Origin of the sequence: Longimicrobium sp., assembly GCF_036399255.1 — a bacterium.
In the GTDB taxonomy this organism is placed as follows: domain Bacteria; phylum Gemmatimonadota; class Gemmatimonadetes; order Longimicrobiales; family Longimicrobiaceae; genus Longimicrobium.
In genome coordinates this window covers 1-53,047 of the sequence record NZ_DASWNM010000149.1, presented here as the reverse complement: position 1 = coordinate 53,047, position 53,047 = coordinate 1, and the positions used below count along the sequence as shown (strand labels likewise).

47 protein-coding genes and 1 pseudogene are annotated in these 53,047 nt (G+C 69.3%); 27 read left to right on the top strand and 21 right to left on the bottom strand.

Going from position 1 to position 53,047, the window contains the following annotated elements; all coding sequences use genetic code 11:
- Positions 1-183: 183 nt before the first annotated feature.
- The 3 genes from VGC13_RS28525 to VGC13_RS28515 all read right to left on the bottom strand — a co-directional run bounded on the left by VGC13_RS28525 (position 184) and on the right by VGC13_RS28515 (position 2,432).
- Positions 184-1,017: an SDR family oxidoreductase gene (locus VGC13_RS28525; protein ID WP_331128732.1), complete on the bottom strand. Its 834-nt coding sequence runs from the start codon at positions 1,015-1,017 to the stop codon at positions 184-186.
- A 21-nt stretch (positions 1,018-1,038) separates the two neighbouring features.
- The gene (locus tag VGC13_RS28520; protein ID WP_331128731.1) at positions 1,039-1,500 is read right to left on the bottom strand and encodes a putative molybdenum carrier protein; all 462 of its coding nucleotides are present in this window, start codon (positions 1,498-1,500) and stop codon (positions 1,039-1,041) included.
- A gap of 743 nt (positions 1,501-2,243) precedes the next feature.
- The gene (locus VGC13_RS28515) at positions 2,244-2,432 is read right to left on the bottom strand and encodes a hypothetical protein (RefSeq protein WP_331128730.1); all 189 of its coding nucleotides are present in this window, start codon (positions 2,430-2,432) and stop codon (positions 2,244-2,246) included.
- A 360-nt stretch (positions 2,433-2,792) separates the two neighbouring features.
- On the opposite strand from VGC13_RS28515, the gene VGC13_RS28510 reads away from it, so the two are divergent.
- The gene (locus tag VGC13_RS28510) at positions 2,793-3,104 is read left to right on the top strand and encodes a helix-turn-helix domain-containing protein (protein ID WP_331128729.1); all 312 of its coding nucleotides are present in this window, start codon (positions 2,793-2,795) and stop codon (positions 3,102-3,104) included.
- 27 nt (positions 3,105-3,131) lie between these two features.
- Here VGC13_RS28510 and VGC13_RS28505 read toward each other — a convergent pair whose 3' ends face one another.
- From VGC13_RS28505 to VGC13_RS28495, 3 genes are all read right to left on the bottom strand, one after another.
- Positions 3,132-3,986, bottom strand: coding sequence for an HD domain-containing protein (locus VGC13_RS28505; protein WP_331128728.1), 855 nt, complete (start codon positions 3,984-3,986; stop codon positions 3,132-3,134).
- A gap of 97 nt (positions 3,987-4,083) precedes the next feature.
- Positions 4,084-4,383 (bottom strand): hypothetical protein, encoded by a 300-nt coding sequence (locus VGC13_RS28500; protein ID WP_331128727.1) that lies wholly within the window; start codon positions 4,381-4,383, stop codon positions 4,084-4,086.
- Positions 4,384-4,386: 3 nt separating this feature from the next.
- Entirely contained in the window at positions 4,387-5,415 is a 1,029-nt protein-coding gene (locus VGC13_RS28495) for a YheT family hydrolase (RefSeq protein WP_331128726.1), read from the bottom strand.
- 450 nt (positions 5,416-5,865) lie between these two features.
- On the opposite strand from VGC13_RS28495, the gene VGC13_RS28490 reads away from it, so the two are divergent.
- On the top strand, positions 5,866-7,179 hold the full coding sequence (locus VGC13_RS28490; protein WP_331128725.1) for a 1-acyl-sn-glycerol-3-phosphate acyltransferase: 1,314 nt from the start codon (positions 5,866-5,868) through the stop codon (positions 7,177-7,179).
- A gap of 16 nt (positions 7,180-7,195) precedes the next feature.
- On the opposite strand, the gene VGC13_RS28485 is transcribed toward VGC13_RS28490, so the two are convergent.
- Positions 7,196-7,774 (bottom strand): hypothetical protein, encoded by a 579-nt coding sequence (locus VGC13_RS28485; RefSeq protein ID WP_331128724.1) that lies wholly within the window; start codon positions 7,772-7,774, stop codon positions 7,196-7,198.
- 149 nt (positions 7,775-7,923) lie between these two features.
- On the opposite strand from VGC13_RS28485, the gene VGC13_RS28480 reads away from it, so the two are divergent.
- Positions 7,924-8,547: an isochorismatase family cysteine hydrolase gene (locus tag VGC13_RS28480; RefSeq protein ID WP_331128723.1), complete on the top strand. Its 624-nt coding sequence runs from the start codon at positions 7,924-7,926 to the stop codon at positions 8,545-8,547.
- 93 nt (positions 8,548-8,640) lie between these two features.
- On the opposite strand, the gene VGC13_RS28475 is transcribed toward VGC13_RS28480, so the two are convergent.
- From VGC13_RS28475 to VGC13_RS28465, 3 genes are read right to left on the bottom strand one after another with little or no spacing between them, the layout of a single operon-like run.
- A complete protein-coding gene (locus VGC13_RS28475; RefSeq protein ID WP_331128722.1) occupies positions 8,641-10,032 on the bottom strand; it encodes a sodium:solute symporter family protein in 1,392 nt (463 codons plus the stop codon).
- A 50-nt stretch (positions 10,033-10,082) separates the two neighbouring features.
- Positions 10,083-10,490: a hypothetical protein gene (locus tag VGC13_RS28470; protein ID WP_331128721.1), complete on the bottom strand. Its 408-nt coding sequence runs from the start codon at positions 10,488-10,490 to the stop codon at positions 10,083-10,085.
- Entirely contained in the window at positions 10,487-11,884 is a 1,398-nt protein-coding gene (locus VGC13_RS28465) for an MFS transporter (RefSeq protein WP_331128720.1), read from the bottom strand. Before VGC13_RS28465 ends, VGC13_RS28470 begins: the two co-directional genes overlap by 4 nt.
- 269 nt (positions 11,885-12,153) lie before the next feature.
- Between VGC13_RS28465 and VGC13_RS28460 the strand changes: the two genes are divergently transcribed.
- From VGC13_RS28460 to VGC13_RS28450, 3 genes are all read left to right on the top strand, one after another.
- A complete protein-coding gene (locus VGC13_RS28460; RefSeq protein ID WP_331128719.1) occupies positions 12,154-13,344 on the top strand; it encodes an App1 family protein in 1,191 nt (396 codons plus the stop codon).
- Between the two features lie 192 nt (positions 13,345-13,536).
- Positions 13,537-14,016 carry a hypothetical protein gene (locus VGC13_RS28455; protein WP_331128718.1) on the top strand — a complete coding sequence of 160 codons (480 nt, stop codon included), beginning with the start codon at positions 13,537-13,539 and terminating at the stop codon, positions 14,014-14,016.
- A gap of 204 nt (positions 14,017-14,220) precedes the next feature.
- Complete coding sequence (locus VGC13_RS28450) at positions 14,221-14,871, top strand: TetR/AcrR family transcriptional regulator (protein ID WP_331128717.1); 651 nt, start codon at positions 14,221-14,223, stop codon at positions 14,869-14,871.
- A 370-nt stretch (positions 14,872-15,241) separates the two neighbouring features.
- Here VGC13_RS28450 and VGC13_RS28445 read toward each other — a convergent pair whose 3' ends face one another.
- On the bottom strand, positions 15,242-16,162 hold the full coding sequence (locus tag VGC13_RS28445) for an NAD(P)-dependent oxidoreductase (protein WP_331128716.1): 921 nt from the start codon (positions 16,160-16,162) through the stop codon (positions 15,242-15,244).
- Between the two features lie 330 nt (positions 16,163-16,492).
- Between VGC13_RS28445 and VGC13_RS28440 the strand changes: the two genes are divergently transcribed.
- Both VGC13_RS28440 and VGC13_RS28435 read left to right on the top strand, forming a co-directional pair.
- Positions 16,493-16,918, top strand: coding sequence for a hypothetical protein (locus tag VGC13_RS28440; protein ID WP_331128715.1), 426 nt, complete (start codon positions 16,493-16,495; stop codon positions 16,916-16,918).
- Positions 16,919-16,976: 58 nt separating this feature from the next.
- Entirely contained in the window at positions 16,977-17,447 is a 471-nt protein-coding gene (locus tag VGC13_RS28435) for a cupin domain-containing protein (protein ID WP_331128714.1), read from the top strand.
- A 295-nt stretch (positions 17,448-17,742) separates the two neighbouring features.
- Here the strand turns inward: VGC13_RS28435 and VGC13_RS28430 are convergent, their stop codons facing one another.
- Positions 17,743-18,411 carry a hypothetical protein gene (locus VGC13_RS28430; RefSeq protein ID WP_331128713.1) on the bottom strand — a complete coding sequence of 223 codons (669 nt, stop codon included), beginning with the start codon at positions 18,409-18,411 and terminating at the stop codon, positions 17,743-17,745.
- Between the two features lies 1 nt (position 18,412).
- Positions 18,413-19,792 carry an ATP-binding protein gene (locus tag VGC13_RS28425; protein WP_331128712.1) on the bottom strand — a complete coding sequence of 460 codons (1,380 nt, stop codon included), beginning with the start codon at positions 19,790-19,792 and terminating at the stop codon, positions 18,413-18,415.
- 190 nt (positions 19,793-19,982) lie between these two features.
- On the opposite strand from VGC13_RS28425, the gene VGC13_RS28420 reads away from it, so the two are divergent.
- Entirely contained in the window at positions 19,983-20,645 is a 663-nt protein-coding gene (locus VGC13_RS28420) for an alpha/beta hydrolase (RefSeq protein WP_331128711.1), read from the top strand.
- Complete coding sequence (locus tag VGC13_RS28415) at positions 20,642-21,250, top strand: flavin reductase family protein (protein ID WP_331128710.1); 609 nt, start codon at positions 20,642-20,644, stop codon at positions 21,248-21,250. Before VGC13_RS28420 ends, VGC13_RS28415 begins: the two co-directional genes overlap by 4 nt.
- Before the next feature lie 387 nt (positions 21,251-21,637).
- Here VGC13_RS28415 and VGC13_RS28410 read toward each other — a convergent pair whose 3' ends face one another.
- The 3 genes from VGC13_RS28410 to VGC13_RS28400 form a co-directional block, all read right to left on the bottom strand.
- Positions 21,638-23,053 (bottom strand): hypothetical protein, encoded by a 1,416-nt coding sequence (locus VGC13_RS28410; protein WP_331128709.1) that lies wholly within the window; start codon positions 23,051-23,053, stop codon positions 21,638-21,640.
- Between the two features lie 137 nt (positions 23,054-23,190).
- Positions 23,191-23,502: a DUF2442 domain-containing protein gene (locus tag VGC13_RS28405; RefSeq protein ID WP_331128708.1), complete on the bottom strand. Its 312-nt coding sequence runs from the start codon at positions 23,500-23,502 to the stop codon at positions 23,191-23,193.
- 691 nt (positions 23,503-24,193) lie between these two features.
- Positions 24,194-24,397 carry a DUF4177 domain-containing protein gene (locus VGC13_RS28400; protein ID WP_331128707.1) on the bottom strand — a complete coding sequence of 68 codons (204 nt, stop codon included), beginning with the start codon at positions 24,395-24,397 and terminating at the stop codon, positions 24,194-24,196.
- A gap of 264 nt (positions 24,398-24,661) precedes the next feature.
- Here VGC13_RS28400 and VGC13_RS28395 point away from each other — a divergent pair, with 264 nt between their 5' ends.
- Positions 24,662-25,753, top strand: coding sequence for a Gfo/Idh/MocA family protein (locus VGC13_RS28395; protein WP_331128706.1), 1,092 nt, complete (start codon positions 24,662-24,664; stop codon positions 25,751-25,753).
- A gap of 89 nt (positions 25,754-25,842) precedes the next feature.
- Here VGC13_RS28395 and VGC13_RS28390 read toward each other — a convergent pair whose 3' ends face one another.
- Both VGC13_RS28390 and VGC13_RS28385 read right to left on the bottom strand, forming a co-directional pair.
- Positions 25,843-26,373 (bottom strand): hypothetical protein, encoded by a 531-nt coding sequence (locus VGC13_RS28390; RefSeq protein WP_331128705.1) that lies wholly within the window; start codon positions 26,371-26,373, stop codon positions 25,843-25,845.
- 1,047 nt (positions 26,374-27,420) lie between these two features.
- On the bottom strand, positions 27,421-28,641 hold the full coding sequence (locus VGC13_RS28385) for an ROK family transcriptional regulator (RefSeq protein WP_331128704.1): 1,221 nt from the start codon (positions 28,639-28,641) through the stop codon (positions 27,421-27,423).
- Between the two features lie 354 nt (positions 28,642-28,995).
- Here VGC13_RS28385 and glk point away from each other — a divergent pair, with 354 nt between their 5' ends.
- From glk to VGC13_RS28365, 4 genes are all read left to right on the top strand, one after another.
- On the top strand, positions 28,996-30,087 hold the full coding sequence (glk, locus tag VGC13_RS28380; RefSeq protein WP_331128703.1) for a glucokinase: 1,092 nt from the start codon (positions 28,996-28,998) through the stop codon (positions 30,085-30,087).
- Between the two features lie 691 nt (positions 30,088-30,778).
- The gene (locus VGC13_RS28375) at positions 30,779-32,485 is read left to right on the top strand and encodes a sodium:solute symporter family protein (RefSeq protein WP_349264261.1); all 1,707 of its coding nucleotides are present in this window, start codon (positions 30,779-30,781) and stop codon (positions 32,483-32,485) included.
- A 14-nt stretch (positions 32,486-32,499) separates the two neighbouring features.
- Positions 32,500-32,796 (top strand): hypothetical protein, encoded by a 297-nt coding sequence (locus tag VGC13_RS28370; protein WP_331128701.1) that lies wholly within the window; start codon positions 32,500-32,502, stop codon positions 32,794-32,796.
- A gap of 685 nt (positions 32,797-33,481) precedes the next feature.
- On the top strand, positions 33,482-36,181 hold the full coding sequence (locus VGC13_RS28365) for an MGH1-like glycoside hydrolase domain-containing protein (RefSeq protein ID WP_331128700.1): 2,700 nt from the start codon (positions 33,482-33,484) through the stop codon (positions 36,179-36,181).
- Positions 36,182-38,374: 2,193 nt separating this feature from the next.
- On the opposite strand, the gene VGC13_RS28360 is transcribed toward VGC13_RS28365, so the two are convergent.
- On the bottom strand, positions 38,375-39,643 hold the full coding sequence (locus VGC13_RS28360) for a hypothetical protein (RefSeq protein ID WP_331128699.1): 1,269 nt from the start codon (positions 39,641-39,643) through the stop codon (positions 38,375-38,377).
- 493 nt (positions 39,644-40,136) lie between these two features.
- On the opposite strand from VGC13_RS28360, the gene VGC13_RS28355 reads away from it, so the two are divergent.
- Positions 40,137-41,237: an ATP-dependent 6-phosphofructokinase gene (locus tag VGC13_RS28355; protein ID WP_331128698.1), complete on the top strand. Its 1,101-nt coding sequence runs from the start codon at positions 40,137-40,139 to the stop codon at positions 41,235-41,237.
- Between the two features lie 174 nt (positions 41,238-41,411).
- Here the strand turns inward: VGC13_RS28355 and VGC13_RS28350 are convergent, their stop codons facing one another.
- The gene (locus tag VGC13_RS28350) at positions 41,412-41,573 is read right to left on the bottom strand and encodes a hypothetical protein (protein ID WP_331128697.1); all 162 of its coding nucleotides are present in this window, start codon (positions 41,571-41,573) and stop codon (positions 41,412-41,414) included.
- 288 nt (positions 41,574-41,861) lie between these two features.
- Here VGC13_RS28350 and VGC13_RS28345 point away from each other — a divergent pair, with 288 nt between their 5' ends.
- The 3 genes from VGC13_RS28345 to VGC13_RS28335 all read left to right on the top strand — a co-directional run bounded on the left by VGC13_RS28345 (position 41,862) and on the right by VGC13_RS28335 (position 46,332).
- On the top strand, positions 41,862-42,776 hold the full coding sequence (locus VGC13_RS28345) for a DUF4082 domain-containing protein (protein ID WP_331128696.1): 915 nt from the start codon (positions 41,862-41,864) through the stop codon (positions 42,774-42,776).
- A 458-nt stretch (positions 42,777-43,234) separates the two neighbouring features.
- A complete protein-coding gene (locus tag VGC13_RS28340) occupies positions 43,235-45,556 on the top strand; it encodes a histidine kinase (protein ID WP_331128695.1) in 2,322 nt (773 codons plus the stop codon).
- The gene (locus VGC13_RS28335) at positions 45,553-46,332 is read left to right on the top strand and encodes a LytTR family DNA-binding domain-containing protein (protein WP_331128694.1); all 780 of its coding nucleotides are present in this window, start codon (positions 45,553-45,555) and stop codon (positions 46,330-46,332) included. The genes VGC13_RS28340 and VGC13_RS28335 overlap by 4 nt, the downstream gene beginning before the upstream one ends.
- Positions 46,333-46,453: 121 nt before the next feature.
- On the opposite strand, the gene VGC13_RS28330 is transcribed toward VGC13_RS28335, so the two are convergent.
- Complete coding sequence (locus tag VGC13_RS28330; RefSeq protein ID WP_331128693.1) at positions 46,454-46,579, bottom strand: hypothetical protein; 126 nt, start codon at positions 46,577-46,579, stop codon at positions 46,454-46,456.
- A 547-nt stretch (positions 46,580-47,126) separates the two neighbouring features.
- On the opposite strand from VGC13_RS28330, the gene VGC13_RS28325 reads away from it, so the two are divergent.
- From VGC13_RS28325 to VGC13_RS28290, 8 genes and pseudogenes are all read left to right on the top strand, one after another.
- Positions 47,127-47,582, top strand: a complete 456-nt coding sequence (locus VGC13_RS28325) for a hypothetical protein (protein ID WP_331128692.1) — start codon at positions 47,127-47,129, stop codon at positions 47,580-47,582.
- 33 nt (positions 47,583-47,615) lie between these two features.
- A complete protein-coding gene (locus VGC13_RS28320) occupies positions 47,616-48,047 on the top strand; it encodes a cbb3-type cytochrome c oxidase subunit I (RefSeq protein WP_331128691.1) in 432 nt (143 codons plus the stop codon).
- A 27-nt stretch (positions 48,048-48,074) separates the two neighbouring features.
- A complete protein-coding gene (locus VGC13_RS28315) occupies positions 48,075-48,287 on the top strand; it encodes a DUF542 domain-containing protein (RefSeq protein WP_331128690.1) in 213 nt (70 codons plus the stop codon).
- On the top strand, positions 48,284-48,595 hold the full coding sequence (locus VGC13_RS28310; RefSeq protein WP_331128689.1) for an AraC family ligand binding domain-containing protein: 312 nt from the start codon (positions 48,284-48,286) through the stop codon (positions 48,593-48,595). The genes VGC13_RS28315 and VGC13_RS28310 overlap by 4 nt, the downstream gene beginning before the upstream one ends.
- A gap of 379 nt (positions 48,596-48,974) precedes the next feature.
- Positions 48,975-49,439, top strand: a complete 465-nt coding sequence (locus VGC13_RS28305; RefSeq protein ID WP_331128688.1) for an Rrf2 family transcriptional regulator — start codon at positions 48,975-48,977, stop codon at positions 49,437-49,439.
- A gap of 242 nt (positions 49,440-49,681) precedes the next feature.
- A pseudogene (nirK, locus tag VGC13_RS28300) lies at positions 49,682-50,644 on the top strand (copper-containing nitrite reductase); the annotation flags it as partial.
- An 85-nt stretch (positions 50,645-50,729) separates the two neighbouring features.
- Positions 50,730-51,503, top strand: a complete 774-nt coding sequence (locus tag VGC13_RS28295; RefSeq protein WP_331128686.1) for a formylglycine-generating enzyme family protein — start codon at positions 50,730-50,732, stop codon at positions 51,501-51,503.
- Positions 51,504-51,505: 2 nt separating this feature from the next.
- Positions 51,506-52,123 carry an SCO family protein gene (locus VGC13_RS28290; RefSeq protein WP_331128685.1) on the top strand — a complete coding sequence of 206 codons (618 nt, stop codon included), beginning with the start codon at positions 51,506-51,508 and terminating at the stop codon, positions 52,121-52,123.
- Positions 52,124-53,047 lie beyond the last annotated feature (924 nt).

Genomic DNA, 53,047 nt, shown 5'->3' with positions numbered 1-53,047 from the left:
CCGCCCGTGTCGTAGCCGCAAGGTAAGCACGGGCTACCGCGTCTGCCCTCCAGCAAATCCGACAGTAGATTCCTCGGCCCTGCAACCTCTGGTGTGAAAGCAGGCTACGGCGTGGCCGGGCCTCGGAATGACAGCGCTGGTGGATCTGCCTGGATGCGCAGCGTCGGATTCTTAAACACGCTCTCAGACGGGGGGGAAGAGGACCGCGCTCACGGGCCGGGGGCGCGTGCGCAGCTGGCGGTCGGCGCGGGGGGTGAGCAGGCGCAGGTCGCGCGGGCGGGGCGCGGGAGAGGACGCGCTGGGCGCGGGGGTGATGGCGCCCGGGTCCACGCCGTGGCGCACCGCCAGCAGCACGCCCAGCGCGTAGCGGCTCACCGCCTCGGGGCCGGCCAGGTGCCAGACGCCCGCGCGCCGCTCCGGCGGTAGAAGCGCGACTTCCCACAGCTGCGCGGCGAGGTCCTCCACGGCGATCGGGCAGCGCAGCTCGTCGGTGAACAGGCGCACCGGCTCGCCGCGGCGCAGCGCATCCACCACCCACGCGCTGTTGCGGTCCGGCGGCTCCGCGCGGACGATGAGCGACGTGCGGATGACCGCGGCGTCCGGCATCTCCGCCCGCACGTGCAGCTCCGCCTTCGCCTTCCACCGCCCGTAGTCGTGCACCGGCGCGGGCTCGGCGGATTCGTCGTACGGCGACGCTTCGCCGTCCAGCAGCGCGTCGGTGCTCATGGCGATCAGCCCCGCGCCGCACGCCCGGCAGGCGCGCACCACGCTCTCCGTGGCGCGCCACACGTCGCGCTCGCCCTCCGCGGCGGAATAGGCGGCGTGGATGACGAGGTCCGGGCGCACCCGCATCCACAGCGCCTCCACCGCCGCCGCGTCCGAAAGCTCCACCGCGTGGGATTCCGCGCCTTCCACGGGGGATGAACGGCGGGTGGCGTGGAGGTCCAGGTGCGGAGGCGCCTGGCGGATGAGCTCGCCGCCCAGCAGCCCGCCGCCGCCGGTGATCAGAACGCGCACGATGGATTCAGCCGCGGTGGATCAGGGGAGCACGGCGCGCAGGTACGCGCACGCCGACGCATGAACGCCGGGCGACTCGCTCTCGCGGGGCCCGGCGACGTTCAGCGTGCCAATCTTGTGCGCCCGCAGCCAGCCGCGAAAGGCCTCCGCGTCCGCCGGCGCGTCCAGTTCCCACCGATACACCGGCCGCCCCAGCCGCTTCGCCACCTCCACCGTCAGCTCCGTCCCCGGGCTCGCGGCGGACGTGGTGAGCAGCAGCGTGCCGTCGGAGTCGCGGACGTTCCACTCCGTGCGCTGGGCGGGACCGGCCAAAGGCGTCTCGCGCAGCGGATAGCGCACATCGATGGGCCCGTCCTCCGCCCACCGTCCCGCCGGGCACCATCCGCCGCACGGCATCCCGCGCTCCATCGCCGCGTCCAGCGCCGCCCGGTCCACCCCCGTCTGCCCGCCGGAGAGGATCGTGAGGTGCCCCGCATCAGCCATCATCGATGTTGCGCATGAGCAGAAACAGCATGGCCTCAGAGGGTGTTGCTAAACCCCAAACCTCACAAAGAAGCGATGACTTCCTGAGGGAGCGCACCCCGTGTAACCCGATTCCACACAACCGCCTGCGCGCGACCGAAGGACCTACTCTCCGACGAGGCGGGGCCGACTCCATGCGGCGGGACCAGCCCCGTCGTTCTGCTGGCGAGGTCCTTCGGTCGGCGCCAAGGTGCAGTGTGCAAGCGAGTTACGGGGTGGCGCCTCCCTCAGGAAGTCATTCACGCGGGGATGTTTGGGTTGTTCCTCCGTTAACTCCGTTGACTCCGTGGCACCACTGCCACGGCTCCCGACAGCCGCTCCATACGACCCTAAAGTCGCATTTTTTCTGCAACTTGCGCCACCCGGCCGAATCCGGCATCCGGCCGGGGTGGGATAGGTATGGGATAGGTTTATGCGGCCTTCTTCTCGTTCCGCTCCGCCTCGCTGAGATTGGCCCGCATGCTGCGGCGCGCCTCCGCCGCCCGCACCAAGCACCTCGTTTACCAGCGCGCGTAGCCCGGGATGCAGGTCAACAATCCGTCGGACCCCTCTCTCGGACCGTACTTGGCAGTTTTGCCGGCCGTTCTATCGTGTCCATGAGGTGCGGACGGCTGATCCAAAGCGAGGCGGTCCAACCTAAAGCCGCGCGCCTGATTCGGGACCGGATCAGGCGCGCGTTCATTCGGCCCAACCGTGGCCGTGCGTCAGCAGATTTCCCAGTTCGTCTCGGGGTTACAAAAACGGCAGGAACCAGCGGCATCGTCGGTGCCGCCGCCGCACCCGACCGCAGTGTCGGGGGAGAAGCCGTTGATGGTTCCAGCGCTGCCCTCCGTCGTCTCCGCCGCGAAGGAGACCACTTGGATCTGGTCGAGGTCGAGCTTCAGCTTCTTCATGATCTTCTCCATTGTGCGAAATTGACGGAAAACGATTGGGGAAGGTAACCGTGGGGAGGGGGTGGGGTCAACGGGGGAGATGGGCGGCCTCAAAGCAATCTCCTGCAGGACGAAGACGCCGCGCCCTGTAACGAGCGCGGCGCAGGGGTGCCGATTTCGGTGACGGGGCCGCCGTTAGGCTCCAGTCGTGGAGGCTGACGTCAGCAGGAACGCCAGTTCTGCCGCGCAGCTTATTGTCCATCATCGGCCCCCCTCCAGCGGTTCAGAGCGGGTAGGGCGCGAGCGACATGTCCCTTCTCATACCAAATCTCTTGACAGGCTGTTCACGTCGTTCACTTATTAGCCAACCCCCACCCGGAGTTGGCCGATCCGCTAACGCTTCCCGTGATTACCGAATCACCGGAGGAGCTGGATCGGCTGGTCACGGCAGAGCGCAATGCGCAGGTTCGGCGTCGCCTGCACCTGCTCCTCCTGATCCGTTCCGGCCAGGTGGAGAGCCGGACGGCCGCAGCCGCGCATCTGGCAGTCCATCGCAACACGATCCGCGACTGGCTCCTCCGCTATGAGAGCGGAGATCTGGAGCGGCTGTCGGAGATCAAACAGGGGGCTCCGGATCAAGGATTTACAAGGTCTTCCGGCACCCGCATCGATTCCTTCGCTGACTCCGTGTGAGGCTCATTCTTATACGGATTCAGCGGATCACAGCCGATACGCGGTCTGCACCAGGCGCTTCTCGGCTTCGCCTTCGATGAGCGCTTCGACTTCCACGTAGCTTTCCAGGCCGCTGCCGAGGAGCTTTTCGCGGAACAGCTGGTCCAGCTGAAAGATGCCGGCGCTGTTGGTCATCTCCACCCGGATTCGCACGGGCTTCTCCACGCCCGCCTCCACGTGCACGGCCTCGATGGCCGCGGCGCTGATGGAGTGGATGCTCATGGTGCCCTCGATGCCCATGGCGATGCGCGAGCGGCCCTTGGCCATGTCCAGCGCGTCGGCCACGCGCACGATCCCCGCCTCCACCGTCATGGGCTTGCCGCCGGCGCGGTGGCCGATGATGGCGTGCAGCACCTCGCTGCGGATGATGGTGGCCTGCCCCGGCGGGTAGATGCCCTCCAGCAGCCGCCGCACGATGGGCTGCGCCACGAACAGGGAGAACTCCTCGTGGTCCTTGCGGTGGATGGACATCCCCACGTCGTGCAGCAGGGCGGCAAGGGCCACCACCACCTCGGCGTCGTCCACGCCCATGCCGTAGTTCACCACCACGCCGGGCTGCACGCCGTGCTCCACCAGCACGCGCAGCACCTTGATGGCGATGTTCATCACGATCTTTACGTGCACCGGGCCGTGGTCCGTCATCCCCAGCCGCTCCACGGCGTTCACGTTGGCGGCCAGCCACAGCGCGTACAGCTCGTCGTCGGCGTTGATGCGCTCGATGAGCCGGTCCACCTTGGGATTGCCCCGGGTGGGCACGTTCAGCGGCAGCCTGTGCGCGAACCGCTCTTCCACCGTCCGTCCGAACGTCGACTTTACCGCCGCCGCATCCACGATATCCGTCATCTGCTCCGTCAGTCTCGATTTGCGTGTGAAAACCCGCTTTTTCAAACATTTGTGCAGGTTTGGTTCCTACCCGCGAGGCAGCCCGCCGTGCCATCCTTCATCCGGCCAGGCACTCCAGCACCAGGGCATCGATCTCCATCGCCATCTCCTCCACCCGGTCCGCCACCTCCGGGCTCCGCTTCCGCAGCGGATCGGCCATGTTGCGCGTGATGGGTGCCAGCACGTACAGGTCCTGCACCACTTCCCGGTCCACCAGCCGCTCGCCTTTCCACGCCTGCGCCAGCCGTGCCAGCGCGTCGCACAGCGCGCGATACGCCGCTTCGTCCGCCACCCTCTCCAGCCGCAGCCGGTCGACGAAGGGGTTCCGGAGGATGGACTGCTTCAGCGCCTCGTCCACGGATCACCTCCCCCGCGGCGCGAACGCGTGCATGGCCAGGAAGCGCGCCGCCTCTCGCTCCGCCCAGAACCGCGGCCGGCCCGGCGAACCGGCGATGAAGCCCACGTGCCCGCCGTGCGGCACGAAGGCGGTGTGCAGCGCGGGATTGGCGTCGATGGCGTCGTGGGGGATGGCGCGCTCGTCCACGAACGGGTCGTCCAGCGCGTGCACCAGCAGCGTGGGGACGCGGATGGCGGGCAGGAACCGCGCGCTGCTGGAGCGCGTGTAGTAGTCGTCCGCGCCGTCGAAGCCGTGCAGCCGCGCCGTCACCACGTCGTCGAAGTCGCGGAACGAGCGGGAGCGCAGCAGCCGCCGCTCGTCCAGTTCCGCGGCGTACAGGCCGATGCCGGCGGCGCGCTTGCCGCGGTACTTGTCCACCAGCCGCCGGACGAAGTGGCGCGTGTACACCCGCCCCATGAACGATGCCGCCAGCTTGTCGGCCCCGCGCCCCAGGTCGAAGGGCACCGAGACGGCGGCGGCGGCGCGGATGCGCGACGCGTCGCCCTGCTCGCCCAGGGACTTGAGCAGCACGTTTGCGCCCAGCGAAAAGCCGACCCCCAGCAGCGTCGCGCGGGGATACCGGCTGGCGAGCAGGTCCAGCAGAAAGCCCAGGTCGCCCGTCTCGCCGGCGTGGTAGAAGCGCGCGGTGCGGTTGGGCTCGCCGCTGCACGAGCGAAAGTTCATCGCCACGGTGCGGACGCCGTGCTCGGCCAGCGCGCGGCAGGTTTCCAGCACGTACGACGACTGCGCGCTCCCCTCCAGCCCGTGGACGACCACGCACAGCGGCGCGTCGTCGCCCGCGGCGGGCGCGCCGCCGACGGTGGCGAAGTCCAGGTCCAGGAAGTCGCCGTCCGGCGTCTCCAGGCGCTCGCGGCGGTAGCGCACGCCGTGCGGCGGCCGCAGGTAGCGGCCGGCGATGGTCTGCGCGTGCGCGCCCGGCAGCCACCAGGCGGGCCGAAAGGGGCGCGGGGTGAAGGTGTCTGGTTCCGTCATGACGGCAATCTATCGCCCTGCCCCTTTCCCCTTCCACCCGCCCCGGCGATTATTCCGCGTCGGCCCGGTCGCGATCGGGCAACGGTGGCGATTGCGGGGCTGAGTCTGGAGCGCTCCGAACGGGTTCGCACTGCGTCCGCGGGCGCCCCCCACCCCGGCCCTCCCCGCAAACAGCGCGGGGGAGGGTGACGCGACCCACAGGTATCCAGAGCGGGACCGAAGTTCAACCTCCCCCAGCAGTTTTGGGGGAGGTGCGAGCCTAAGCGAGCGGAGGGGGCGCCGTCGGACGTGCTCCGAAACCAGCCGAAGCGCCATCGAATTCTCCCCTCTCCCCGAGGAACGAGGGGGAGGGGCCGGGGGAGGGGCCCCCCCGCGGCCGCAGTTCGATCCCTTCGTCACCGCCCCGAATCATCCCGACCTCACACATCCTCCCGAATCCCCTTCCCTGCCGTGTGGCTCCTTCCGCTGTTCCCGCGCGTCTCCAAGCTCGTCGCCAGCACCTTTTACCGGCTCGCCATGGCGGGCGGAACGGTGCCGGAGGAGGGGCCGGTGCTGCTGGTGGCCAACCACCCCAACTCGCTGATGGACCCCGCGCTGGTGGCGGCGGTGGCGGGGCGGCCGGTGCGGTTCATGGCCAAGGCGCCGCTGTTCACCGATCCCATGGTGGGGTGGCTGGTGCGCGGGGCGGGCTCCATTCCCGTCTACCGCCGCGCGGACGACGCGGGCGAGGTGGCAAAGAACGAGGACAGCTTCCGCGCCGTCTACGCCGCGCTGGCCGAGGGCGCCGCGGTCGCCATCTTTCCCGAGGGAATCAGCCACAGCCAGCCCGCGCTGGCGCCGCTCAAGACGGGCGCGGCGCGCATCGCGCTGGGCGGCGCGGCGCTGCTGGGCCGCCCGCTTCCCATCGTCCCCGTGGGGCTGACCTTTCGCCGCAAGGATACGTTCCGGTCCGACGCGCTGGCCGTGGTGGGCGAGCCGGTGGACTGGACCGGGCTGGAGGGGCGCGGGGTGGATGACCACGAGGCCGTCCGCCAGCTGACGGCGCGCATCGACGCGGCGCTGCAGGCGGTGACGGTGAACCTGGAGCGCTGGGAAGACGCGCCGCTGGTGGAGATGGCGGAGGCCGTCTACGCCGCCGAGCTCCCCACCGACCCCTCCCCCGCGTCGCGCGTCTTTCGCACGCGCCAGACCACCGCCGCGATGGCCCGCCTGCGCCGCGAGCGCCCGGCGGAGTTCGAGTCGCTGGCGCGCGCGGTCCATGCCCACGTGCGCACGCTGCGGGTGCTGCGGATGACGCCGGTGGAGGTAAAGGCCTCCGCCAGCGCGGCCGAGGCCGCAAAGTGGACCTTTCGCCAGCTGACGGTGCTGCGCTCGCTGCTTCCCGTGGCGGCGGTGGGGATGGCGCTGTTCTACGTCCCCTACCGCCTGACCGGCTTTCTGGTGGATCGCGCAAAGCCGCCGCAGGACATCCGCGCCACCTACAAGGCGCTCGCGGGCATCGCGCTGCACCTGCTGTGGACGGTGCTGCTGGCCGCCGCCATCGGGTGGAGGTGGGGATGGAAGATGGGCCTCGCCGCGCTGGTCGTGCTGCCGGTGGTCGCCTTTCTTACCGTGATCGTGGTCGACATGTGGCGGCGCGCGCGCGGCGAGGCGCGGCGCTTCTTCGTCCGTGCCCGCCGCGGCGAGGCGCTGCTGGAGCTGCGGGAGCGGCAGCGCGCGCTCGCGCTTCGGCTGGCGGAGACGTGGGAGACGGTGCGGAGCTGAGCACGAGTCATCCCGTTTACGTGAGCAGGCGAACGCCCTCCGCCGTGTGAAGGTCCTTGCGAAGCAGCGCGGATAGGATGCCGATCTCCCCTTGCATCTCCTTCAGCGCGGTTCGGCTGGGCTCCAGGTCGAATTGTTTGTTGTCAATCGCGAGTTTCAACGCACCCGCAATGAGGTCTATCAGCGAATCAAAGGTGCGACTCGCGCTCCTGGCTGCTTGCTCGGCGCCTGCATCGGCGCTCAGAATGGTGATCCAGGCAGCGCCCTCGTTCAGACTGGAAATGGCGGCCCTGTACGGCTCGGACGCAATGATCTTGTTCACCTCATCGAGCCATGGCCCCCGCTGCTGCTCGATGAGATCGAGGATCTCGCAAATCATACGCTCCGCCTGCCAATACGACGCCAGGAATCCGGCGTACTGAGTCAGCCGGTCCGCGCGCTCCTTTCTTTCTGCTTCCCACCGGCCTTGACGAGCCTGTTCCGTGAGTTCAAGCCTGCGCACCGTGATCTGGTGCCTGTTGTTCAGCAACCCGGTCAGAACCGTGATGATCGCACCAATTGCCGTGCCAATTAGGCCATACGCCGCAGCTTCCATAGATTCTCCTTTCATTGTAGAGAGAGGTGATGCAGATAGAGTAAAGCGGCGGCGCTTCGCTGCAAGAGATTTGTGCGTCGCAGTGCGGCACACACTGTGCGCCCGATGGGCTTCATCGATCCCGATCCACTCACCGCCCGAAAGCGACGATGCCGGAACACAACCCGGACCTGCACGGAAGCGCGCCCGACACCCATCCGGTGGCGCTAATGATCATCGACATGATCAACGACCTGGAGTTCGAGGGCGGCGAGCAGGTCGCGGCTCCCGCGCTGGCGGCGGCGGAGCGGATCGCGGCGCTCAAGCGCGAGGCGCGGGCGCGCGAGATCCCCGTCATCTACGCCAACGACAACTTTGGCAAGTGGCGCTCGGACTTTCGCGAGGTGGTAAAGCACTGCCTGGAAGACGGCGTGCGCGGCCAGCGCATCGTGGAGCTGCTGGCGCCCGACCGCGACGACTACTTCGTGCTCAAGCCCAAGCACTCGGCGTTCTTCGAGAGCACGCTGGCCACGCTGCTGGAGCACCTGGGCACGCAGCACCTGATCCTTACCGGCATTACCGCCGACATCTGCGTGCTGATGACGGCCAGCGACGCGTACATGCGCGACTACCGCGTGCACGTGCCGCCTGACTGCGTGGCTTCGCTGGAGTCCATCGACACCAAGCAGGCGCTGCGCTACATGCAGCGCGTGCTGAACGCCGACGTTACGCTATCCACCGATCTGGACCTGGATGCGCTCTCGGCCCAGACGGCGGGGGCCGGGGTGGAGTGAGGTGAAGGGGTGAAGGGGTGAAAAGAGAGAGGACGCGGATGAGGGGTGCTCCGCGTCCTCTCTCGTTTCCCTCGCGCGTCCTCCGCGTGAATCCTATCCCCGTTCCAGCGCGGACGGCAGGGGTGCCGACGCACGGTCCACCAGCGCGACGCCGGCGTAGGCGAGCAGGGAGGCGGCAAGCGAGACCAGGTAGGGATACGCCAGGTCCATCACGTACGCCCCCAGGATCCACGCCACCACGCCCACCAGCAGCGACGCCGCCGCGCTCCGTGCCCCGCCCCAGCGCGAGAACAGGCCGATCACCAGCGCCACGAAGATCCCCGCGCTGCCGAACGCCGACGCCTCCTCCACCAGCGCGTACACGCCCTCCGCGTGCAGCGCCATCACGTACGCCAGGGCGCCGAACACCGCCACCCCCCAGCGCGCCACGCGCACCTTCTGCGCTTCCGTCATCCCCGGCCGCAGCGGGATGATCAGGTTGTGCGACATCAGCCCCGACGCCACCAGCAGGGCGCTGTCCACCGTCGACAGGATGGCGGAGACCAGCGCCCCCGCGAAGATCACGTACAGCACGCCGGGCAGGTACTGCGCGGCGATGCGCGGCAGGATCTGCTCGGGGTGCTCCAGGCCGGGCACCAGCGTGGGCCCCATCAGCCCCAGTGTGACGGGGATCATCCCGAACAGCAGGTACATCCCCGTGGCGACGAGCGACGAGTTGCGGGCGATCTGCGGGGAACGCGTGGCGATGATGCGCTGCACCAGCTCCGCCGCCAGCACCGAGCCGCACACCGGCACCGCCCACGCCTCCACGGTGGCCAGCAGCGGCGTGTCCGGCCCGCCGAACAATTGCAGCCGCTCCGCCGGGATCTGGCGCAGCGCATCCATCCCCGTGTCGCGCAGCACCACCACGAAGAGGATGAACAGGCCGATCATCAGCGCGATCCCCTGCACCAGGTCCGTCCAGGCGTCCGCCAGCATGCCGCCAAACGCCGTGTAGGCGATCACGATGAGCGCCGCCGCCGTGATGGTCAGCGTCACCTCCAGCCCCGACGCGGCGCTCAGCACCTGCCCGAACGCGCGGATCTGCGCCGCGGCCCAGAGCAGCGAGGTGGGCACCATCAGCACCACGGCCAGCTTTTCCACGCGGGACGAAAAGCGGATGCGGAACAGGTCCGCCAGCGTGGTGAGCTTCTGCCGCCAGAGAGGGATGGCGAACACCAGCCCCATCACCAGCAGGCACGCCGCGTAGCCGAACGGGTCCGCCGTGCCGCCGGCCAGCCCGTCGCTGTAGATGGCGCCCGCCGCGCCGATGGTGGTCTCGGCGCCGAACCAGGTGGCGAAGATGGTGAAGATGGCCAGCCCGTATCCCAGACTGCGCCCCGCCACCAGGTAGTCCGATTCCGTGCGGATGCGCCGCGAGACGTACATGCCCACGGCGAACTGAAAGACGACGTACCCCAGCACGCCGATCAGAACGAGGTTCACGGATGGGTCAGAAGTTTGGACGTTCGTGGATGAGGGAAGTTGCGGGACGGCTATTCCTCGTCTTCAGGATCCGGCCGACAGCCCTCATACTTCAGCAGCTTCTGCAGCATTTTCACGATGGCTTCAGCCAACTCGACTTCGTCCGCGAAACGGCGCCATCCGCCCATCTCGTCGTCAATCGCGAAATCCGGGTCCATGCGCATGTTCGCTGGGCGAAGCGTGCGCCCCAATCCCACCTTCAGAGCGGCTTCGTCATCGTACGATTCACTCCACACGGACATGGGTGTCACCGTCGACTCTATGATCGGCGTTCCCGACCAGCATCGTAGCACTACGGAGAACAGGGGCGGATCAAGATAGTCGATCGCCGAAACCGTGAGGTTCGGAATCGTGAACCGGAGTTCTCTGAACGCATGGTGCAGCCACCTGAACCGTACCTGCTGTCCCGGCACGTTCACGGGTGGCCTCCAGTCATGCCCACCGTCCCCGGCTCCGGCGCCACACCGCCGGCGGCCGCGGCTTCCTCCGCGCGCGCGACCCGCTGGCCCTCCTCCACGTCGACGAAGGCCAGCAGGATGCCGCCGACGACGAAGAAGGCGATGATGGCCAGGATGGCGCTGCGGCTGGTGCCGGTGGCGTTCAGCACCAGGGCGAAGATCAGCGGGCCCATGATGCCGGCGAACTTCTCGAAGACGCTGAAGAAGCCGAAGAACTCGCCCGAGCGGTGGCGCGGGATCATGCTGGCGAACAGCGAGCGGCTGAGCGCCTGCGTCCCTCCCTGCACCACGCCGACGAGCACCGCCAGCCGCATGAAGTCGCCGCCGTCCTGCACGTGGTAGCCCAGGATGCTGATTCCCACGTACGCCGCCAAGCCGATGAACACCGCGCGCTTGGCCCCGATCCACCCCGCGACCGAGCCGAACAGGAAGGCGAAGGGCACGCCCACGAACTGCACCACCACGATAGCCGTGATCAGCGTGCTCTGGGGAATGTTCAGCTCCGTCCCGAACGCCGTCGCCATGCGGATGATGGTGCCGATGCCGTCGTTGTAGATCAGGAACGCCAGCAGCATCAAAAACGCCTGCTTGTAGCCGCGCAGCGCCCGGAACGTCTCGCCCAGCCGGTCGAAGGCCACGCGCACGGGGTTCATCTTTGGCCCCTCGTCCGCCTCGCGCGCCACCGGCGGCTCGGGGATGCGGCGAAAGAGGGGGATGGAGAACAGCAGCCACCACACGGCCACGGAAACGAAGGAGAGCCGCGAGGCGATCTCTACCGACGGCAGGCCGAACAGCTCAGGCTTCTGGATGGCGGCCAGGTTCACCACCAGCAGGATTCCGCCGCCGATGTAGCCCATGGCGTACGCCGCCGTGCTCACCCGGTCCATCTCGTCCGGCCGCGCCACGTGGGGAAGCAGCGCCTCGTAGAACACGAAGCTGCCGTTGGCGCCCACGTTGGCCAGGATGAAGAGGATCGACGCCAGCAGCAGGTCGCCTTGCGAGATGAACCACATCATCGCCGTGGCGGCCACGCCCACGCCCATGAAGGTGGCCAGCAGGCGCTTCTTGATGGCCACGTAGTCCGCCAGCGTCCCCAGGATGGGCCCCAGCACCGCGGCGATCAGCAGCCCGACGGTGGTGGCGGTGGCAAAGCGCTCCGTGGCCTCGGCCGGGGCCAGGCCGGCGCCGGCCACGCGCACGTAGTAGATGGGGAACACCGCGGTCATGATGGTGCAGATGAACGCGGAGTTGGCCCAGTCGTACATGGCCCAGGCCCGCAGCTCCCGCCGGTGCAGGCCCAGCGCGTTCAGCAGGCCGCGGCGCTCGCGGGCTGCGGCGGGTGCGTCGATTGCCATTGGACGGGTTCGGCTGGGGGCAGAGAAGAGGCGCGGGATGGACTGCGGCGTTGCTGGCCGCCAATATGCTCCACGGGGCGGCATCCGGCCAGTGCGGAGAGAGGAGAAGTACCGAGTGCCAAGTGCCGAGTACTCAGCGAACCAGGAGACACGGCTACGCGCTCTCGGTACTCGGTACTCGGTACTCGGTACTCAGTACTCGGTACTTCCCACTCACGCACTCACGCACTCACGCACTCACGCACTCACGCACTCACGCACTTGCGATCATGGCGGACTGGAAGCGGGGCCTGGAGAAGTTCGTCCACAAGGTGGAGCAGAAGGTGGACGCGCAGCGGCAGAAGTACGCGCCCGGCAGCGGCGCGGCGCGCATCGACGCCTATCGCGGCTACGGCTGCGCCGACCGCGCCTACCTGCGCGGCCGGGTGCTGCGCGGCAACCCCGTTCCCCAGTCGGAAGAGGGCGCGGGCGTGCTGATGAACGTGGCGGCCATGATCCAGCGCTTCGAGAGCGACGAGGTGGCCGGCGCGCGCGTCCGCATCCGCCTTCCCGGCGGCGACCTGGTGGTGACCACCAACGAGGAGGGGTTCTTCGAGGCGTGGGTGCACCCGCGCCCGGAGTTCGGCACGGGGGCGCTGTGGCACACGCTGGAGCTGGAGCTTGAGCACCCCGCCAGCGATCCGCCGCACCGGTCCCAGGCGCAGGTCCTGGTGCCGCCGCCGGCGAGCGCGTTCGGCGTGATCAGCGACCTGGACGACACGGTGGTCAAGACGGGCGCCACCTCGCTGCTGCGGATGGCGCGCACCACCTTCTTCACCAACGCGCGCACCCGCGTCCCCTTTCCCGGCGTGGCGGCGTTCTACCGCGCGCTGCAGCGGGGCGCGGGCGAGTCGCCGTTCAACCCCATCTTCTACGTCAGCAGCAGCCCGTGGAACCTGCACGACCTGCTGACCGAGTTCCTGACGCTGCAGAAGATTCCCATCGGCCCGCTGCTGCTGCGGGACTGGGGGATGAACGAGGACGAGTCGCTGGCCAGCCGTCACGCGGGGCACAAGCTGGCCGGCATCCGCCGCATCATGGACCTGTTCCCCGCCCTCCCCTTCATCCTGATCGGCGACAGCGGGCAGGAGGATCCCGAGATCTACAACCGGGTGGTGCACGACTACCCGGACCGCATCGTCGCCGTGTACATCCGCAACGTGACGCCGCGGCCGGACCGCATCGGCGCCATCCGCAAGCTGGCGGAAGAGGTGGAGAAAGCCGGCAGCACCCTGCTGCTGACCGACGACACGCTGGCCGCCGCGCGCCACGCCGCCTCCAGGGGATGGATTACCGAAGCCGCGCTGGCCGAGGTGGCCGCCGACGCCGTGGAGGAGCACCGCCGCACGCCCAGCGGCACCGGCGCCACCAACCGCGAGTTGAGCACCGAGGCCGCTCCCGGCGAGGGTCCTCAGGCCTGATCCTCGTCCAAGGGCAAAAAGATTTTCTCACGCAGAGGCCGCAGAGGAACGACAACTCTGTGGCCTCTGCGGCCTCTGGGTACGCATCTTTTTCTTTCCTTGCCCCAACCTTGGGCACACCTTGTGCAACTGCCCTGCGCCTCCGCCGGGCGGTCGGTCCGGCGTGTCTGTTCAACGAAGGGAAAGCAGATCATGCACGAAGGACGAGATTTTCTGCGGGCGCAGGTGAGCAATTGCGTGATGCAGCACAAGACGCTGCTGGAGAGCCTGGAAGACCACGAGAAGCAGGCGGAGGACGCGCAGTTCCGCGCGCTCTGCACCAGGTACCTGCCGCGGGTGCGCGAGCACCAGAGCAAGCTGGACGAGTACCGCGCCACGCTGGGCGAGGTCTCGGGCGAGGGATTCAAGGCCGCGCTGGGATTCGTGCTGGGCAAGGCCAAGGACGCCGCCGACGCCCTGCGCACCGACGACTTCCTGCGCATCGTGGAGGACATCGTGATGATCCGCCAGGCGCAGGACACCTTTGGCACCTTTGCCGCCGCGGGCGACCGCATCGGCGAGCCGAAGCTGGCGGAGCTGGGGCGCCAGGGCCAGCAGGAGCACGACGAGATGCAGCGCGAGTTCAACGCGCTGGTCGCCGAGATGTTCGTGCGGCAGGCATCCAGCAAGTAACGGATTCGGCGGCTCACGGTGCCGGGCCCAGCGCTTGGCACCGTGAGCCGGATCGCCGGCCTTCATCCTCTGGCCCCGCACCTCCCCCGCGCTACATTGTCCCTCCGGCACACAGCCGCCTCGTCCCGATCCCCCAGAACCGCCCGGCATGCCGCTCCCACGCACCGGCGCGATCCTCTCGCCCAGCACCCGCTGACGCACGCGATGGCCGACACCCCGGAACCGGCGGAGCGTCCCCGGCGCTCGCGCGCGGCGGACCGCATTCTTCGCGAGGCCATGCAGCTGTTCGCGGAGCGCGGCTACGAGCGCACCAGCATCGCCGACATCCAGGCGGCGGCGGGGCTCGCGCCGGGCTCGGGCGCGCTGTACAAGCACTTTCCCAGCAAGGAGGCGGTGCTGGCGGCGGGGATGGCGCGCTTCATGGAGGGCGCCGAGCGTGCGCGCGCCCTGATCCGCTCCGTCCCCGGCCCGGCGGACGAGGCGCTGGCCGTGCTGGGCCGCGCCGCCATGCAGATGCTGGCGGACGACCGCGACGTGCTGCGCATCGTGTGGCGCGAGCTGGAGCACTTTCCCGAGTTGCGCGACCAGGTGCGGGAGGAGCGGATGCAGTCGTCGTACGCGGCGGTGGCGGAGTGGCTGCGTGAGCGCAATGCGCGTGGCGAGGTCCGGGTGGAAGATCCCGAGGCGACGGCGGCGGTGCTGCTGGGGAGCATCACCTCGTTCAGGGTGTTCCAGACGCTCCTGGGCGAGCCCCCCGCGCGGCTGGAGGACGAGCGCTACCTGCGCGCCTGGCTGCGCATGATGACGCGTGCCCTGGGCATCGGCGATGCCGCCGGAGGAGTTGGCGACGGGTGAGGGTGAGGATTGGCGCGGAAGTGAGCTATGTGTCGCCCAACCACAGGCGGTTGGCCCATGAGAGGGTGTTGCGCACCCCTCAAGCTCACAACGAAGCGGTGACTTCCTGAGGGAGCGCCCACGCGGAACTCGAACCCACACAACCGCCTGCGCGCGACCGAAGGACCTCGTCCGCTCCTCGCGCGGGCTGGCTTCCGGGCATGGAAGCCAGCCCCACGGTTCTGCTGGCGAGGTCCTTCGGTCGGCGCCCTGACCTCGTGGTTCGGCAGGGTTCAGCGCGGCGCCTCCCTCAGGAAGTCAATCATGGCGAGAGGTTTAGCCACACCCTCCCGGGCAAACCAGCGCCCCTTTCTAAGCCGGGAGGTCCGGTTCAGGAGCCGCGCATCTCGGCCATGAGCGCGGGCCAGCCTTCGCCGACGCTGGGGTAGCGGGGCGACCATCCGCTCGCTTCGCGCAGCTTGCGGTTGCTGATGCGCAGGGAGCGCGAGAACAGCTCGCCCTTGGATCCCATCATCTTCGTCATCCACGCCGGCTGCATGCGGGGCCGCGGCACGCCCAGCCCCTCCGCCACCACGTCGGCGAACTCGCGGCGGCGCACGGGCTCGTCCTCCACGACGTTGTAGATGCCGGCGGGCACGCCCAGCGCCGCCACCACCGCCGTCGCCGCGTCGTCCAGCGCCAGGGACGAGAAGAACGCCTCCCCCGCCCCCGGCAGCGGCGCCATCCCGCGCTTCGTGAAGCCGATGAGGGCGGGGACGTGGGAGGCGTCCGCCCCGTAGAACCCCGCGAAGCGCAGCACCACGCCGGTCCCTCCGCCGTGCGTGAAGCGCGCGGTGGCAAGCTCCGCGTCCAGCGTGGAGCGGTTGTAGCTCACGGGCCGCGGCGGCACCGCCTCGTCGATCCACTCGTCGCCGCAGTCCGGGTACATGGGCGCGAACGACTCCTGGACGAAGCGCGATGCGCCGCCCGCCATCGCCGCCTCCACCAGGATGGCGGAGGCTTCGCGGCGGATGCGGTCGTTCTCGCGCCAGGCACCCGGCATCATCATCATCCCGAAGGAGCGTGGGATGTGCGTGGCCATGTTCACCACCGCGTCGTGCCCCGACACCGCGCGCCGCACCCCGTCCGCATCGAACAGCTCGACGGAAACCGGCCGCGCCCCCGCCCTCTGCAGCCCCGCCGCCTTCTCCGTCGTCCGCGCCACAGCCGTCACCTCGTGGCCGGCCTGTACCAGCAGCGGCACCAGCCGCCGCCCCACCACCCCCGTCGCCCCCGTCACAAAAACCTTCATGACCACGTCTCCAGGTCAGCGGATTCGAATCTCCATCGGCACTCAGGTGAGAGAGTAATCACTTACTAGTAGACTTGCAATGGTGCTTGGGCACTCGGCACTCGGTACTCGGCACTCGGCACTCGGCACTCGGCACTCGGCACTCGGCACTCGGCACTCGGCACTCGGCACTCGGCACTCGGCACTCGGCACTCGGCACTCGGCACTCGGCACTCGGTACTCGACACTTCCTACTCGGCACTCCCCACTTGGCAGCGCCCCTCCCCGCACTACATTGTCCGCACGCGACAGGGTCCCTATCCATCGAACCTGCAATCAGGCGAACTCCGCATGGCCAACATGCTCTTCTACGCCCACTCCGGGCTGCGCTTTCTGGTGCTGCTGACGGCGGTGCTCGCCATCGGGGTGCTGCTGTGGGGGTGGAGCTCGCGCCGGCCGTTCGACCGGCAGTCGCGCGCGATCGTGGCGGTGTTCGGGGGCGTGCTGGACCTGCAGGTTACGCTGGGCGTCATTCTGGTGCTGGTGCGCCCCTGGTACGGCCAGCTGATGGGGCACCTGATGATGATGATCGCCGCCGCCTTTGCCGCGCACGGCCTTAGCGTCTACGGGCGCAAGCAGGCGGACCCGCGCAAGGCGCACATGATCTCGCTGATCGGCGTGGCGCTGGCGCTGCTGCTGATCGTGGGCGGCATTATGGCCATCCGCGACAACCCGTTCCAGATGAACGTGGGCTCCGGCGTCATGTCCACGGAGTGATGAACGGCAGGGTCGAGGATCAAGTGCCCGGGACCACGGAACACCGGCAGGTGAATCGATGAGCGAGCATGCAGGCGCCGACGCGCCCGGCGCGGTGGAGGGGGACGGCGGGATCCTGGTGATCCGGGGCAGCGGCACGCACCGGGCGTGGAACGGCATCCGCTACAAGACGGGGATGTCGGCCGGCAACGTGGGGGCAAAGAAGCTGTCGATGAACGTGGCCACCATTCCGCCCGGCGGCGTGGCCCACGCGCACGTGCACGTGGACTTCGAGGTGATGCTGTACATCCTGGAGGGCCGCGTGCGCCACGAGTACGGCCCGCACCTGCGCCAGAGCGTGGAGAACGGGCCGGGCGACTTCATCTTCATCGAGCCCGGCGTGCCGCACGAGGTGTTCAACCTGAGCGACACCGAGCCCGTGGTGGCCGTCGTCGCCCGCTCCGACGCGGGCGAGTGGGAGAACATCGTGGTCTACGACCGCGAGACGGGCGAGCTGGGCACGACGAACGAGCCGGTCCGCGGCGCCTGAAACGGAAAGCCGGGGGTGAAGCCCTCAGAGGGTGTTGCTGAATCGTCCACAAGCGTTGACTTCCTGAGGGAGGCGCCGCTCCGCAGACTGCTTTCACGCAAAGGGTTGGCGCCGACCGAAGGACCTCGTCTGCCTGACGAAGGGACTTGAACGGCTCCCGGTGGCTGGGCCTCGCGCGACCCGACAAAGATCCTTCGGTCGCGCGCAAGCTCTTGTGTTCATGATGGTTACGGGCGTGCGCTCCCTCAGGATGACACTGTGCCCCCAAGATCGAGTGAGGTTTGGCAACACCCTCTCAGGCAAGGTAGCCGAGTCGCCGCAGAGCGGCTTTCAAGTCGGTCCGGAACGCGCTGAACGCAGGGACCTGCCGAAGCAGATCGAGCCGAACCGATTCTGCGATGAGCTGCAGCACACCCGCGGCCGTTGTGTTGGTCCCCCGCTTGGAACCGGGAAGCGTTTGGGCATACGCACGATCCAGCACTGCTTTCGGGTCGGCAACCTTCTCGCAATCTCGTGGACGCGGCACAACGCCCAGCACGTCGTCCTGCAGCGTGGTACGGAACGCACGCCGCAGCGCGTCACCATCCACGATGGTCCACGCTTCCATCTCCCGGACAGGAACGAGCGAGACTCCGGCATACCCATTCCCCAGCACTTCCAGAGCAAGCGTCAGCCCGGGGGATACCTGCTGGTCGTGCACACGGCGCGGATTTCCTCCACCATCGGCGTGCACGCAGAGGATGTGGAAAGCACCTGAATTACGGCGTGCTGCCGCGACGATCTGTTCGTCGCGCGGCAAATGCCGCTCATCCTCCCCTGCTTCGAGGACGATCACGTCCCCAAGCTCCAGTGTACCTCGTCCGGCTTCGTAGTAGATCTCTTCGATCAGCCGTACAAGGAGCGGAGCGAAGAAGCGGTGATCGGTCACACCTTCCGCGAAGAGCGCCACACCCAGATACGGCATCTTACCCAGCCTGCTGCACGACGGTGCTGAGATATCGCGTGACGTCGAAGCGAGTCACGTACTCTCCACGCGCGGCCGGCAACAATTCGAAATCACCCTGGTCGCTGGGCAGCACGGGCCGCATCCGCGTCTTTCGCTGCCGTGAACGCCGCTCCGTATCCAGCAAGGTCACGGTATCGGCAAAGACGTACTCGCTCTCGGCAAGGTGGGACAGCACCACGGGGGAATGGCTGTTCAGGAGCATCTGGTTCAGCGACATGGATGCGTCGTACTCACCAAGGTCAGCGCGAGTCACCATCCGTCTAAGCACATCGATCAGTGCGCCAAGCCTCGCCGGATGAATTCCGTTCTCCGGCTCCTCGAAGCACACCAGGCCACGATGCCGCGGATCGTGGAGCATCGTCAGCAGAGCGAGAACCCTGAGCGTGCCGTCCGAAACGACTTCGGCGCTGAACGGGTGCTCCTCGCCCACGGTAATCCTGATCCGGTATTTTCGATTCGCCTCATCATCCTCTACGTCGACCTTCACGACGCCCGAGATCAGCTCCGAAAGATCGGCACCGATGTCGGCCAATGCTCCTTCAGGCCGGATGTCGGTCCGGGTTTCCGCTTCGATCCGCGCAAGAACGGTCGGCAGATTGGACCCGTCGTATTCCAGCAGTTCGGGGGCGTTCTTGGGGCTTGGCTTTCGAAGCGACCCCGGATCGAGCTGAAGGAAGCGCCACGACCGCAATTCCTCCCGAAGGGCGAACAGGTGGGGAAACTCCGCGCTGGTCATGCTCGACAGGATGGTCGTCTCCGCCGCCGTCGCCGAGCGGGTGCGGCCGCCGGTGGGATCCTGGTGGATGTGGAAGGTGGGCGTGCCGCCGGCTTCGGTCGTGGACAGGAACGGGGTGCTGCGCCCATACTTCATGAAGCGGCGCTTGAACGCCTGAGACGGGGTGGATCCGTGGGGGCGCCAGGCATCTGCGTTCCCTTTGATGGGCTCCGCCGTCTCGCGGACCACGATCAGCCTTTCGATTCCGCGTGCATCCAGCCGTCGCTCGATGAATACCTCGTAGCGGATGCGGGTATAACGGACCGTCGCGGTTCCACCCCAGGGATCCCGCACCGTCCGATCCAGCAGCACCTCGACAGCAAGTCTCATCTGCCTGCCGTGTTCGCCGTCTCCCTGCAGCCTGAACTGTTCGTGCGGTTCGCCTCTGAGGCTGTTGAACGCAGTCCGAAGGTCGTCCACGGCAAGGTGGCCGAGAAGCTGGATCGCGTCGAAAAGGTTGGACTTGCCGGTCGCATTCGGCCCTACCACGACGAGCAACGGATTCAGGTCGAGGCCGAAGTTCTCGAACGTCTTGAAGCCATCGATCTCGATTCGCGTGAGCATTGGGGCCGGAAGTTGATCGTCGGCGGTACGGGCAAGCAGGTCCGATCAACATACAGGATCAAGGTTCGGATCAACACCCCTGGTCCCTTGCCCCGGCGAGCGGGAAACTCGCGAGACTGAGACGGCCATTTGCGGTACGAATGCTGCCGCTCGGGCCTGTCATATCACTTTCAACGGGCTGAACAACCGTATGCTGCGATACGAACAGCGGGTGCCGGAGGACGCAAAGGACGGGGCGCCGCTGGTGGTGCTGCTCCATGGGCGTGGATCGGACCGGCACGACCTGCTGAACCTGGCCCCGCACCTGGCGCCGGGCGCCGTGGTGGTCACGCCCGAGGCACCGCACCCCGGGGCGCCGTGGGGCTACGGACCCGGCTGGGCGTGGTACCGCTTCATGGGCGGCAACGTCCCCGAGCCGGAAAGCTTCGAGGCGGCGCAGCAGGCGCTGGCGGAGTTCCTGGCCCAGATCCCGGCCACGCTGCCGGTGCGCACCGGGCCCGTGGTGCTGGGCGGCTTTTCGCAGGGGGGCACCATGTCGGTAGCCTACGCGCTGCGGAACCCCGGCGCGGTTCCGATGGCGCTGTGCATGAGCGGGTTCCTGGCGCAGCATCCCACCGTGCGCGCCACGCCGGAGTCCGTGCGGGGGACGCGCTTCTTCTGGGGGCACGGGACGATGGATCCGTCCATCCCGTTCGCGCTGGGAGAGGAGGGGCGCGCGGCGCTGCGGGCGGCGGGGGCGGAGCTGCAGACGGGCGACTACCCCATCGGCCACGGCATCAGCCCCGACGAGGCGCGCGACGTCCGCGAGTGGATCGAGCGCGGCGTGGCGGCGCACGGCGGGCCCGCGGCGTGATCCTGGACTCGGCGGCGCTGGGCGGGCGCGAGCGGTACCAGCTGCTCACCTCGCTGGTGGTTCCCCGCCCCATCGCCTGGGTGTCGACGCGCTCGCCCGAGGGGCGGCGCAACCTGGCGCCGTTCAGCTACTTCGCCGCCGTATCGGCCACGCCGTTCTTGGTTTCCGTCTCCATCGGCAGCCGGAGCGGGGTGGACAAGGACACGCTGCGCAACATCCGCCGGACGGGCGCCTTCTGCGTGAACCTGGCCACGGAGCCGCAGTTGGCGCTGATGAACGACACCGCGGGCGAGTACGGGCCCGAGGTGGACGAGTTCGAGCACGCGGGGATCGCCTCGGCGGAGGCGGAGCGGGTGGATGCGCCGTACGTGGCGGACTGCCCGGCGGTGCTGGAGTGCCGGCTGTTCCAGGTGGTGGAGCTGGAGGGAAGCCCCAACACGCTGGTGCTGGGCGAGGTGCTGCGCGTGCGCCTCTCCGACGACGTTCCGCTGGCCCCCGGCACCCTGTTCGCCGACACCGCCGCGCTGCGCCCCGTGGCGCGCCTGTGGGGCGACCTCTACGCCACCATCGGCGAAACCCCCTCCCTCGCGCGGCCGCGCGTCTGACGCCGGACCGCTAAACGATTGGCCTCACACGGAGTCAACGGAGGTAACGGAGTTTGCTCGTGCCGTTTCCTCGGCTCTCCGAAGAAAGCAGGTAGAAAAAAGAGGATTCGTTCTCCTCAGCGGGTGTTGCTAAACCCCTAATCTCCACGAAGAAGCGATGACTTCCTGAGGGAGCGCACCACGTGTAACCCGATTCCACACAACCGCCTGCGCGCGACCGAAGGACCTCCTCTCGGTGGCGCAGGGGTCAGATCAGGGCACGGGACCAGCCCCGTCGTTCTGCTGGCGAGGTCCTTCGGTCGGCGCCAGGGTGCAGTGTACGAGCGAGTTACGGGGCGGCGCCTCCCTCAGGAAGTCAATCGCAGGGCGAGGTTTAGCAACACCCTCTCAGCGCCTCTGTGTCTCCGCCTGAGGCGTTTTGCTGCCGTCCACAGCGGGACGCCGGGTGGGGCCGATGCCGGGGATCTCGCGTTCGTTGGCGATTTCACGCGGGTGTTTTGCGGGGCCGTGGAAGGCGAAGCTCCGGTAGCCGCGCTGACCGCTAACCAGCGCGGGTGGCCCGGCGATCACCACGCGCACGTCCGCATCCGGCGCCCGGCGCGCCAGCTCGCGGCCGATGCGGGTGACCACGCGCGTCTCCATCACCGGCACCACGTTCAGCTCCCGCATCGCCCACCGGGTCAGGCTCACCTCGCCGGGCTTGTGCTCGAACCGCAGCATCGCGGGCGGCAGGGCGGCGCGCTGACCGGGCGGGTAGTAGATGCGGACGTTGCGGTGCTTTCCCGCATACAGCTGAAACGACAGCGACGCATCCCACAGCTCCGCGAAGCTCAGCGCCGGCAGCAGCCCAAAGAGCACGATCACCCCGCCCCACGCCAGCTTCAGCGGCCGGGGCACCGCCGCGGCGCCGGCCGCGCGGCCCCGCATCCCCCGCCACCAGGCGCGGATGAAGCCGTCCAGGCGCGCGCCGGCGCCGCGCGGCCAGAACAGCAGCCAGAGCGTGGCGACCACCATCACGTTCCACGGCCACACCACGCTGTTCCCCGCCAGCCCCATCCGTCCCAGCACCAGCATGATGTACGCGTGCATCAGCGTAAGCCCCACCACCGCCGGACGGCGCGTGCGCGGCCACAGCAGCGCCAGCCCCATCGCCGCCTCGCCCGCCGCCGCCGCCACGCCGGGCCAGAACAGCAGCCGCGGGATGGATTCCGGGTCCAGCCCCAGGCGGTCGGTGAACGGGTTCATCCACGAGGGAAAGCCGTTCTGCAGAAAGCGCACGTTGAGCTTGTGCGTTCCCGAGTAGAAGTAGATGGCGCACAGCGAAAGCTGGAACGGCGCCATGTGCCACCGCGACGGCGGATGGCCGGGGGCGCGGACGGCGGACGAGTCGCCCAGCAGCACGCACACGGTGCCGGCCAGGTAGGTAAGCACGTACGGCTGCCAGCGCGTCTGGTCCAGCGCCAGCCACACGGCCATGATCGCCAGCACGGCGATGGCGTACGGGCGGGGCCGCCGCGCGAACGACATCCCCACCAGCGCCCCCGCCATGCCGGCCAGCAGCACCCAGTCCAGCGGAAACGGCGGCTGCGGCAGCCCGTCGATCACCGGCACCAGCGGATAGTCGCGCCCGGACGAGAGCCACAGCCGCCACGACAGCGCCAGCGTCGCCAGAAAGCAGAATCCCAGGATCACCCTGATCCACCACAGCTCGCGCTCCACGCCGCCGTGCACCGCCGGCACCGCTTCGGATGGGATGCTCTGGCGCGACGTGCCCGCCGGGGCCGCCGCAGAGGGAAAGGACATCGGGAACGGGACTGGGAGGGATGACGCGCGGGAGATGACCGACGCGACGCAACATGCGTTCAGGCGTGCAGAGTCGGCAAGGATTCGTGAACCGGATGCGGATACAAACGAAAAGGCTCCCGCGTGGGAGCCTTTTGTCATTGCCTGCATCGTCCTACGCGATCGCCTGCCGTGGCCTTGAGCCATCGCGAGAGGCTTTCAGGACTTTCACCGCTGCCGCGGCCGCCCAGCAACCCCTCGATCCCGATGTGCTCGTCCAGGTCAGGCCACTCGATGGCGTACCCCTCACCGAGCAACCGCCAACTGGCCCACTCCGCCGCCGATCCGTGCAGCAACCGGGGGAACCACGCAAGCGGCACGGTCACGGACCGGCCATCGGCCAGATCGACCGTGAGATGCTGATCCGTCACCTCGACATGCTGTGCGGACACATCAGCCGCAGTCGTCATTCCACGCCTCCCCAGTCGATGACGGACTCACAACCCCGCGCAGAAGATTATGAGGAATGGACGAACAGCACAACCGTGGATGGGGGGGGCTGATTCATCAACCTCATCACAGACGTGACTACCTGCGGGGGTGTTGCCACACCTCCCGGCGTAATTGACTTCCTGAGAGGGTGTTGCCAAACCTCCCAGCGTGATTGACTTCCTGAGGGAGGCGCCGCCCCGTAACTCGCTTGTACACTGCACCTTGGCGCCGACCGAAGGACCTCGCCAGCAGAACGACAGGGCTGGTGCCGTGTCCTGATCTGGCCCCTGCGCCACCGAGACGAGGTCCTTCGGTCGCGCGCAACCTGTAGTGTGACTTCTGGTTACACGTGGTGCGCTCCCTCAGGAAGTCACCGCTTCGTTATGGATTTGAGGTTTAGCAACACCCTCTGAGGGAGGCGCCGCCCCGTAACTCGCGTGTACACGGCACCCTGGCGCCGACCGAAGGACCTCGCCAGCAGAACGACGGGGCTGGTCCCGTGCCCTGATCAGGCCCCTGCGCCACCGAGACGAGGTCCTTCGGTCGCGCGCAATGTCTTGTGTGACTTCTGAGTGCACGTGGTGCGCTCCCTCAGGAAGTCAATTTGAACGCGAGGCGCGAGGCAACAAAAGCGGACGGGCGCCCCGCGTGGGGCGCCCGTCCGGTTCTTTATCGATCCACCACGCCGGCCGCGTGGCAGGCGGGGCGCTTGAACACGGCCACCAGGTCACAGGTGCCACCCTGGCCGGCGTTGACGTCGATCATCGAAACCAGCTCCCACCCGTCGCCGCCGAACTGGTTGAGGTTGCCGCTGATCTGCTCGACGTCGACGTACGGTCCCCGGGCAAAGCTGTAGACGTCGACGGTGAGCATTCTGTACTGCCAGCGTGTCGCCTGCGCGGTGTGCATCGCCTTGTGTGGTATGACTTTGTGCGCCGGTCCGCCTCCGGCTTTCATTCGCCGGACATGCGCGGCCTGCGCGGAGTGAACAACGGGTTCCGGACATCGGAAGTTTCAGACTTTCCGAATTCCCCGCGCAGAATCGGAAGCGCGCATCCTCATCGACGGGCCTTGATGGCGGTGCGGAACGTGCGGCGGCACGCGCCGAAACGGTCACCTGGAGACTCGGATCGGGGGATGGGACTCGTGACGGAGAACGCGGCGGCGGGGGGAGCGGAGATCCGGGTGGGGCTGATCGGCTACGGGCTGGCGGGGGAGGCCTTTCACGCGCCGCTGATCGCGGCCACGCCGGGGATGCGGCTGGCGGCCATCGTCACCTCCAATGCGGAGCGCGTGCGGCAGGCGCGCGCCGGCCACCCTGGCGCCACCATCGTCGAATCCGCCGAGCGGCTGTGGGAGCGTGCCGGCGAGCTGGACCTGGTGGTGGTCGCGTCGCCGAACCGCACGCACGTGCCGCTGGCGGGGGCGGCGCTGCGGGCGGGGCTGCCGGTGGTGGTCGACAAGCCGTTCGCGCCCGCGGCGGACGAGGGGCGCGCGCTGGTGGAGGAGGCACGCCGCCTGGGCCTGCTGCTCACCGTCTTTCAGAACCGCCGCTGGGACGGCGACTTTCTTACCCTGCGCCGCCTGATGGCCGAGGGCGCGCTGGGCGACGTGCACCGCTTCGAGTCGCGCTTCGAGCGCTGGCGGCCGGTTCCCAAGGAGGGGTGGCGCGAGCAGGGCGATCCGGCGGAGGCGGGGGGCATTCTGTACGACCTGGGCAGCCACCTGATCGACCAAGCGCTGGTCCTCTTTGGCCCCGTGACGCACGTGTACGCCGAGGTGGACCGCCGCCGCCCGGGCGCGCGGGTGGATGACGACGCCTTCGTGGCGCTGACGCACGCGTCCGGCGCGCGCTCGCACCTGTGGATGAGCGCCGTGGCGGGCGACCACGCGCTGCGCATGCGCGTGCTGGGCAGCCGCGCCGCGTACGTAAAGTCCGGGATGGACGTGCAGGAAGCCGCGCTGCGCGACGGCGCCGTCCCCGGCCCCGGCTGGGGCGAGGAGCCCGAAGCGGACTGGGGCCGCCTGGGCGCCGCGGACGCGTGGGCGCCGGTGCGCACCGAGCCCGGCGCCTACCCCGCCTTCTACGCCGCCGTCGCCGACGCGCTGCGCACCGGCGGCCCGCCCCCCGTCGATCCAATGGATTCCGTCGCGGGGCTGGAGATCATCCACGCCGCCCGCCGGTCGGCGGCGGAAGAGACGGTTGTCCCGTTGCGGACGGCACAATAGCGCATCCGACAAAAGAATGGCCTCACACGACGCCAGCGGAGGAATCCGCAGGGAAGCCGGAAACCTTGTAAATCCTGGATGTTCCGGAGCTATTCCGCGCCCTCCACCTGCCCCGGCCACGGCGGCGGCTCATCCCCTGCGGCCTCGCCTGCCTGCTGCCGTCTCACCCACTCCGCTGTTTTCTCAAGCAGCGCGTTCCATTCCGCCTCCGTCTCCGTAAGGTGCGCTTCGACTTCCGCGTACACCTCTGGAGTGGGTGCGCGAAGAATCACGCCCCCCGGTCGGTACAGCCGGTTCCGCAGCAAATGCTCGCGCTCTCCTTCCCTCTGCGCACGCATGTACGCATCGACTCGCACCCGCAGGTCATCGGAAACAAGCGCCAGCAGCGCAAAGATGGCGTCCGGGATGATCCATGTGGGCACTGCCGTTTCGCTGCGGTCCTGGCTCCCAGCGGCGAGAGCGAGCCGTGCACGTTCGCCCTGTTCGTTCGCCTCCCGCACCACCAGGCCGATGAACGCCGCCTCCTCCCGCGCTTTACCCTCCAGCTCCACCAGCCGGAAAGCACGGTAGAATTCTTCCTCGGAGAAGGGCAACTCTTTGTCGATGTACTCCGTCCGCACGGCTCTCTCTCCTCGCTTACAGCGCTGCGGCTGGGGACGTGGGGGGATACGGCGGCTGGTTTTCGAAATCGGGGTGACCCGGCCCCATCACGAAGTGGAGGTCGTCGGACTGCACGATAATCGTGCCAATCCAAAAGGAGTTGCGGAAACTCCACCTGCCCCAGCAGACGAGTTGGATGTTCCCGCTCTGCGCGATCCACCACGAATCTCTGCTAACGTGTGGGCCGGAGATCTCATACCACGCAGGGGATCGCCCGATTGCCGGGTTCACCCGCCGCATTACCCCCCTGAATTTGAACTCGTGATTCCGCCCCGCGATGGTGGCAAGGTAGGTAAGTGTTCTCCCGCTCACCGGCTGAGGACAGATATCCGTATCCGCTGTCTCCTCTTCAGCGGGGCAGTCCAACTCGCAGGGAAGTGCTGTAGAATCGACCGGCGTTGTGCCCGGACCGCTCCCCGGCGGAGGCTGCGTGCCACCGCCGGGAAGAGCTCCGCCGCCACCGCCGCCCGGGCATCCATGGACACTTACGGCCTCCTCCGGGTCGGTGGGATCGCCGACCGAAGTCATGCACGGGTCGTCGTCACACGACCAGTCCAGCTCTTCGTACGGGTCGCACCAGCCGCCGCTGATCGGCGGGAGAGTGCACAATCCGTCGATCACGCACCCCTGCGGAGTCACCTGTTCGTCCTGGGCGGGGGCGGCGAGGTCGGGCGCGCGCTGTTGATCCGCTTGTGTGGGACTGTCGGCGCACGCGCCGAGCGTCAGCACCACCCCCGCGATGGCAGCGAGGCGTAACACCAAGTTTCGCATGTGAGGTTCCTTGTTTCCGAATGGTAACGTTGGGTGCAGCGCAGAACCAGCCGGACGGGCGTGTTGTCATCCTTCACTGGGGGGAGACAAAGAACGTTTCTGACCTAAAAGAGCGGGATGGTCAGCGCATTTTAGCGGTCGTTTGATCAGGCCGCCAGTCAGGTATGGGACGCCCACCTCCATCCCACCGCGGTAGGGTGCCGGAGTGGGATGAGTTGCGGAAATTCAGGTCGATGTCACCCGATGGTGGGCGCGGCGAAGACGGGGGCGACGACGAGGGCGGCGGCGCCGCGAAGGCGGGTCTGGGGGTCGTGCGGCTCGGGGACCACGGGGGTGGCGGCGCTGCCCTGCGTAAGCGTGCGCTGCGCCAGCGCCTCCAGCACGGCGGGGCGGATGATCTCCCACCCCACGGCGATCTCGCCGCCCACGATGATGCGCGCGGGGTTCAGCGCGTTGACGATGGCCGCCAGCCCCAGGCCCATGTAGCGCCCGGTGACCTCGAGCGCGGTGCGCGCCCCCGCGTCGCCAGCGCGGGCGCGGGCGATCACGTCGGCCACCGTGAGCCCCGTCTCGCGCACCTGTGCGTAGCTCTCGCGCGTGGCCAGCTCGCGGCCCAGGTAGCGGGCCACGACGGCCATGGTGGACGTGTATGCCTCCCAGCACCCGTGCGACCCGCACAGGCACGCCGGCCCGTCCAGCGTAAGCGGGATGTGGCCGAACTCGCCGGCCGCGTCGCGGTGGCCGCGCACCACGTGGCCGCCCATCACCAGCCCCGCCCCCACGCCGTCGGAAAAGGTGACGTAGACGAAGCTGTCCGGCAGCCCCGCCGCCCCCTGCCCCATCCACATCTGCGCCAGCGCGCAGGCCACCGCGTCGCGCTCCACGTGCACCGGCAGCCCCACCGCCTCTTCCAGTGCGCCGCGCAGGTCCACGTCGCGCCACCCCAGCGTGGGGGCGTTGATCAGCCGGCCGGTGGCGCGGTCCACCATCCCCGGCACCACCAGCCCCACCCCCTGGCACTCGCCGGACGCCGCGTGGCCGTCCACCAGCCGGCGGATGCGCGGCGCCAGCGCCCGCACCAGCTCTTCCGGGGTCGAGGGCGTGGCGAGCAGCTCGGTGGCCAGCGGGCGGCCACTGAAGTCGGCCAGCATCAGCTGCGTCTCGCTGAGGCGCACGTCCACCGCCACAGCCAGCCGGTCGTGCGCCCGCACGTGCAGCAGCGTGGGCTTGCGGCCGCGCGGCGAGGCCCCGGTGGCGCCCTCGACCAGCAGCCCCTGCTCGATCAGCTCGTTCACCAGCGGCGTGACGATGCCGCGCGCCACCTCCATCCGGCGCGCCAGGTCCGCCCGCGAGATGGGCTGGTACTCGCGCACCAGGTTCAGGACGATCTGCCGGTTGATGTCCTTGGTGGTGGTGCGGGTGGCGCGCTGAAAGTTGCGCGGGTCGATCTTTCGCAATGCGATGCCGGCGGGGGGAAAACCGCACCGGAAAGGGCCGGTGCCACGGCGCGAGCGGGAGTGACGAATCCCGTGCGCAAAGGATGGAATTGTCCGTACGCCGTCCTAAATGCCCGCGGCGGCGGCGGCCCTGAAAAGATGGCCCACGGCGCCGTCCGCACGCAAGGCGGGCGAGTCCGGCGCCGTCCCGCCGCACCGGTCCCGAAGGAGCCGTGAAAGGGGTTGCGGAGCCGCTTTGACAAGCTTATTCTGCGCCTATCGTTTGTCAACAAAGCTGACAAAAGCGTTCCACGCCTTCGCCGCGGCCCCGCGTGCGGCCGGGCTCCCGCCGTTCCCCCTGCCTCTTCCGCGCGCTTGTCCCCTCCCGGCCCGGCCCCCCTGTTCCATCCCGAGCCCGGCAGACGTGGAGGCTCCGCCCCTGCGTTCGACGCGTACGGGAGCGAGGAGCTGCTGCTGGCGGGCGACATCGGCGGCACCAAGACGGTGCTGGCGCTGGTGGCGGAGACCGGGGCCGGCGCGCGGGTGGTGGCCGAGGCCGTCTTTCCCAGCCGCGAGTACGCCACGCTGGAGACGGTGGTGGCCGCCTTTCGCGCCGCGCACCCCGCGCCCGTGCGCCGCGCGGCGTTCAGCGTGGCGGGGCCGGTGATCGGCGGGCACGCGCACATCACCAACCTCCCCTGGCGGCTGGACGAGGGGTGCCTGGCGAACGCCATCGGCGTGGAGCAGGTGCTGCTGGTGAACGACCTGCAGGCCACCGCGTACGCCATCCCCCACCTGGGCCCCGAGCAGGTGACGGAGCTGCTGCACGGCGAGGCGGATCCGGACGGCGTGCGCGCGGTCATCGCGGTCGGCACCGGGCTGGGCGAGGCGCTGCTGGTCCCCGACCCCGCCGGCTTCCTCGCCCTGCCCAGCGAAGGCGGGCACGCGGACTTCGCGCCCCGCAGCGCGCTGCAGCGGCGGCTGCTGGCCCGGCTGCAGCGCGAGCACGACCACGTGAGTTACGAGCGGGTGTGCTCGGGGATGGGGATCGCCACCCTCTACCGCTTTCTCGCCGAGCGCGCCACGGAGCCGCCGCCGCCCTGGCTGGCCGCGCGCCTGGCGGCCGGCGGCGACATCACGCCCGCCATCGTGGACGGGGGGACGAACCCCGACCGGGCTTGCCCGGTCTGCCGGCGGACGCTGCGGCTGCTGGCCTCCATCCTGGGCGCGGAGGCGGGGAACGCGGCGTTGCACAGCCTGGCCACCGGCGGCGTGTACCTGGGCGGCGGCATTCCCCCGCGCATCCTGTCCATCCTCCGCGGCCGTGCGTTCCGCGAAGGGTTCCTGCGGAAGGGGCCGATGTCGCGGCTGATGGCACGGATTCCCGTGTACGTGATTCTGGAGCCGCGGGCGGCGCTGCTGGGCGCGGCGCGGTACGGGGTGGCGATGGCAGGGAGTAGGGAATAGGGAATAGGGAACAGGGGACAGCGGGCGGAACTAAGCGCGACGACAGGGATCGCACTGGCGCCCGCCGGCGCCTCCTCTCCCGGCCTCTTCACCCTGAACTGCAGGGGAGAGGTGACGAGAGCCGAATCCTGCGGAGCGCAATCGAATTCTCCCCTCTCCGCGAGGAACGAGCGGGGAGGGCCGGGGGAGGGGCACCCCGGCGGACGCAGTTCGTCGCACGTCGAAGCACGTCACCTCTCCCCCGAAGTTGGGGGAGAGGCCGGGAGAGGGGGCGGCCCGCCGGCGCAGTTCGATGCCAGCGTCTCGCGCCGCGGGCCCTCTCCCCCGCCAGGCCTTTCGCTCGTTCCTCGCGACGGCTGGCGACCCCTCCCCCAAACCGCGGGGGAGGGGTGGCGGGGGGCACGCGACTCTCCGGAGCGCAATCGAATTCTCCCCTCTCCGCGAGGAACGAGCGGAGAGGGGCCCCCTGCGGACGCAGTTCGTCGCATGTCGAAGCGCGTCACCTCTCCCCCGCAGTTGGGGGAGAGGCCGGGAGAGGGGGCGGCCCGCCGGCGCAGACGGAGGCCTGTCGCCAAGCGTCGTTTCGTTGCCGTCCCTCTTTCACGGCGACGCATCTCCACACCTCCAAATCCACCCCCCGGCGCGGGCCGGGACGCCGATCCTCACAACCCACCCGGATCCCGTGACGCAGATCCAGCTGCAGACCATCGACTACGTCATCCTGGCCCTGTACTTCGTCTTCGTGCTGGGGATCGGGGTGGCGCTCCGGCGCCAGATGCGCTCGTCCACCGACTTCTTTCTCTCCGGCCGCTCCATCCCGGCGTGGGTGGCGGGGCTGGCGTTCCTGAGCGCCAACCTGGGCGCGCAGGAGGTGATCGGCATGGCGGCGTCGGGAGCCAAGTACGGCATCAGCACCAGCCACTTCTACTGGATCGGCGCCATCCCCGCGATGGTGTTCGTGGGCGTGTTCATGATGCCGTTCTACTACGGCTCGCGCGCCCGGTCCGTCCCCGAGTACCTCAAGCTGCGCTTCGACGAAAAGACGCGCGGCTTCAACGCCATCACCTTCGCGGCGATGACGGTGTTCTCGTCGGGGATCAGCATGTACGCCATGGGGCTGCTGCTGGGCGTGCTGCTGGGGTGGGACTTCAACTTCAGCGTGCTGGTGAGCGCCTTCATCGTGCTCGCCTACATCTTCCTGGGCGGCCTTACCTCGGCCATCTACAACGAGGTGCTGCAGTTCTTCCTCATCGTCGCCGGCTTCGTTCCCCTGGTGTACCTGGGGCTCAAGGACGTGGGCGGATGGGGTGGCCTCACGGAGCGCCTGGCGGTCACGGCGCAGAGCGCGGGCTTTGCGCCCGGCGCGTACACGCAGTCGTGGCAGCACATGGGCAGCCCGGCGGCCAACCCCATGGGCGTGGAGTGGTTCGGGCTGGCGATGGGGCTGGGCTTCGTGCTGAGCTTTGGATACTGGACGACGGACTTCCTGGTGGTGCAGCGGGCGATGGCGGCGGACAGCATGTCCGCCGCGCGGCGCACGCCGCTGATCGCCGCCTTTCCCAAGATGCTGTTCCCCTTCCTGGTGATCCTGCCGGGGATGATCGCCATCGCCCTGACCACGCAGGCGGGCGGCAGCGGGTTCGCGCTTCCCGCCAAGGCGGACGGGACGCTGAACTACGACCTGACCATCCCGCTGATGCTGGGCCACTACTTTCCGCCCGGCCTCCTCGGACTGGGGCTGACGGCGCTGATGGCGTCGTTCATGAGCGGGATGGCGGGCAACGTGACGGCGTTCAACACCGTGTGGACGTACGACATCTACCAGGCGTACATCAAGAAGGGCGCGAGCGACGGGCACTACCTGTGGATGGGGCGCATGGCCACCGTGGGCGGCATTGCCCTGTCGGTGCTGACGGCGTACGCCACCACGGCGTTCAACAACATCATGGACATGCTGCAGCTGGTGTTCGCCTTCGTGAACGCCCCGCTGTTCGCCACCTTCCTCCTCGGCATGTTCTGGCGGCGCACCACGGGGCACGGCGCCTTCAGCGGCCTGGTGGCGGGGACCAGCGCCGCGGCCATCCACCACGGGCTCACGCTGCCGGCCAACGCCGCCGGCGCGGGGATCAAGGGCGGCTGGCTGGGGCTGGTGAACACCTATCCCAGCGAGATGGCGCAGAACTTCTGGACCGCCATCTGGGCGTGGACGGTGTGCTTCGTGGTGACCATCGCCGTGAGCCTGGTGACCAAGCCGCGGCCGGACGAGGAACTGCGCGGGCTGGTGTACTCGCTGACGGAGCGGCCGCGGGACACGGGCGAGCCCTGGTACAAGCGCACCGGGCCGCTGGCCGTGGCGGTGCTGGGGATGACGCTGGTGCTGAACCTGATCTTCTTCTAAGGGGCTGACGAGCGATGAACCTCGACATCCGCCTGCCGATCGGCGGGCTGTTCACCCTGCTGGGGCTGCTGCTGGTGGGGTACGGGCTGATGAGCGACGCGTCCGTGTACCAGCGGTCGCTGGGCGAGAACGTGAACGTGGGATGGGGAGTGCCGGTGCTGGTGTTCGGCGTTCTGTTCCTGTGGCTGGGCCGTAAGGGCACCAGCGCCGCCCGCCCCGCCGAAGACGAGCCCGAAGGCCGCGCCACCGAGGCCCGCGAGCACGCGCTGGGGCTGGAGCACGAGGGCAGGACGCGTCCGCACGGGCACTGAGCGGAAGGATCCGGGGCGGTTCGAACGGGATCGAACTGCGCCGGAGAGGGCGCCCCCTCCGGGCTCGCATTACTCGCCCACCTCCCCCAAAACTGCTGGGGGAGGTTGGGGGAGCCGAGAGTTCACTGCTCGGCGAACAGGATCAGACTGCGTCCGACGGCGTCCCCCTCCCCCGCGCAGTTGCGGGGGAGGGGGACGCGCTCGACAAACCGTCCGGAGGCGCAATCGAATTCTCCCCTCTCCGTGAGGAACGAACGGGGAGGGGCCGGGGGAGGGGCACCCCGGCGGGCGCCAGTGCGAGTCCGTTCGCCGAGCCGCGGCCTTTCAGCCACTCAACCTCCCCCAGCAGTTTTGGGGGAGGTGGCGAGCCTAAGCGAGCCGGAGGGGGCGCCCGCCGGCGCAGTTCGATCCATGCCGAAGCGCGATCGAATTCTCCCCTCTCCGTGAGGAACGAACGGGGAGGGGCCGGGGGAGGGGCACCCCGGCGGACGCCAGCTCGACCCCGTTCGCCGAACCTCCGCCCCCTGCCCCACCCAACCTCCCCCAGCAGTTTTGGGGGAGGTGGGCGAGTAATGCGAGCCCGGAGGGGGCGCCCTCGCCGGAGCCCGTCGAAGAGCGAACTGCCCCACCCCGCCATCCATCGATCTCGATCCAGCACCAGCGCATGAATCTTTCTCTTCGCACGTTGGCTTCCGGAATCGTCGCGCTCACCGTGGGGGCGGGTGCCGTGGACACGCAGGCCCAGACGCCGCTGTACCAGTCCGACGCGTTCACCGTCACCGATACGTCGGTGCGGCAGGGACGGTTCGAGGCGGCGGCGGTGTCGCGCGACAGCATCGTCAGCACGTATCCGCGCTCCGGGCGCGAGATGCACTACCGCTTCAGCCTGAACGGCCACGACAATGAGTTCCCGTCCGGCACGGAGCACACGCTCTACATCCGGCCGGCGAACGGGCGCATCGAATCGCCCGTCTACGTGTTCGGGCAGGAGCAGCCGCCATTCATCCCCACGCCCGAAGCGTACGCCACCAGCGAAGAGGGCGTGGCGCAGGTGCACATTCGCCTGGACCTGCGCCACGTGCTGCGGGAGCTTCAGCAGCGCGGCTCGTACCGTCCGCCGTACGGGGAGCCGATCCGCCGCCTGGACGCCGTCTACGCCATCGGCGACGTGGAGCCGCTCAGCTGGGACGCGCGCGTGCTGCGCCCCGGATCGCCCGCGCAGCTCACCGACCCGGACGGAGACGGCATCTACACCCTCACGCTTCCCATCGAGGCCCAGTACACGCGCCCCCTGGCCGGCGCCGGGCGCGCGGTATGGGCGCGGCGGGCGGACGTCAGCGCGTTCCCCCAGCTGCGGTCGCCGGAGCGGCTGATCGACGCGCTGTACCAGATGTCGCTGGAAGAGCTGACGCAGCTGGTGCGCGAGGACGGCGCGCTCTCGGCGGGGGCCAAGTGGCCCGGCGTGTGGACGCGCGACGTGTCGTACGCCTCCGTGCTGGCGCTGTCCATCGTGGCGCCCGACGCGGTGCGAAAGAGCCTGATGGCCAAGGTGGACAGCGCCGGGCGCATCATCCAGGACACGGGGACGGGCGGATCGTGGCCCATCAGCACCGACCGGATGACGTGGGCGCTGGCGGCGTGGGAGCTGTACGCCGTCACCGGCGACCAGGCGTGGCTGCGGACGGCATTCGACGTCATCTCCCGCAGCGCCGGCGCCGACCTGCACGCCATCAGGGACCTGGAGACGGGGCTGGCGCTGGGGGAGACGTCGTTCATGGACTGGCGGGAGCAAAGCTATCCGCGCTGGATGGACCCCAGCGACATCGCCCGCTCCGCCGCGACCAGCACCAACGTGGTGCACTACGCCACCTACCGCATCCTGGCGGAGATGGCGATGGCGCTGGGCCACTCTCCGCAGGATTGGGAGGAGGCGGCCGAGGGGCTGCGGACGGCCATCAACACGCACCTGTGGCAGCCGGAGGTGGGGCGCTACGCCGTCTTCCGCTACGGGCGAATCTTTCCTTCCCTGGCGCCGCGCTCCGACGCGCTGGCCGAGGCGCTGGCCATCATCTATGGCGTGGCGGATGAGGCGAAGCAGGCACAGCTCGCCGCGCGCACGCCGGTGGTGGACTTCGGCGCGCCGACGTTCTGGCCCTACATCCCCAACATCCCGCACTACCACAACGGCGCGCTGTGGCCGTTCGTCAGCGCGTACTGGCTGTGGGCGTCGGCGGAGGCGGGGAACACGGCGGGGGTGGAGCACGGGCTGGCCTCCATCTACCGCCCGGCGGCGCTGTTCCTGACCAACAAGGAGAACATGGTGGCCAGCACCGGCCACTTCGACGGCACGGAGCTGAACAGCGACCGGCAGCTGTGGAGCGTGGCCGGCAACCTGGCCGCCAGCTACCGCGTGCTCTTCGGGATGCGCTTTCGGCCGGACCGCCTCGTCTTCACGCCGATGGTGCCGCCCGCGTACGCCGGCGAGCGCACGCTGAGCAACCTGCGCTACCGCGGCGCCACGCTGACGGTCACGGTGCGCGGCCACGGCGACGGCGTGGCGTCGGTGCGGCTCGATGGCCGTCCCGTGGAGCAGGCGGAGATTCCCGCGACGCTCACGGGCGCGCACACGATCGAGGTGGAGATGAACGGCCGCTGGCCCGCGGGGCGGATCAACGTGGTCGACAACCGCTTCGCGCCCGAGACGCCGGCGGTGACGCTGGACGGGGAGACGCTGCGGTGGGATGCGGTGCCGGGCGCGGTGCGCTACGCCGTCTACCGCAACGGCCAGCCGGCCTCCACCATGACGGAAACGCGCGTGTCGATCGCCGGCACGGAAGGGGTGGCGGAGTACCAGGTGCTGTCGGTGGATTCGACGGGCGTGGAGTCGTTCCTCAGCCAGCCGGTGCGCGTGGCGCCGGAGGACGCCGTGGTCATTGCGAAACCGCAGTTCGTGGAGCTGGAGCGTGAGCACGCGGGCTTTACGGGGGATGGATACGCCCGCCTGACGCGCGAATCCAACACGGTGGTCGAGTTCCCGGTGCGGATCACCTGCGGCGGCGTGTACCTGGTGGAGCCGCGCTACGCCAACGGCAGCGGGCCCATCAACACCGACGCCAGGGCCGCCATCCGCACGCTGTCGGTGGGCGGCGACGACATCGGCGTGCTGGTGATGCCGCAGCGGGGCACCGGCCGCTGGACGGACTGGGGATACGGAACGGGGCTGCGGCTGGAGCTGCCGGCCTCGGAGTACACGCTGCGGCTGGTGATGGACCGGCGGGACGAGAACATGGATGGCCGCGTGAACACCGCCCTGCTGGACCACCTGCGCCTGACGCGCCTTCCGGCGGCGGGAGATTCGCCCGTGGCGTGCCGGCAGGACTTCTAGACCGCGGCTGAACGGATTGGCCTCACACGGAGTCAACGGAGGAATCCGGAAGGAGCCGGGGACCCTTGTAAAACCTGGATGTTCCGGAAGAGCCAGCCGGATTCCACAGGCCAGATGCCCTACTTTGCCGCCGAACCCATCCCATAACCTATCCATTCGCCGACGAGGGGAACGCAGGCTTACCGCTGGCGGGCTAAAGGACAACAAACAGTTTAGGACGACAGCCCCAGCGGGCCCAACCTCGCCCGGCGGGGGGCTGTCACCACGCGTCCCAGCACGCCCCGCACCCTGGTGTTCGGGGCGGCTTTTGCGCACTCCAAAAACCGAAAGTTCCGCCGCAAAAATCGGAACGGCGGCTCGAAGGGACAAGCCCCCACTCACCCGGCGAAGCCGGTATGTACCGCGCGGGGCTTACCGCCGTATCGACACCTGCAATCCGACACCCCGAGGAAGTACCAGAGCCTGCACGGAAACACGTTCGTTCCGGCGCGCTACGGCTCGGTGGGCATCCCATGCCCCCAACGCCCAGACGCCCAGCGCAGCGTACGCCATCGCGTCAGCAACCGGCGTGGGCTCCGGCTCGCAGAACGGCTCGGCGAAGCCACAGCCGCCGCCGGAACCTCTGATCGAAAGCAGCGTCAGGACCAGCGTCGTACTGGTAATCAGCGCTCCACGGCCGGGCTCCCCGGCGTAGTAGTGACCGCCGCCGGGGAATACAATCCCAAGTACGGTCGCCACGCCAGGACTGCGGCCGGACGACGTCCTGTCCGCTGATTGTGCTTCGCTATGGGCGGGTGCGCTCATAGTCAGCAGCGCCACAGCGACGATCCACGATGTTCGCATGAAGGCCTCCGCGAAGAAACGGTTTGGCGAGCGGGACCAAGCAGTCCGGCCGCGAGCTTCAAGGTAGCCCGGTGCCTGCGGTTGTCCAACAGAATAATCGTTGCTGGCGCGGAGTTGTGACCGCCGCTGAGGTCCGTGCGCAGGCTCGGGAGTCTGAGAGGTTGAAGTTGATTCATCGCTCCGGATAGCCCCAGGAACACTGAGAAACCGCCCCCGCAAAAAATCGGGACGGCGGGCTCGGGGTTTGGGGCGTCCAGCCCCCGTGTGTGTACTGGACTGGCGTAGCTCCGCGGCTTTCGCCGGAAGCAGGGCCAAACGTCAGCTGGACGCCCCGATTTATCTCTGGCTCCCCAAGGTCACGAATGGTGGCGTGGTAGAACGTCGCGGCGTGCGTAGTGGACGGCGTGCCGCAGGGCCCGTGTCCTGAGCCCTCTGCGTCAGCGCGCGCCCGCACCGCTTCAAACGGATCGATCCCGAGCGCATCATGGGCGAACGCCACCCGATCCGCCGTCATCCGCTCCAACAGCAGGCGTCCGGCCCGATGCGGGCTCCGTGCTCATTGCGTTTATCCAGCCACCGCATGAGCAGTTCGTCATCCCCGAACTGCCGGCCTCATCGGCGCTGCTCATGTGGGTGCGTCTCGAGCGCGGTTGGATGCGATCCCATCAGTTCCCGCTCCCCAGCATGAACCCGCTGCACGTTCCGCCGCCGATCATGTAGCCCCCACCGCACGGCCGGCCACCGCGGGAGCCGGCCGCCGCGTCCCCGCTCGGCGCCCTATCAGCATCCTCCAGCGGCGGGCGTGCGGCCGACACCGGTTGTGCCCCCCGCCGGGCCGCGGGCGATTCTCCTTTTTTCTGGTGCTGTTGGTCTCGTCGCATGGGTTGCTCTGGCGTGGTGTCTGTCTGAGAGCACCTCCAATCAGGTGGGAGCTACGTTATGCCGCGCGCTCATAAGAGAACAAACCGTGAGCCGACGACGAGAGAGGGTAATTGCCCGGATTCGCACGGATGGCGGAATTACCCGTTCATTCTGGCGGGTGGAGTGTGGGTGTGATTATCGTTCGGTGCGCCCTCTTGGCGCTTTTGAACGGAGCAAGACAGGGGAAAATACGATGAGAAAGCGCTATGCCCTTCCCGCGTTTGTGATCCTCGCCACCAGCGGAGCAGCAGCATGCAGCAGCAGCAGCCCCACAGGATCGCAAGCACAGCCGGGGGGCCCATTCGCCGATGGTGGGGTTATGCATGGTTCAGGCAACGAAGCGGCGGCGGCGACTCAAACACAAACGGCCGCCGACTCATCAGGAGCGACGACCGCAGAACGGGGGGGAGTCATGTACGGCTCTGGCAACTAACGCGACCAGTCTTCGTGCGACCGACGGCGGGGTCGCCCCCTCTTGGTCGGTGCCCACTCTGTCAGACGGGTTACGAGCTGAGCCACGAGTTCGCTGACTTGAGGGTCGTCGCGCGCCGGCTCGGGCTCTACCGGAGAATGCACTTCGACCCTCGACAGGGTTTCACCGGCCAACTGCGCCGTTTCCAAATCGTGCTCAGCCAAAGCCAACTCCAGGGCGACGCGAGCATGCTCCGCTGCTGGCTGCCAATCCTGCATTGCGCGCTCCGCTTCCGCCAAGTGCCAAAGGGCAGCGGCCTCAAACGGCGTTGCAGCGAGTTCCACACTCAGCAGTCTGCGCCGCATTCTCAGGAACTTCCGTTCGTGACCTGCCGCCCCTAGCGCACGCACCAACATGCTGAGACCTAGAACGTTGTCGGGCGGCGAATGAACAATTCGTAGAAATCTTCGGAGTAGCTCGATCGCTTGTGTGTACCGTTGCCTGCAGATCAGGAGATAAGCTACGTCAGCCGCTAGAAAGGGTACCCGGGGGTGGTGCTTCGGATAGCTGCTCAAGGCCCTCCGTGCGTGTGCTTCGGCGACGGCGTAGTGGCCGCGCACGGTCATGAACTGAAAAAGGTCATGCTGTGCCTCAGCAGCAAGCCACTCGTAGCCGGTCCAGATCGCCTTCGTAGCGGCAGCGCTGAAGTGTTCACGAGCCCGAACATCTTTCTTGGTGAGCATGAAGAGAATGCCGAGACCTAGATGCCCGCGTATGTACTCTTCCCATCGGCCATGCTTTCTCGCGACTTCGATCGAGGTGTAAAACCATCGCTCCGCCCGCGCCATCTGGCCCGCGCTGCGGGCGAGCTTTCCGGCGAGGATCGCGCGTGTTGGATCCTGTGGAAGCAGTTGGGCGGCGGTTTCCGCAAACAGGGCCGCCGTTTCACCGTAGCCGCGCTCCTGGGCCCACTGCGCGATGTGCTGACAGGCTTCGGCAAGAGGAGCCCTCGGGCTTGTTTCGGGCGAGCGTACCCAGTCATCCAAGACAATCAAGGCCGGAGCAATGGTGGGGTCAGCCAGCCGGGCCTCAGCCCACTTATTGAGTACCCACGGGGCCACGGCCTCGTGGAAAAGACCCGTTTGTGCATCCGGTAACGCCGTGATCCAATCGCGGAGGTGACGCCATTTCTGCCAGAGCACCACTCCCGTCACGCTCGGCACCTCATCAAGTATGCTGGCCTCCCCGCTGCCTACCGCGTGACGCAACTCGCTCATGGCAGACATGGCTCAAGTGAACGCGGGCAATATTAAGCGACAGGATACGAGCGGGGAGTTGAGATCGCCAGCACAGAAGCCGACGAAGAAGCCGGGTAATTTCTCCCCGGTATCTGAAGCGTGACGTCACGCGCTAGGAGACGAATCAACGATGAGCACCGATCCCGTAGCGCGCGGCGGGCGAGGAGCGCGCGGAGGCAGAACGCTGGGCAGGGACGAAGTACGTACCCGTTAAGGGGCAGAAACGCGAGTGCAGTATACGTATGGTGCCAGCACCATCCCCCCCTCCGGCGTAGGTCTCCGCTTTACATGAATCTTCGCCCAAGACGTGACGGCCGGGGAAGCGGCACGAGAAAACTCCGTTGACTCCGTTGACTCCGTTGACTCCGTTGACTCCGTTGACTCCGTGTGAGGCCATCTTCTGGCCCTACCTTGAGCCCTTCCGTGGACCGCTGTATCTTCCCCCTATAGGAAGATTCCCTAACAAATGGGTTGCCTGCCGATGGAGTATTCGCCCAACATCCGCCGCATCGCCATCAACACGGGCGGCGGCGACGCGCCGGGGCTGAACGCCGTGCTGCGCGCCGCCACGCTGGCCGCGCTCACCAACGGCTGGGAGGTGTTCGGCATTCGCCGCGGCTACATGGGGCTGCTGAACGACGAGGTGGACGGCGAGCCGGGGATGCTGCGGCTGGGGGCCGAGCAGGTGCGCGGCATCACCCACCTGGGCGGCACCATCCTGGGCACCACCTCGCGCGGCAACCTGTTCGGGCTGGAGCCGCGCCAGCCGGACGGCACCTGGGGGCCCACCGACCCCTCCGAAGACATCATGGGGCGCTTTCGCGAGCTGGGGATCGACGCGCTGATCGCCATCGGCGGCGACGGCTCGCTGAAGATCGCCCACCGGCTGTTCTTGAAGGGGCTGCGCGTGGTGGGGGTGCCCAAGACCATCGACAACGACCTGGGCGCCACCGACATGACGTTCGGCTTCCAGACCGCGGTGGACGTCGCCACCGAGGCCATCGGCCGGCTGCACAGCACGGCCGAGGCGCACCAGCGGGTGATGGTGGCGCAGGTGATGGGGCGGCACACGGGGTGGATCGCGCTGGAAAGCGGGCTGGCGGGCGGCGCGGACGTCATCCTGATCCCCGAGATCCCGTACAGCCTGGACCGCATCGTGGCCAAGATCCAGGAGCGCGACGCCGCGCGGCGCCGCTTCAGCATCATCGTGGTGGCCGAGGGCGCCGTGCCGGCCGGCGGGTCGCCCAGCTACCTGGGCGAGACGGGGCGCTACGGCGGCATCGCCGAGCGGCTGGCGGACGAGATCGCGGCGGCCACGGGCAAGGAGACGCGCACGCTTACGCTGGGCCACATCCAGCGCGGCGGCAGCCCGGTGCCGTACGACCGCAACCTGGCGCTGCGCTTTGGCGCGGCGGCGGTGCACGCGGTGGAGCGCGGCAACTTTGGCAGCATGGTGGCGCTTCAGGGCAAGTCGGTGCGCAGCGTGCCCCTGGGCGACGCGGTCAACGACATCAAGCGCGTTCCCGTCGACGGCGAGGTCGTCCGCACGGCCCGCCGCCTGGGCGTCTCGTTAGGCGACTGACCTCCGCGGATTTCCGGAAACACCGGGGCGCGCCGAAAGCCGCCCCCGGAAAAGCGGTTAGGTACAGAGGAACAGAGAACAGCCAGAGGAGCAGAGGAGGATCGGTCGTCCTCTGTTCCTCTGGCTGTTCTCTGTCCCTCTGTACTTCCCCGGCGTTGTTTTCCGGAGCTGGAATTACGCGCAGCAGATGGTCGGCCTGCTGCAGTCGTCCGAGATCGGCTCCGTGTTCGTGCGGATGATGACGGACCCGGCGTACGCGGCAACGTCCGGCTCGAACACGACGTCCAGCGACTCCACGTTCAGATCGTCCAGGTTCAGCGACAGCTTGCGATGCATGGGATGCCTCCAGTGCAGGGATGGTGAGGGGACACACCGTGTCCTAAAAGGATGTTTACCCGACGTTCCGCCGTCAAGAGGGGATCGCGGTCGATCCGTACGCGGAGGGCCGCTCACCCGGGCCGGGGAGCCGTCCGCACGACCGCCCCGCCCGCTCGTCAATCTTTCGTTATCCCCCGCCCCGCGGCGCGCTACCCTTCTCCACGCAACCCGCCGCTCGCCTGACCACCATCCCGACGCTGCACACGGGCGAGCGCATCCGCATCACCCTCTGGAGAAGGATTCCGCATGAGACTCAGGTACCTTGCCGTCTGCGCCTCGCTGCTCGCGGCGGCCGCCTGCGGCGACGAGACGAAGAACCCGGCGCTCCCCGACGCCGAAGCCAGCCGGGTCACCGCCACCGCGAACCCGCGGTGGTCGCTGTACGACTCGCAGACGCCCACCGAAAACCTGGACGCCACGGGCGGCTGGGAGGTGGGCACCCGCTTCAGCAGCACCGCGCGGGGCCGCGTGGTGGGCTTTCGCTTCTACCGCGCCGCCGGCGAGACGGGCACCAACTACGGCCGGCTGTGGACGAACACGGGAACCAAGCTCAAGACCTCGAACCCGTTTCCGTCGGGCACGGGGTGGGTCACGGTGATGCTGGACAACCCGGTGGAGATCTCGGCCAACACCACGTACCGCGTGTCGGTGAACACCAACACCCGCCAGGCCAAGACGGGCGGCGGGTACGCGTTCAACGGGGCGCTGAGCAACGGGCCGCTGTACTCCGACGGCGGGTACTACGGGCAGCCGGCGGGCGCCTTTCCCACCTCGTCCAGCGCCAGCTACTTCTTCATCGACGTGATCTTCGAGGAGTACGTGGTCACGCCCAAGCCCGACCTGTACATCTACGACATCAACCCGTTCTCGGGGAGCAGCGTGGTCATCACCGTGTGCAACGCGGGCGACGCGCCGGCCCCCGCGTCGTACACGCGGTACTACCACTGGCAGGCGCCCCCCGTGGGCAACGGCCAGGTGGTGGCGCTCGTCGACCTGAGCACGCCGGCCATGAACGCCAGCGAGTGCAAGAACATCCCAGTGGCCGACCCGTCGCCGGCGGGCTACGCGCACGACTACCAGGCCACCGCCGACATCGGCGGCGTGGTGGCCGAATCCAACGAAAGCAACAACTGGGCAAAGCGGACCTGGCGCCGCTACTAGCACCCTGCCGAGCGTGAAAGGCGGCGGCGGACCAGGCGGTCCGCCGCCGCCTTCGTCTTTTCATCCACCGCGTCCCTCCCCCGCCACGGCCGCCGCACCGGCTTCCATCGGCCGCAGTCCCGATCCACCCCCTCCGGACGTTCTTTCCCTGATCCAGAGCACCACGCGGCGGACGCGCGCGCGAAGAAACCGCGCGGAGACGCCGTCCGTATCCAGCTTCTGCCCGCCGCGGCACGGCACCGCCGCACGCGGCCCGGGCGTGGAGGAGGAGCACCATGACCTGGGCCAGATCGGGCCGTTTCCTGCAGCCCATCCGCACGCGGCCCCACGGAGCGGGGTCCGGGCCGGGCGCATCCCCTCGTCCACCCCGCCCGCGGCTTCGTCCGCACGCCACACCCTTCATGCCCGCGCCCGATTCCATTTCGCCATCCAAAGAACAGGCTGGACGCCGCCAGGGCGTGGCCGGGCCGGCGGCGCTGGCCGCGTGGCTGGGGGTAAACCTGGGGCTGCTGGCGCCGGAGTTCCGGGGCGCGGTGCCGGCGGGCGGGCTCCCCGCGTCGCTCCCGCTCGCGGTGCTGCTGGCGCTTCCCTCGGCGCTGGTGCTCACGGCGGTGGGGTGGGCCGCGTTCCGCGTGACCCGGCGGCACACGCTCACGCGCAGGCAGCTGGCGCGCAGCCTGGCCGCGCACGGGGCGGCCGCGCTGGGGCTGGCGCTGCTGAACACGGCGGTGCGCAACGCCGAGCGGCGGGTGGTGGAGGGCGTGGGCCCCGCCTTTACCGCCGCGCGCGACGGCGACGAGTTCGCCGCCGTGCTGGTGCTGTACGCGGTGCTCGCCCTGGTGGCGCACGCGCTGGAGTACGCGCGCCGCCACCGCGAGCGGCAGCTGTCGGCGCTGCGGCTGGGGGCGGCGCTCGCCCGCGCGGAGCTGGACCGCGCCGAGGCGGAGCTGCGGGTGCTGAAGCTGCAGCTGAACCCCCACTTTCTGTTCAACTCGCTGCACGCGGTGTCGGCGCTGGTGCACCACGCGCCCGGCGCCGCGGAGCGCATGGTGCTGCGGCTGCGCGACCTGCTGCGCCACGCCGTGACCCGCGCGGCCACGCAGGAGGTGCCGCTGGACGAGGAGATCCGCACCCTGCAGCCGTTCCTGGAGGTGGAAGAGATCCGGCTGGGCGGGCGGCTGCGGGTGGAGTGGGACGTGGACCCCGCCGTGCGTGGCGCCTGGGTGCCCCACATGGTGCTGCAGCCGCTGGTGGAGAACGCCATCAAGCACGGCCTGGCCGGGCGCGAGGGAGGCGGATGCGTCGCGCTTTCCGCGCGGCGCGGCGGCCCCTGGCTGGAGCTGGCGGTGCGCGACGACGGCGTGGGAATGGACGAGGCCGCGCGGCGCTCCGCCCCGGGCGGGGGGATCGGGACGGCGAACACGCGCGCGCGGCTGGCCCACCTGTACGGCGAGGCGCACGCGCTCTCCATCGCCCCGGCCCGGGGCGGCGGCACGCGGGTCTCGCTGCGGCTGCCGTACCACGAGGCGCCCTGGCCCGTCCCCGCGCTGCACCCCCCGCCCGCCCCCGCGGGGACGGCGGGGCATGGATGGCGGGGACGCACGGCGGCGGCGATCGTCTTTCTCTTCCTGTGGCAGCGCGCGTTCGTGGCGGTCCACGGCGCGCGGGTGGCCTCCGGCCGCATCGTCGGCGCGGCGGAGGCGGCGGTGTGCGGCGCGGCGAACGCGGCGGCGCTGACGCTGCTGGTGTGCACGGCCTTCGTGCTGGCGCGGCGGGCGCCGGTGGCCCCGGGCGCGGGCGCGGCGGTGCGGCGGCACGCGCGCGCGGCGCTCGTGCTGGGCGCGGGGATGACGCTGGTGCGCAACGGGTGCGGGATCGCGTGGGGCACGCCCGCGTCGTCGCTGGCGGCCCCCGCGGCGCTGGGGCGGATGGCGGGGCAGGCGGTGCTGTGGATGGGGGTGTACGCGGCGGCGTCGCTGGCGGCGCACGCGGTGGAGTACGCGCGACGGGGGCGGTTGTCCGAGGCGGCGGCGCTGGCGCTGCAGGCGTCGCTGGCGCGCGCGGAGCTGGAGCATGCCTCGGCGGAGCTGCGGGGGCTGCGGATGCAGGTGAACCCCGGCTTTCTGTTCGCCGCGCTGGGCGCCGCGGCGTCGCGCGTGCACACCGCCCCGGCCAACGCGGAGCGGATGGTGGTGCGCCTGGCCGACCTGCTGCGCCAGGCCATGCGCGGCGGCGGCGAGCCCGAGGTGCCGCTGGAGGAGGAGGTGCGCGCGCTGCAGCCGTTCCTGGAGGTGGAGCGCCTTCGGCTGGACGGCCGGCTGCGGGTGGAGTGGGCCGTGGACGACGAAGCGCTGGACGGCTACGTGCCGCACATGGTGCTGCAGCCGCTGGTGATCGATGCGCTGGGCGGGACGGCGGACGCCGGCTACGTGGCGGTGGCGGCGCGGCGGCGGAATGGGTGGCTGGAGATGGAGGTGCGCGGCGGAGGATGCGGATCGTCCGCCGGGAACGCGGCGGCCGGGAACGGCGCCGCGGCCGCGGACGCGCCGGCCAGGAACGGCGCGGCGGCCGCAGACGCGTCCGCCGGGAACGCGCCGGCCGGAAACGGCGTGGCGGAGGAGGAGGGCGCGGCGGGGATGCGCGCGTGGCTGGCGCGGCTGTACGGCGGCGGCTGCGTGGTGCAGGTGGGGCGGATGGAGGGGGGCGGCACCCGCGCCGTGCTGCGCCTGCCCTGGCACGAAGAGCCGTGGCCGGCGACGGCCGCAGAGGAGACCCGATGACCGACGTGATCCGGACGCTGGTGGTGGACGACGACCCGCTCTCCCGCGCGCGCATCCGCGGCTTCCTGGAGCGGGAAGACGACGTGGAGGTGGTGGGCGAGTGCGCCGACGGGGCCGAGGCCATCCCCCGCATTCGCGCGGAGCGCCCGGACCTGGTGTTCCTGGACGTGCAGATGCCCGGGGTGGACGGGTTCGGGGTGGTGGAGGCCATCGGCGCCGAGCGCATGCCGGTGACGGTGTTCGCGTCGGCGTACGTGGAGTTCGCGCTGCGCGCCTTCGAGGCGTGCGCGCTGGACTACCTGCTCAAGCCGTTCGACGAGGAGCGCTTTGGCCGCACGCTGGGCCGGGCGCGGGCCGCCGCCCGGTCCCGGCAGCCCGCGGGCGATCCGCGGCTGGACGCGCTGGTGCAGCTTCTGCGGGCGCCGGCGCGGCCGGAGTATCCCCAGCTGCTGGCGGTGAAGTCGGGGGACCAGTACCGCTTCGTGGAGGTGGGCGACATCGACTGGATCGAGGCGGACGGCAACTACATCCGCCTGCACGTGGGCACCCAGGAGCGCCTGGTGCACAAGACGCTGCAGGAGATGGAGGAGCACCTGCTGGACCCGGCCAGGTTCGTGCGCATCCACCGCTCGACCATCGTCAACCTGTCGCGCATCGCCACGGTGGAGCCGCTGTTCCATCGCGAGCTGTCGGTGGCGCTCAAGGACGGCACGCGGCTGGTGTGCAGCCGGCGCTACCGCCCCCGCCTGCAGGAGCGCGTCTACTTCACGGGCTGACCCCGGCTTCCACGGAAAACGATCGGCCTCACGCAAAAGGCGCGGAGACGCGGAGAGAAAAGGACGCCTTGTTCTCTCCGCGCCTCCGCGTCTCTGCGTGAGGCTTGCCGTCGTCGGTGTTTCAGCCCGGGTTGGGGGTGGTGACCCAGGTCCACACGCCTTCGATCACCACCCACCAGCCGAGCGGATCGCCTTCTTCGTCGCCGGGCTGCGACGGGTCAAAGTTGGGTTGTGGATCGAACTGCATCAGTGCTTCTCCCTGCTGAGTGGATCAGAAAAGGCCTCGCTGCGCGGGCGATGGATAGATAGCCCGCGCCTGCCGCCCCCCGCCACGAACTCTGGACGAGCGGTCCCTCCACCCATGCGAGCGGCCCCGAATCCCGGCCAGGCGGCCCGGCAAACCACAAGATCCGACTTACGCGGAAAAACGCAGGGGAAGCGGAGTGGTTTCCTCCGCTTCCCCTGCATCCTCCGCGTGAGACAATTTTTTCCCGCGGCCCGTGCGAGTTCCCCACCTGCTGCGCAGCTCCTTGCGCACGGAACCCGGGCCAGCAGTAGCGGCATCCGGCCCGCCGTGCCGGCTGTCCCCTGTCCCCTGTCCCCTATTCCCCATTCCCTATTCCCTGTCCAGCGACCCGGTCGGCGGATTCCGTACGCGGTGTCCCGCCGCCGCCCCGCACGGACCGCGGGCAAAACCGGACAGGGCATCCCCGCCGCGAGGCTTATGCTTCACGCCGACCGTGGCGGTCCGGCTCCGATTCGCGGAGTCCGGTGCCGCGGCACCCCGAGGCGCGATGTACACCCTGGTCCGGCGGTTCATCAAGACCGGCATCCTGTTCCTGGCGGCGGGGCTCATCCTTGGCGCCTGCATGCTGGTGCGGCGCGAGTTCTACGGCGTGTGGCCGCACCCGTACCTGGTGTCGGCGCATGCGCACGCCATCCTGTCCGGCTTTGTGCTGTACCTGATCCTGGGCGTGGCGCTCTGGCTGTTTCCCCGCGCCGGGCGCGACGACACCCGCTACCGTCCGGTCCGCATCGAGGCGGCGTACTGGACCCTCACCGCCGCCACCGTGCTGCGCGTAACCGCCGAGGCGTCGCGGGCCTGGATGGACCCGCCGTGGCAGCCCTGGGCCATCGCGCTGGGTGGGCTGGGGCAGGCCGCGGGGATCGGGCTCTACTTCTGGACCATGTGGACGCGCATCCGGCCCGTGGGCAGCCACCTGCGCGAGGCGCGCGGGGAGCGGTTCTAGCCCCGCCTCCCTCCATCCGCACGAGGAGAACCGATGGACCCGTTCGTTCGCCGCTTCATCCGCGGCAGCCTGGTGTGGCTGGGCGTGGGCGTGCTGATCGGCGTGGCGATGGCCGTTCAGCCGGCCGCCGCCGCGTTCCGCACGGCGCACATGCACGCCAACCTGCTGGGCTTCGTCAGCATGATGATCTTTGGCGTGGCGTACCACGTCATCCCCCGCTTTACGGGGCGGCCGCTGCACAACCCCCGGCTGGCGGAGGTCCACCTGTGGGCGGCCAACCTGGGCCTCGCCGGGATGGTCTGCGGGTTCATCCTGCGCGTGGTTCGCTGGGAGCTGGGGATGGCGGTCCTGGCCGTGGGCGCGGTGCTGAGCGCGGCCGGGGCGTTTCTGTTCATCCACAACATCTGGCGAACGCTGGATGCACCCGCGCCACGCCCGGCCGCGCTGCCGACGCTGGTCCGCTGACCTCTCCAGACCACGAGGATCTTTTCGATGACGAACACCGACCTGATCGGCGCCGATCTCACCGTCAACGAGGCCATCCGGCGCTTTCCCGCCACCGTGGCGGTCTTCAACGACTTCGGCGTCGACGCGTGCTGCGGCGGCGCGGCCCCGCTGGCCAAGGCCGCGGTGCGCGACGGCGCGGACCCCGTGGCGCTGCTGGACGCGGTGCGCGCGGTGGCGCTGGCGGAGGCGGCGCGATGATCGTGCTGGACTCCGCCGCGCCGCCGCCGAAGCCCGAGCGGCCCGCCACGCGCGTGCTGCACGACGAGCCGAACCTGCGCGTGATCGCCTTTCACCTGCGTCCCGGGCAGGCCGTCCCGCCGCACCACAACGCCTCCACCGTGCTCGTGCAGGTGGTCGCCGGCAGCGGCCGCTTCAGCGGCGGGGACGGCGAAGCGACCCTGCGCGCGGGCGAATCCGCCGTCTACCGTCCCGGCGAGACGCACTCCATCACCGCGCTGGACGAGCCCCTCGTCTTTCACGCCGTCATCTCGCCCCGTCCGGGCTGAGCGCGCAACGCTGATCCCTGAAAGGATGGGCCTCGCACAGAGTCAGCAGAGTCAACAGAGGGCTTGAGCTCCGTTGACTCCGTGCGAGTTCCCCCGCCTGCTGCGCATACCTTACTTACGGAACTTGGGCCAGCAGTAGCGGCATCCGGCCCGCCGTTGCCCGCTATTCCCTATTCCCTATTCCCTATTCCCTATCAGGCGTTCTCTTTCTGTGTCCGCCCCCGAGACGCACCATCCCGCACCTCCCCACGACGCGCCGCTCCGGCGTAGGCAGATCCCCCGCACAGCCGGCGGCATTCCGCCCCGTCCACGATCCACAATCGGCCGACAGGCAAGGCCGCCGCCATTTCGCATATTCACATGTGAAAAGGAGCCGACGATGCTGAGCCAGACTTCCGAACACGCGATCCGGGCGATGCTGTACCTCGCCCGGCAGGCTCCCGGCGAAGCGGTGCCCGCCGACCGCATTGCGCGGGCGCTGGGCGCGCCGGGCAACTACCTGGGCAAGACGCTGCAGCTGCTGGCGCGGCGCGGGCTGCTGGCCAGCACGCGGGGCCCGGCCGGCGGCTTTCGCCTGCTGGAAGCGCCGGACCGGATCGCGCTGGCCGACGTGGTGGCCGCGGTGGACGACGCGCCCCGCCCGTCCGCCGTCTGCCTGCTGGGCAACCGGCCGTGCCGGGCCGCGTCGCCCTGCGCCGCGCACGCGCGGTGGAGCACGGTGCAGCACGACCTGTGGGCGCCGCTGCACCGCACCACCATCGCCGGCCTGCTGGAGCCGGCTTCCACGAAGTTCGACGGGGAGCCCGTCTCCGCCGTCAACCACCAGACCGCAGCCGCGGCCTGAGTTCGCTCGCAAAGGAGCACACCATGAGCACGCTACTGGAGCAGGAGCCCGCCACCACCGTCCACCGCCCGCGCCGCACCCCGCCGGCGCCGCCCGCGCCCCCGGCCGGCCGCGGAAACGCCTGGCCGTGGCCCACCTGGCTGGCGGTCGTCCTTTCGCTCGCGGCGCTCGTGGCGGCCGCGGCCGTCCTGCTGCGCCCCGCCTCCGCCGCCTTCCAGACCGCGCCCGCGTTCGGCGCCGCCATCCCCACGCGCGCCGCACCGGCCGTTCGCGGGGAGGAGCGGGCCCAGCTCACCGCGCCGCCCATGGTGCCGCAGCCCATCAGCCGCGACTACGCCACGAAGGTGATGGTGGACCTGGAGGTGGTGGAAAAGACCATGCGGATGGCGGACGGGGTGGACTACACCTTCTGGACCTTCGGCGGCACGGTGCCGGGCAGCTTCATCCGCGTGCGCGAGGGCGACCAGGTGGTGTTCAACCTGAAGAACCATCCCTCCAGCACGGTGCCGCACAACATCGACCTGCACGCCGTCACCGGCCCCGGCGGCGGCGCCGAGGCCACGCTGGCGCTGCCGGGGCACCAGACCGCGTTCACCTTTACCGCGCTGAACCCGGGGCTGTACGTCTACCACTGCGCCTTTGCCCCCGCGTCGCTGCACGTGGCCAACGGCATGTACGGGCTGATCCTGGTTGAGCCCAAGGAGGGGATGAAGCCGGTGGACCGCGAGTTCTACGTGATGCAGGGCGACTTCTACACGCGGGGCGCGCACGGCGAGCCCGGCCTGCAGCCCTTCGACATGCAGAAGGCCGTCGCCGAGCAGCCGGAGTACGTGGTGTTCAACGGCTCGGTGGGCGCGCTGACCGGCGACAACGCGCTCCGGGTGCGCACGGGCGAGACGGTGCGGCTGTTCGTGGGCAACGGCGGCCCCAACCTCACCTCCTCGTTCCACGTGATCGGCGAAGTGTTCGACAACGTGTACACCGAGGGCGGCACGCTGGCGCAGCACAACGTGCAGACCACCGGCATTCCCGCGGGCGGCAGCGCCATCGTGGAGTTCATGGCCGAGACGCCCGGCAAGCTGGTGCTGGTGGACCACGCCCTCTTCCGCGCCTTTCACAAGGGAACGGTGGGGCTGATGCAGGTGGAAGGCGAGCCGCGGGCCGGCGCCTTTGGCGGGCAGCTTTCCACCGGCCCCTACACCCCGGCTCCCGCCAGCCGGTAAGACGATGGAGGGCGGGCGCCGATTCCCGGTGCCCGCCCCGCCGTCTCTCTCAGATGATGGTGATCTGATGCGCGCCCTGACCTTCAGCCTGCTTCTCGCCCTCGCCACGGCGGCGCCCGCCGCGGCGGAGGCGCCGGTTCCGCCGGCGATGGCGCGCATTCCCGCCGGGCGCTACGTGCCCCTGTTCATCAACGGACGCCCGTCGGTTGCCGTCGAGGCGTTCGCGCTGGACCGCCGCCCCGTCACCCGCGCCGAGTACCTGGCGTTCGTGCGGGCCCACCCGCGGTGGCGGCGGGGGCGCGTGTCGGCCGCCTTCGCCGAGCGGAACTACCTGGCGTCGTGGGCCGCGCCGCTGGCGGTGGGGACGGCCACGGACGCGCGGCGCCCGGTGACGGAGGTGTCGTGGTTCGCCGCCCGCGCCTACTGCGCGGCGCGCGGAGCCCGGCTCCCCACCACGGACGAGTGGGAGTACGCCGCGCTGGCCAGCGAAACCTCGCGCAACGCCTCGCGCGACGCGGCCTTCATCACCCGGCTGCTGCAGCTGTACCACACGCCGCGCCCGGTTCCCCCCGTCGTGGGCTCGGGCTTTCGCAACGCCTACGGCGTACGCGACCTGCACGGCGTGGTGTGGGAGTGGGTGGAGGACTTCAACTCGCTGCTGGTGTCGGACGACTCGCGCGCCACGGGCGGCCGCGACCATCCGCTCTTCTGCGCGGCGGGCGTGGTGGGCGCCACCGATCCCGGAAACTACCCCGCGTTCCTGCGCTACGGCTTCCGGGCCGCGCTGCAGGGGCGCACCACCGTCGGAAGCCTGGGCTTTCGCTGCGCACAGGACCTGTGACCATGCGCACCCCGCTCCGGCCCCTGCTGGCCATCGTCCTCGTCGCGCTCGCCGCCTGCGGGCGCACCTCCGCCCCCATCGCGCCCCCGTCGGCCGACGCGCCGTCCGCCGCCGCGGACCTCTCCCCCGCCGACTTTTCCGTCTACGACCTGGAGGCGCGCTGGCGCGATCAGGAGGGACGGGACCGGGGACTCGCGTCGTTGCGGGGGAAAACGCAGGTGGTGGCGATGGTCTACACCACTTGCACCCACACCTGCCCCGCCATCGTGGCGGAGCTCAAGCGGCTGGAAGCGGCGCTCCCGGCGGGGGAACGGGCGAAGGTGGGATTCGTCCTGGTTTCGCTGGATCCCGCGCGCGACACGCCGGCGCAGCTGAAGGCGTTCGCCACCTCCATGCGGCTGGATCCCGCCGCGTGGACGCTGCTCACCGGCGGCGAGGACGCCGTGCGCGAGCTGGCCGCCGTGCTGGGCATCCGCTACCGCGCCGAGACGGACGCGCAGATCTCGCACTCCAACACCTACCTGGTGCTGGATACTGCCGGGCGGATGGTGCACCGGCAGGACGGCGTGGGCAGCGGCACCGGCCCCGCCCTGGCCCGCATCCGCGCCGCGGCGCGGTGAGCCGCGGCCGCGTTCGATCGAACCCCATCGGGCGCCGACGCCCTGAATCCGGAGTGTTCACGACGTTCCGTCACACGGGCCCCGCGGCCTCGGCCTCACCCGCCGCTGGTATGCGGCGTTTGACTTCCTGAGGGAGCGCTCACACCTCACTTCGCCACGTTGCAGCTGGCGCGCGACCGAAGGACCTCGTCTGCCTTCGCGCAGGCACACCCGAAGCGGCAGGCACCCAGCCGAAACCGATCTGTCGGCCCGAGGGCGAACGAGGTCCTTCGGTCGGCGCCAGAGGGTTGTGCATCGGAAAAGTCCGCGCGGCGCCTCCCTCAGGAAGTCACTGGGTTGCGCGCATAAACCCGCGGTGACTTCCTCAATCATCGGAGTTGTGCGCACAAGCTCGCGGTGACTCCCCTCAATCATTGGAGTTACGCGCACAGATCCGCAATGACTTCCTGAGGGAGCGCTCACGACCGATTCAGCCTTTACGCTGCAGCCGGCGCGCGACCGAAGGACCTCGCCTGCCTTCGCGCAGGCACACCCGAAGCGGCAGGCACCCAGCCGAAACCGATCTGTCGGCCCGAGGGCAAACGAGGTCCTTCGGTCGGCGCCAGAGGGTTGTGCATCGGAAAAGTCCGCGCGGCGCCTCCCTCAGGAAGTCACTGGGGTTGCGCACATGGACCCGTGGTGACTTCCTCAATCATCGGAGTTGTGCGCAGAAACCCGCGGTGACTTCCTCAATCCTCAAAGTTGTGCGCACAAGCTCGCGGTGACTCCCCTCAATCATTGGAGTTACGCGCACAGACCCGCAATGACTTCCTGAGGGAGCGCTCACGACCGATTCAGCCTTTACGCTGCAGCCGGCGCGCGACCGAAGGACCTCGCCTGCCTTCGCGCAGGCACACCCGAAGCGGCAGGCACCCAGCCGAAACC

Bases quoted from the DNA above. Each gene is read 5' to 3' on its own strand.
- VGC13_RS28520 (WP_331128731.1), bottom strand. From the start codon at position 1,500: ATGGCTGATGCGGGGCACCTCACGATCCTCTCCGGCGGGCAGACGGGG.
- VGC13_RS28515 (WP_331128730.1), bottom strand. From the start codon at position 2,432: ATGAAGAAGCTGAAGCTCGACCTCGACCAGATCCAAGTGGTCTCCTTC.
- VGC13_RS28505 (WP_331128728.1), bottom strand. From the start codon at position 3,986: ATGACGGATATCGTGGATGCGGCGGCGGTAAAGTCGACGTTCGGACGG.
- VGC13_RS28495 (WP_331128726.1), bottom strand. From the start codon at position 5,415: ATGACGGAACCAGACACCTTCACCCCGCGCCCCTTTCGGCCCGCCTGG.
- VGC13_RS28485 (WP_331128724.1), bottom strand. From the start codon at position 7,774: ATGGAAGCTGCGGCGTATGGCCTAATTGGCACGGCAATTGGTGCGATC.
- VGC13_RS28480 (WP_331128723.1), top strand. From the start codon at position 7,924: ATGCCGGAACACAACCCGGACCTGCACGGAAGCGCGCCCGACACCCAT.
- VGC13_RS28465 (WP_331128720.1), bottom strand. From the start codon at position 11,884: ATGGCAATCGACGCACCCGCCGCAGCCCGCGAGCGCCGCGGCCTGCTG.
- VGC13_RS28460 (WP_331128719.1), top strand. From the start codon at position 12,154: ATGGCGGACTGGAAGCGGGGCCTGGAGAAGTTCGTCCACAAGGTGGAG.
- VGC13_RS28455 (WP_331128718.1), top strand. From the start codon at position 13,537: ATGCACGAAGGACGAGATTTTCTGCGGGCGCAGGTGAGCAATTGCGTG.
- VGC13_RS28450 (WP_331128717.1), top strand. From the start codon at position 14,221: ATGGCCGACACCCCGGAACCGGCGGAGCGTCCCCGGCGCTCGCGCGCG.
- VGC13_RS28445 (WP_331128716.1), bottom strand. From the start codon at position 16,162: ATGAAGGTTTTTGTGACGGGGGCGACGGGGGTGGTGGGGCGGCGGCTG.
- VGC13_RS28440 (WP_331128715.1), top strand. From the start codon at position 16,493: ATGGCCAACATGCTCTTCTACGCCCACTCCGGGCTGCGCTTTCTGGTG.
- VGC13_RS28435 (WP_331128714.1), top strand. From the start codon at position 16,977: ATGAGCGAGCATGCAGGCGCCGACGCGCCCGGCGCGGTGGAGGGGGAC.
- VGC13_RS28430 (WP_331128713.1), bottom strand. From the start codon at position 18,411: ATGCCGTATCTGGGTGTGGCGCTCTTCGCGGAAGGTGTGACCGATCAC.
- VGC13_RS28425 (WP_331128712.1), bottom strand. From the start codon at position 19,792: ATGCTCACGCGAATCGAGATCGATGGCTTCAAGACGTTCGAGAACTTC.
- VGC13_RS28420 (WP_331128711.1), top strand. From the start codon at position 19,983: ATGCTGCGATACGAACAGCGGGTGCCGGAGGACGCAAAGGACGGGGCG.
- VGC13_RS28410 (WP_331128709.1), bottom strand. From the start codon at position 23,053: ATGTCCTTTCCCTCTGCGGCGGCCCCGGCGGGCACGTCGCGCCAGAGC.
- VGC13_RS28405 (WP_331128708.1), bottom strand. From the start codon at position 23,502: ATGACGACTGCGGCTGATGTGTCCGCACAGCATGTCGAGGTGACGGAT.
- VGC13_RS28400 (WP_331128707.1), bottom strand. From the start codon at position 24,397: ATGCTCACCGTCGACGTCTACAGCTTTGCCCGGGGACCGTACGTCGAC.
- VGC13_RS28395 (WP_331128706.1), top strand. From the start codon at position 24,662: ATGGGACTCGTGACGGAGAACGCGGCGGCGGGGGGAGCGGAGATCCGG.
- VGC13_RS28370 (WP_331128701.1), top strand. From the start codon at position 32,500: ATGAACCTCGACATCCGCCTGCCGATCGGCGGGCTGTTCACCCTGCTG.
- VGC13_RS28360 (WP_331128699.1), bottom strand. From the start codon at position 39,643: ATGTCTGCCATGAGCGAGTTGCGTCACGCGGTAGGCAGCGGGGAGGCC.
- VGC13_RS28355 (WP_331128698.1), top strand. From the start codon at position 40,137: ATGGAGTATTCGCCCAACATCCGCCGCATCGCCATCAACACGGGCGGC.
- VGC13_RS28350 (WP_331128697.1), bottom strand. From the start codon at position 41,573: ATGCATCGCAAGCTGTCGCTGAACCTGGACGATCTGAACGTGGAGTCG.
- VGC13_RS28345 (WP_331128696.1), top strand. From the start codon at position 41,862: ATGAGACTCAGGTACCTTGCCGTCTGCGCCTCGCTGCTCGCGGCGGCC.
- VGC13_RS28335 (WP_331128694.1), top strand. From the start codon at position 45,553: ATGACCGACGTGATCCGGACGCTGGTGGTGGACGACGACCCGCTCTCC.
- VGC13_RS28330 (WP_331128693.1), bottom strand. From the start codon at position 46,579: ATGCAGTTCGATCCACAACCCAACTTTGACCCGTCGCAGCCCGGCGAC.
- VGC13_RS28325 (WP_331128692.1), top strand. From the start codon at position 47,127: ATGTACACCCTGGTCCGGCGGTTCATCAAGACCGGCATCCTGTTCCTG.
- VGC13_RS28320 (WP_331128691.1), top strand. From the start codon at position 47,616: ATGGACCCGTTCGTTCGCCGCTTCATCCGCGGCAGCCTGGTGTGGCTG.
- VGC13_RS28315 (WP_331128690.1), top strand. From the start codon at position 48,075: ATGACGAACACCGACCTGATCGGCGCCGATCTCACCGTCAACGAGGCC.
- VGC13_RS28310 (WP_331128689.1), top strand. From the start codon at position 48,284: ATGATCGTGCTGGACTCCGCCGCGCCGCCGCCGAAGCCCGAGCGGCCC.
- VGC13_RS28305 (WP_331128688.1), top strand. From the start codon at position 48,975: ATGCTGAGCCAGACTTCCGAACACGCGATCCGGGCGATGCTGTACCTC.
- VGC13_RS28295 (WP_331128686.1), top strand. From the start codon at position 50,730: ATGCGCGCCCTGACCTTCAGCCTGCTTCTCGCCCTCGCCACGGCGGCG.
- VGC13_RS28290 (WP_331128685.1), top strand. From the start codon at position 51,506: ATGCGCACCCCGCTCCGGCCCCTGCTGGCCATCGTCCTCGTCGCGCTC.